Source organism: Lentzea sp. DG1S-22 (genome assembly GCF_036321065.1).
Taxonomy (GTDB): domain Bacteria; phylum Actinomycetota; class Actinomycetes; order Mycobacteriales; family Pseudonocardiaceae; genus Lentzea; species Lentzea jiangxiensis.
On the sequence record NZ_CP143276.1, the window covers coordinates 2,627,881 to 2,685,551 of the forward strand.

The following is a 57,671-nucleotide window of genomic DNA, read 5'->3' on the forward strand; positions in this document are numbered from 1 at the left end:
ACAGCCAGCCGCCGTCGAACCCCTTCGACTTCGCGAGCAGCACGTTGGCCACCACGCCCGCACCCAGCAACAACAAGATGCCCGTGCCGAGCAACTCGCTGAGGAACACTGTCCCGAGACCCACGCTGGCCTCCCATTCGTCCTTGAACGGCTGATCACCCCGTGGTGATTGACGCGGAACGTAATGAGCCGCGTCACGCCTGCTCAACGGGCACGTTTCGACAATGTCGACACCTGTGACCCCCGAAAGCGTGACCAACCGGTCACGCTGCGCGCAGACAAGGCGTTTCAGGCTCGCGTCCAGGGGTGACGGCCGCCCCAGCTGTTCGACATTGCCGACACGGGTCGTCTCAATTACGTTCTTCGCGTGCCGGGACCCATCCAGTCGATCGAACGAGCCGCAGCCGTGCTGCGGCTCCTGGCGCGTGGCTCGGGCCACCACGGTCTCACGGAAATAGCGGACTCGCTCGGTCTCGCCCGCGGCACCGCGCACGGGATTCTCCGGACGCTGCAACGGGTCGAGTTCGTCGAGCAGGACCAGGCGACGGGCCGCTACCGCCTCGGCGCGGCGCTGCTGCACCTCGGAACGTCCTACCTGGACGCGAACGAACTGCGTTCTCGATCGATCAACTGGGCCGACACGCTGGCCGCGCGCAGCGGCCAGGAGGTCAGGATCGGCATGCACCACGACGGCGCCGTGCTCGTCGTGCACCACGTGTTCCGGCCCGATGACTCCGTGCAGACCCTGGGCATCGGCGCGATGCTGCCGTTGCACGCCACCGCGCTCGGCAAGGTGCTGCTCGCCTACGACCCCGACCTGTCGGCGGCCGCACGCCGGCGGGAGCTCACGTCGCTGACGCGCAGGACGATCACGCGCGCGCAGATGCTGGAGCGGGTGCTGACCGAGGTGCGCGCGCAGGGCTGGGCGGGTGAGGCGGAGGAGTACATGCCCGGTGAGGCCAGCATCGCCGCGCCCATCCGCATCCCCGGTGGCCTGGTCGTCGGCGCGATCGGCATCTCCGGCGCGGTCGACCGCCTGTGCGACTCCGCCGGGAGGCCGCGGCAGACGCTGGTGCGCCAGGTCGTGCAGGCTGCGGACTCCGTCACCACTTCGCTTGTCGACGAGAACTGAGGGGCTCGCCGTGCAACGGTTCGTAATGGCGATCGACCAGGGGACGACGTCGACGCGCTGCATCGTCTTCGACCAGAACGCCCGCCTGGTCGCGGTCGCGCAGCGCGAGCACCGCCAGTACCACCCGCGGCCCGGCTGGGTCGAGCAGGACGCGGTGGAGATCTGGCGCAACGTCGACCGGATCGTGCCGCAGGCGTTGCGGCAGGCGGGGATCGGCGCCGAGCAGGTCGTCGCGATGGGCATCACGAACCAGCGCGAGACGTTCGTGCTGTGGGACCGCCACACCGGCGTCCCGGTCGGCCGCGCGATCGTGTGGGAGGACATCCGCACCGAGGAACTCGTCGCGTCACTGGGGAAGCAGCCCGGCATCGAGGAGGTCCGCGACCGCTGCGGCCTGCCGCTCGCGACGTACTTCTCGGCGCCGTCGCTGCGCTGGATGCTCGACAACACCGCCGGGCTGCGCGCCAGGGCCGAACGCGGCGACGTCCTGTTCGGCACCATGGACACCTGGCTGATCTGGAACCTCACCGGCGGCGTCAACGGCGGCCTGCACGTCACCGACGTGACCAACGCGTCGCGGACGATGCTGATGAACCTGTCGACGCGGCAATGGGATCCGATGCTGCTGGAGTTCTTCGGTGTGCCTTCGGTGGTGCTGCCGGAGATCCGCCCGTCGACCGAGATCAGCGGTGTCACGACGCGGGTGGTGCCGGGCATCTCGATCACGGCGGCGCTGGGCGACCAGCACGCTGCGCTGTTCGGGCAGACGTGCTTCGAGAAGGGCTCGATCAAGGGCACGTACGGCACCGGCGGCTTCCTGCTGATGAACACCGGCGACGAGCTCGTGCGGTCGAAGCACGGCCTGCTGACCACGATCGGCTACCAGATCGGCGGGGAACCGGCGTACGCGCTGGAGGGCTCGATCGCCGTCGCCGGGTCGCTCGTGCAGTGGTTCCGCGACAACCTCGGGCTGATCCACTCCGCGCCGGAGATCGAGACGCTGGCGCGCACGGTGAAGGACAACGGTGGCTGCTACATCGTGCCGGCGTTCTCGGGCCTGTTCGCGCCGCACTGGCTCGCGCAGGCGCGCGGGCTCGTCGTCGGGCTCACGTCCTACATCAACAAGGGCCACCTGGCGCGAGCCGTGCTGGAGGCGACCGGCTGGCAGACGCGCGAGGTCGTGGACGCCATGAACGCCGACCTCGGGGCGCCGACGCCGGTGCTGAAGGTGGACGGCGGCATGACGGCCGACCACCTGCTGATGCAGTTCATCGCGGACGTGCTGGACATCCCGGTGCAGCGGCCGCTGGTCGCGGAGACGGTGTCGCTGGGCGCCGCCTACGCCGCCGGCCTCGCCGCCGGGTACTGGCCGGACCTCGAGGGACTGCGCCGCAACTGGCACCTGGCGGCGCGGTGGAACCCGGTGATGGACGCGCGGTACCGCGAGGCCGAGTACGCGAACTGGAAGCGGGCCGTGGAACTCACGTTCGCGTGGGCCCGCTCCAGCCCGTCCACTTAGGAACGCTGCTTGCGCACCCAGGCGGCCACGTCGTCCGCCTCGATCGGCAACGCGTCCGAGAGGACGTCCGCGCCGGTCGAGGTGACCACGAGGTCGTCCTCGATGCGCACGCCGATGCCCCGCAGCTCCGGCGGCAGCGTCTCGTCGTTGGGGTGGAAGTACAGGCCCGGCTCGACGGTCAGCGCCATGCCGCGCTCGAGGACGCCCTGCTGGTAGGTCTCCTGCCGGGCGTCGGCGCAGTCGTGCACGTCGAGGCCCAGGAAGTGCCCGGTGCCGCAGACGATGTAGCGGCGGTGGTGCTGACCGGACGGGTCGAGCGCCTTGTCGACGCTGACCGGCAGCAGCCCCCAGTCGTGCAGGCCCTCGGCGAGCACGCGCATGGCGGTGTGGTGGAAGGCGCTGTAGTCGTTACCCGGCCGGACCTCGGCGAGCGCCGCCACGTGCGACCTGTGCACGAGGTCGTAGACCTGGCGCTGCGGCTCGCTGAACTCACCGCTCACCGGGAACGTCCTGGTGACGTCGGCGGTGTAGAGGGAGTTCATCTCCACGCCGGCGTCGAGCAGCAGCAGGTCGGCGTCGTTCACGCGGCCGTCGCAGCGCGTCCAGTGCAGCACCGGGGCGTGCGGCCCGGCGGCGACGATCGAGGTGTAGCCGGGACCCTTGCCCTCGGTGCGGGCGCGGCGGTCGAACGTGCCCTGCAGCCACCGCTCTCCCCCGCCGCGCACGGCCTGGCCGAGCTCCACGGCGACGTCGGCGAAGCCCTTGACGCTCGCGTCGACGGCCTGGCGGAGCTGCTCGACCTCCCAGTCGTCCTTGATGCGGCGCAGCTCCGCGAGAACGGTGCGCAGCTCGTCGCTGTGCGAACCGGTCAGCGCGTCGAGCAGCGGGTCGACCCCCTTGGCGGCGAGCGTCTCGGGGTGGCGGCCGCGCAGGGCGTTCGCCAGGTCCTCGAGCGGACGGGCCGTGACGCCGAGCGCCTCGCCCCACTCCTTCGGGCCCGCCGCAGCGCCGATCCAGAACGGGCTGCGGTCGGCGTCACCGAAGAAGTCGACGCTGTGCGCCTCGGACGGCACCGGCACGAACAGGGTGGCGTCGTCGTCGCACAGCACCAGCACGGCGCCTTCGACCTGGCAGCCGGTGAGCCACACGAAGTCGCTGTCGGCGCGGAACTCGTGGAACGTGTCGTTGGACCGGACGTGCGCACGCCCCGCGGCCAGCGCGATCCGCTTGCCCGGCAGGGCTTGGGCGAGCCTGGCGCGGTGCGCCCGCGCCGCCTCGGCCGTGCCCGCGGGCAGGTCGACCGAGCTGTCCCACTCGCCCCAGCCGTCGCGGATGTAGGTGCGGAACCCGTCCGCGTCCACCAGTTTCGCCATGTCGCGGCGTGTCCGAGCCAATTCGCGTCCTCTCAGAGCGGTCCTGCCTGCCACCCTCCCTCCTCCCGCAGCGGTCTCGCCACTCCCGATCGGGGATAGCCTCAGGCTATGGAACTGGAGATCCGGCACCTGCGGGCCGTCTGCGCCATCGGCGACGCGGGCAGCCTCTCGCGCGCCGCCACGCAGCTCGGCATCTCCCAGCCCTCGCTCACCACCCTGCTGCAACGCGTGGAACGCCTGGTCGGCGGCAAGCTCTTCGAACGCGGCCGCGCGGGCGCCGAACCCACCGCCCTGGGCGCCCAGATGCTGCAACGCGCCCGGCTGCTGCTCGTCGAGCTGGACGCGTTCGGTTCCGACATGGTCCAGCGGGACGGACCCTCCCGCCTCGGCTCGGTGCACATGGAATGCGTCGGCCCGCTGTACACGCGCCTGGAGCAGGTGCTCGACGACATCACGCTCGTGGTCGACCCGTCCTCGACGGGACTCGCGCTGGCGCTGGCGAACGGCCACCTCGACGCGGCCGTGATCGCGGTCGACGAGGAGGGCGACCTGGGCCTGCCGCGCGGGGTGGCGCAGCGGGTCGTCGTGCCGTGGGTGCCGGTGTTCATCGCCCTCCCCGCCGGTCATCGGCTCGCCGACCGGCCGGAGGTGGAACTCGCCGACCTCGCCGGGGAGTCGTGGGTCGGCCCGCCGGGCGCCGAGGACGGGTCGCTGACCGCGCTGAGGGCGGCGTGCCGCGCGGTGGGCTTCGTGCCGCGGATCCGGTTCGAGATGCCGAGCGGGGCGGGCCGGCAGCTGATCGCGGCGGGCAAGGCCGTGCAGCTGGTCGAGCCGACCTCGCAGGGAGGACCCGGCGTGGTCGTGCGGCCGCTGGCGGGGGCGCCGATGCGGATGCGCCTGGTGTTCGCGTGGCGGCGCGAGCGGCTGACCTGCAACCAGGCCAGCCGCGTGTTCGCCGAGGTGCTGGGGGCCTACGCCGAGCAGGCCCTGGCCAGCCCGGTGTTCCGGCCCTGGTGGCAGGAACGCGGAGCGGCCCTCACGGCATCCGGCTGAGCTCCGTCAGCCCAGCGTGCCGAGCCAGCCGTACCAGTCCGCGTCGTACCGGGTCCCGACCACCCGCGTCAGGTGGTCCCTGGCCCCGGCCCAGTTCCCCGTGCGGTAGTCCGCCAGCACGGCCACGACGTCCTCCGGGTGCCTCTCCAGCAGGTACCGGACCGCCAGGTACCCCCAGTTGTAGACCCGCGTGGCGTCGTGGTCGTAAGTGGTGTCGAAGAGCGCGCTCAACGCGTACGTCTTCTTCTTCGCCTCAGCCAGCGCATCGGCGTAGACCTCACCCCGGTAGCTGTACGAGAGGTGCTCCGCGAAGCCCTCGATCCACCACACCGTCGGCGTGGTCATGTCCTCCTCGAAGTCGCCGTGCAGGTCGTACCGGCCGTCGAGGTAGTGGGTGTACTCGTGGTTGAGGTTCCAGATCGCGAACGACGGCAGCCAGTCCGCCTCGTGCGCGATGAACCGCGCCTGGTTCATCGCCGGGTCGCCCTCGAGGTACATGCCCCCGTTGTTGGTGGAGATGCCGAACAGCACACCGGCGTACGTGCGGTAGTCGTCGCCGGTGTCGAAGACGACGACTTCGAGCGAGGTGTTGCCGTCCCCGGCGACGGGACCGGGATCGCGCACCACGCGGTGGAAGACGGCGTCCTGCCCGGCGAGCGACGCGCACGTCCGGCGCAGCTGGGCGGGGGTGAGCTGCTGGGCGCGGATCTCGAGCGTGGCGCTGCAGGTGTGGCGGACGGTGAGGACGCGGCGGTCGATCTTCGCGCGGAAGTCGCAGGTGCCGTAGCGGCGGCAGTTCGCCTTGTCGTACCAGTCGACCATCTCGGCGACGCCCACCCACAGCGGCGCGAGGCGCCCGACGACGTCACCGCGGCGGGCCAGGTCCACGAGCAGCGGACGGGCGGTGAGCGCGATGTCGGTGTGCCGCAAGAACCTGCCCAGCTCACGGGTCGCGTTGTGCACCAGGTACTGGCGGCCGGTGCCGAAGAGGTGCAGGTGTGCCAGGACGAACCGGCGCAACGCCCGCAGGACCTCGGTGTCGGCCCGCACGGCCGCGAGGAACTCCGGATCGCTGTGGCCGTGGTAGAGCAGGAGCATGCCGGCGTGCACCGCGTCGTCGTCGGCGCTGGTGTAGTTGTCCAGCACCGCCGTCAACGCGCGCAGCTCGGCCGGGTGGTCGGCGACGGCGGCGTGGATCGCCGGCTCGGGGGTGTCGTGGTGCAGGTTCCGGGCGATCTCCGGCGGCAACAGCGGGCCGTCCGGCGAGCCGGCCTGGGCGGGAGCGGCGTGTGCCGACGCGGGAGCGAGCAGGCCACCCAAGAACGCCAGGACCAGGGCGAACGATCTCATCGGGTTCCTCCGCAGGGTTCGAGGTGCCCTAGAGCGTCACACCGCCCACCGTTCCGCGAGCATCCCTTCCGCTCATAGCCCGCTGCTATGGGACGCCCGCCGGGCCTACTCGGGTTTCTTCGGCTCGGCGAACAGCAGGTGCCGCACCCGCGCGGGTCCCTTGGCCAGCTCCCGCGCGGCCTCCTGGTTGCTCTGGTCCACGACCGTGCCGCGCTCCACGTGCTGGCGCAGGTGCTCCTGCCACGTCGCCACGGTGAAGGTCTCCAGGAACGTCTCGGGCTGCTCGGTGTCGCGGAAGAGGCCCCACATCGTGGCGCCGGTGCGGCGGCGTGCCCTGCCGACGCGCTGCATGGCGTCGATGAACGCGTCCTCGTTCTCCGGCGCCACCGGCCACTCGACGGTGACCAGCACCGGCCCCGCCCCGCTGTCGGTGATCTCCGGCGGCTCCTCCCAGTAGGTCGCCGGGCTGACGTCGAGCGGCCTGTCGTTGAGCGGCAGCCACTTCGACGCCGCGAGGGCGAGCACGACCATCGCCACCGCCGGCGCGATCATCGCGACCTTCAAGCTGTAAGCGTCCGCGATCACGCCCCACACCACGGCGCCGAGCGCCTGCCCGCCCATCAGGATCAGCTGGTAGTAGGCCAGTGCGCGGGCGCGGGTCCAGGCCGGCAGCAGCACCTGCGCCGTGGCGTTGAACGTCGAGAGCGTGGCGATCCAGCAGGCACCCGTCAGCAGCATCGCCACGATCACCAGCGCGAGGCTGCCGGTCAGCACGGCGGTGCTCGTCGAAGCCGCGTAGACGCATGTCGCGAGCAGCACCATCCGGTTCTTGCTCATGCGCTGCAACAGCTTCGGCACCACGAACGCGCCGCCGATCGCGCCCGCGCCGACGCTGCCGAGCAGCACGCCGTACCCGCCGGCGTCGAGCCGGAGCGGACCGCGGGCGATCGCCGGCAGCAGGGCCCACAGGCCGCTGCCGAACACGATGAACAGCGTGAGCCTCGCGAGCACGCGCCGGAACAGCGGCGAGCTCGCCACGTACCGCGCGCCCGTCCGCATCGCGGTCGTGATGTGCTCGGTGCCGAGCGGGCGGTGGTCCGACGGCCTCTTCCACCGCGCCAGCACGACCAGCACGCCGAGGAACGAGACCGTGTTGAACGCGAACGTCGCCTCCGAGCCCGCCAGCGCGATCAGCAGGCCGCCGAGCGCGGGACCGATGGCGCGGCCGACGTTCATGTTGACGCCGTTGAGCAGCGCGGCCTGGGGGATCTCCTCGCGCGACACCAGCTCCGGCTGGATCGCCTGGAACGACGGCATCGACAGCGCCTGACCGACCGCCATCAGGGCGAGCAGCCCGAGCAGGCTCGCGGGCGTCGCCCTGTCCGTGCCCGCGAGGAGCACCAGGCCGCCCGCGCCCGCGAGCATCAGCGCCTGACCGGTGATCAGCACGTGCCGGCGGTCCAGGATGTCGCCGAGCGCTCCGGACGGCACCACCAGCAGGAACACCGGCAGCGTCGTGGCGGTCTGGACGAGCGCGACCTGCAGGGCGCTGCCCCCGAGGTCACCCATGAGCCACTGGGCGCCGACCGTCTGCGCCCAGGTGCCGATGTTCGAGGCGAACTGGGCGAGCCACAGCGCGCGGAACGCTCTGCGGCGCAGAGGCGCCCATGCGGAGGCTGTCACCGTTCGATCTTCACATTCACGGGTCCGCATCGCCGAGTGTTGGTTTTGGTCAACACTGAAGATATCGAGTGCAATGGAATGACAAGTCGACGACCGCGCCTCCGGTGACGGCTCGCGTCACCCGCCCATCCCCCCAAAAGTATGTGAGTTGCGTCACGTAAAACTGCCCGGAGTGCCCGACCGGGCCTCGCGAACGGCACCCACACACCGACACGCGGCGCAACTCGAGAATGCTCCCCGATCCAGGTCGCTGCACGGTCCTTCCAGGCCAAATGACACGAAAGCGGGCCGATTGCGGGCAGCACGACGGACTGTGAACATTCCGTCTCAACCGGGTACGCAATCCCACAATGACGAACGTCCGCCCCATTCCTGCCCGATACTGCGCGCAAAGCAGGTAGAGCAGAAAGGTGCCGAGCACTCGTGATCACGCCCCAGTACTTGCTGTCGACCCGCGAGTTCGAGGTGCTGTGGCAGACGCTGCGGCTCGGCAGGATGCCGTACCCGCTCGACGTGCCCAGCGAAGGAGCTACGGAGAGCGAGCTCAAAGCGTTGCGGGACAGGACGATCGCGGACCTGCGGAGCCGCGGGCTCGCCGATGACCTGCGACTCGAGGACCTGCTGCGCCTGCTCGGCGACCACGACGTGTCCGTGGACGCCGTCGCCGGGCTCGACCGGACCGTGCGGGCGCTGGCCGCCTCCAACGGCGACCAGGGCGTGCTCGCCGTGATCGACGGCGACGGCGTCGGCCTGTCCGAGATCAGGCCCACCGCGCTGGCCCGCGAGATCGTGCGGGTCCTGCCCGACGGCGTCGCAGGTCCCGGCAGCGCGCTGTCGGTGCGGCTGGAGACGTTGCAGCAGGCAGTGGCGCTGCAGGAGGCCGAGCAGGAGGAGGAGTCCGAGGACCCGTGGGGTGCCGCGGACGACGAGCTCGACGACCGCCAGGCACTGCTCAGGGCCGGGTTGTCCGCCCAGGACGCGCGCCAGCTGGACGAGCTCGCGGCGAACCGCGTGGCGGGCGGCCAGTTCGGCGTGACGCACGGCCGGCACCGCGCCGACGTGGTCATCAACTGGTTCGACACCCACCAGGGCCGCTACCTCATGGTCCGCTCCGACGGGTGGCTCAGCCTCTCCCCCACCGACAACGACCGGATCGCCACGCGGATCGACTCCGTGCTGGCGTGACCGGCTGGAGGGAACTGATCGAATCGGGCAATGCGGACGTGCTCTCCGGGGGTGCGCCCGCGTTCGTTCGCCCGTGGACAGATTCATTCGATCCGGTGATGGACGAACCTGTGCACGACCAACCTCAAGACAGCCCTAAATTCCAGATTTCACCTGCTGTGATTTGAGTCACAAGAGCCGTAGTCAAGGGCCGTTCCAGTGAAGCGAACAGGGATCGGATGCCCGAACGGGCAACAGGTCGAGAGCGCTCCCACAACCTGCGCAAACCACCAGGCCTGTTACGGTACGTTCACCTGGAGGTGGCCCGTTTCCCTCCACCGCAACGCTTTGCGGTCCGGGGTCTCAATTGGTGATTCACCTGCGGCAAAGCGCGCGATGCGCGAAAAGACCCCCGATACTGCCCGCATGTACATCGTCGGTGACAAAGAGGCTGTCCCGCTCGGCGAGACCGTCTCCTCGGGTCAGGTTCAGCTCGACCCGGCAGCGGGCGAGGAGCTCCGCAAGCAGTTCCAGGCCCAGATCGACCAGGTCGACTCCTGGATCGAACGCGCGACCAGCAGCATCGCCCGGCCGGCTCCGCTCGGAGCGAACCCGGTCGGCGACAAGATGCGCGACAAGTTCACCCACCGCGCCGAGGGCGAGCAGTACTCGTTCGTCAGCGTCATGACCGCGTACCGCACCGTTCTCGAGCAGACGAAGAACTCGATCGTCGAGGCGATCGAGAACTTCACCCGCCTCGACGAGGACCAGCAGGCCGAACTGAAGAAGCACATGGGTAACAGCTGATCTTGTGGCCAGCTGATCCAACGACGTGAGAGGCGAGCCGGTCATGCCCCCCGAGACCGACCCGAGCGACATCGAGAACGTCCCGGTCCTCACGGACCCGCAGAACTGGGCGTCCCGTTCGCACCAAGAGCTTTACGCCGCGGTGCACAACAACAACGACCCCGGTCAAGCCGGCCAGATCAGCTCCGACTGGGGCAAGTACGGCAACGAGCTGACCGAGGCGTCGCGCACCATCAACTCGGTCATCGCCGCGTCGGAGTCCAAGTGGACCGGTGACGCCGCCGAGGCCGCCCGAGCCGCGATGAAGAAGCTCGGGGAGTGGGTCGACGAGACCGCCCGCACAGCGGTCGAGGTCGGTATCAAGGTCGCGGACCAGGGCCGCGTCATGGAGAACGCCCGCGCGCAGATGCCCCAGCCGATCCAGTTCGACTGGAACAAGGCCGCGGCCGCGCTCTCGCAGCCGGGCACTCCCGCGTTCGTGCTGGCCTCCGCGGACATCGCGCAGGCCAACCACGCCTCGCGCGCGGCGCACGAGCACGCCGTCGCCGTGATGACGGACATGGAGACCAACTCCCGCCAGATCGACTCGACGACCCCGACCTTCAAGCCGCCGTTCAACCCGAACACCGGCCAGGTTGAGCAGCCGGTGATGGCGATGCAGCGCATGGGAGGTGTGCCCACGCTCAACGGCAGCGCGGACGCCCTCATGGCGACGCACGCGCAGAGCGGAGCCGCCGTGGCCGCTCCGCCCTCCCCCACGGGTTCCGGTACCGGCACCGGAGCGGGCGCGGGTGCGGGCGCCGGTGCGGGTACCGGCACGGGCACCACGACCGGGACCCAGCCCGCCGCGGCGGCCTACACGCCCACCGCGCCCGGCTACACCGGTGCCGGAAGCGCCGGCAGCGGTGGCGGTGGCGCCGGTGGTGGCGCGAACCACACGCCGCAGATGCCCGGCTACAACCCCGGCAGCACGAGCACCAACACCGCGGCGGCGTACACGCCGACTGCGCCGGGCTACACCCCGCAGCTGGGCGGCAACTCCGGCAGCACGTACACGAGCGGCAGCGGTGGCGGTGGTGGCGGCAGCAGCTACACCCCGACCGCGCCGGGCTACACGCCGCAGCTCGGCGGCACCGGCACCGGCAGGTCCGGCGGCGGCCAGAACCAGAACATCCCCAAGGCCCCGGTCGTCGGCAGGGACGTCGCGAACCCGAACTACACCCCGCAGAACCCCGGCTACACGCCGCAGAACCCCAAGGGTCCCGCGGCCTACACGCCGACCGCGCCCGGCTACAACGGTCCCGGCGGCGCCGGTGGCGGTGCGGGCGGTGGCGGTGGTGCCGGCGGTGGCGGCGGCATGAAGGGCGGCCCGATGCCGTACACCCCGCAGATGGGCGCGGGTGGTGGTGCCGGCGGTGGCGGTGCGTTCGGCGGTGGCGCGGGTGGTACCGCGGGTGCCGGTGGCGCGATGCAGTCCGGTGGCGCGGCGGGTGTCCAGAACGCGGCCCGCGGCGGCATGCCGATGGGCATGGGCCCCGGTGGCGCCACGGCGGCCGGTGCCGGCATGGGCGCGGGCGCGCCCATGGGTGGCGCTCCGGGCGCCGGCGGCAGGGGCGAGGAGGACAAGGAACACCGCTCCGCCAGCTACATCATGGGCGGCGACCTGTTCGAGGTCCCCGGTGAGAACCTGCCCCCGTCGGTGATCGGTGCCGCGAAGGTCAAGAAGCCGAAGGGGGCCGAGCCCGCGTGATCACGCCTGAGTTCCTGCTCACGCCGCGCGAGTTCGACGTCCTGTGGCACTCGCTGGACCTCGGCAGCGTGCCCTACCCGCTGGACGTGCCCAGCGAGGGCGCGACGGAGCAGGAACGCCGTGTGCTGGCCGAGAGGACGCTCGAGGAGCTGCGCTCGCGCGGTCTCGTCGACAACGAGCGCCTCGAAGGTCATCTGCGGCTGCTCGACGACCACAAGGTGTCCGTGGACGCCGTGGCCGGACTCGACCGCACGGTGCGGGCGCTCGCCGTCTCGAACGGCGAGCGCGCCGCGCTCGCGATCATCGACGACGACCGGGTGGGGCTGCTCGGGATCCGGGAGACCGGCATCGCCCGCGAGATCGTCAAGGTCCTGCCCGACGCCGTGCCCGGACCGGGCACGGCGGTCAACGTGCGGGTCCAGTCGCTGCAGGAAGCCGTGGCGCTGCAGGAGGCCGAAGGGGCCGAGCCAGCGGACGACCTGTTCGGCGAGGGCGGGGTGGACGACCAGGAGGCGCTGCGGCAGGCCGGTCTGTCCGCCCAGGACGCCAAGCAGTTCGACGAGCTCGCCTCGAACCGCGTCGCGGGTGGCCAGTTCGGCGTCACCCTCGGCCGGGAGCGGTCCGGTGTCGTCATCAACTGGTTCGACACCCACCAGGGCCGTTACCTGATGGTCAACTCGGACGGCTGGCTGAGCCTCTCACCGACCGACAACGACCGCATCGCCACCCGTATCAACGCTGTGCTCGCGTGATCTGACGCGTCTCAGTCGAACCGCCGCCGCCGGAGGACCGTGTGAACCCCGCGAACCCCACCCAGTGGGTCGAAGAGTACGAGGCCAAGCTGGCCGACCTGAAGAAGAAGTCGGAGGACCTCACGGAGAACTTCGCGGCGGCCTCCGCCACCGTGACGTCGAAGGACGGCTCGGTGACCGTCACGGTGGGTCCGAACGGCGGCCTGCAGAACCTGCAGCTCGGGCACCGCGCGGTCGAGCTGGGCGCCGCCCGGCTCACGGCGGCGATCCTGGAGACGGCGCGGCAGGCCCAGAAGCAGGCCGCGCTGCAGGTCCTGGAGCTGTTCAAGCCGCTCGGCGAGGGCACCGAGGCCTACCAGATGGTCTCGGACTCCATCCCGGACGACGAGGACGCCGAGGAGACCGGCGACACCTACGACGAGATCGACGACGACCCGGAACCGGCCCCTGCGGCACCGCCGGCGTCCCGGCCCGCTGCGGCTCCCCAGCCGCCGCCCGTCCGCGGCAGGCCCCGCGCGGACGACGACGATGACGACGACAACCAGCCCTGGTAAGGAACAGCGATGACCGCGCCGGAAACTCCCATTTCGTCTCCTCCCGGGATGAAGATCACCGAGGAGAACAAGCTCAAGGGCTCGCTGTTCATCGAGGCCTACGGCAGCCTGATCGACGGCATCAGCAAGGACGCCGAGAGCGAGACCGAGAAGGCCCTGGACATCACGTTCAACGCCATCGGCGCGGCCTCCGCCACGGTGATGCTCGCGATCGACCCGCTCGGCAGCATCATCGGCGCCGGTGTCGGCTGGCTGATCGAGCACGTGTCGTTCCTGCGCGACGCCCTGAACCAGCTGATGGGCAACCCGGAGGAGATCCAGGCCAACGTCGAGGCCAACAAGGCCCGCGCGGCCGAGCTCAGGGTGCTCGCCGAGGACCACAAGAACGGTCTCGCGACGTTCGACGGCTGGACCGGTCAGTCGTCCGAGCGCTTCAAGACGTCCATGGACGGCATGTACCAGGAGCTCGACGAGCTCGCCAGCGCCGTCGAGAGCAAGGCCAAGATCGTCGCGATCATGGGCATGCTCGTCACCGTGCTGCGCGACATCGTCCGCGACCTGATCGCCCAGCTGATCGGTTCGCTGATCGGTGGCGCGATCCTCGCCGCCGCCGCGATGATCCCGACCTTCGGCGCCTCGATCCCGATCTTCATCGGCTTCGCGGTCGGCAAGGCCGTCGCGCTGGGCGTGAACATCGCCGCGCGCGTGGCCCGCGTCGTCGCCGCACTCGGCCGCCAGTTGAAGCGCATCGGCGACCTCGACGAGATCATGGCGAAGATCAGCAAGGGCTGGGAGCGGTTCGAGAACTCCGCCGACGCCGCCGAGATCGTCTACGAGGGCTACAAGGCCCAGGACGGCGTCAACGACAAGATCGACGAGGCGGTCAAGAACAACCAGGGCGGCGGCGGTGGCGGCGGTGGCGGCACGGCTCCGAGTGCCACTGCCGGTGAGACCCCCGCGGGCGGGACCGGCACCGCCACGGCGACGCTGCACACCTCGGCACGCCTCGCCGACGCCGAGCCGGCGCAGGCCCGGATGGCGATGCAGGAGGCAGAGCACCTGCAGCCGACGCACGCCGTGCGGGCGGTGCAGGCAGAGCCGCTCCAGCCGTTCCACCGCGCCGAGCCGATGCAGCCGCTGCAGCCCATGCAGCGCGTCGAGGCGATGCAGGCGGAGCCGTTGCAGCCCGCCCACGCCGTGCGGGCCGTGCAGGCGGAGCCGCTGCAGCCGTTCCACCGGGCCGAGGCGGTGCAGGCGGAGCCGCTGCAGCCGTTCCACCGGGCCGAGCCGATGCAGCCGTTGCAGCCCATGCAGCGCGTCGAGGCGATGCACGCCGTCGAGCCGATGCAGGCAGTGCACCGCACGGAAGCGGCTCAGCCGTTGCAGCCCATGCAGCGTGCCGAGGCCGTTCAGGCGCCCATGGCGTTCCAGCGCGCCGAAGCGGTCCAGGCCCCGATGGCGTTCCAGCGCGCGGAGGCCGTGGAGGCGCCCGTGGCGTTCTCCCGCGGCGTGGCTTCGGACTCGACGATGGTGTCCGGCGTCAGCATGACCTCGGGCGGTTCGATGCACGAGGCCGTGCAGCCGATGCAGGCGCGTGAGGTCTACACGAGCGCGGACACGCCGTCCGAGCCGTTGCAGCAGGCCACGGGCTACGAGCCGCTCGCGCGCACGCAGATGTCGCACGCGTACGACGCTCTCGAGCCGTCGCAGCCGCGTGAGGCCTACTACGCCTCGCGCATCGAGGCTGAGCCCGCCGCCTACGAGAGTGTCAACCCGCTCATGGCGGACGAGCCGTTGCGCCCGGCCGCCGCCTTCGAGGTGGAGGCCCAGGCCGGCGGTGCGGCGGCGGAACCGCTGCAGCCGACGTTCCAGCGTTCCGTCCGGCCGACAGAGTAAGTCCAGCCAACAGCCGGGATCCGAGATCCCGCCTCGTTCTGACGCAGCACTGGAGAAGCACCGCTCATGGCCAAGGGGAACGTCAATCCCAACCCGTCGCCGAACCCGGCGGCGAATCCGGCGGCGAACCCACCCCCTTCGGCGCCACCGACCAGCACCGGCACGGGCGGTGGTCCCACCGGCAACAGCGGCTACTCCATGAGCGACTCCTCGATGCAGGGGTTGCAGAACAAGGCGGGCGACCTCGGGTCCCGGCTGGCGAGCATCTCGAGCGGCCTGCGCGGCCTGAACTTCAGCGGTAACGCGCTCGGCCCCATCGGCCTGTTCGCGGTGCCCGCCCTCAACGCGTCCAACGACAACGCGATCGCGCAGGCGGACAGGGGCGCCAAGGCGTTCACCGACGTCCAGTCCGGTCTGAAGGCCACGCACCAGACGTCGACCACGACGGACACCAGCCAGGGCTCCAACTTCCGCTCGATCGACCCGAGCACCAACGCGAAGCCGCCACCCGGCGCCACCGCACCGCCTCCCGGCCTGAACACGTCGGGCGGCAAGGTCACCGGTCCGGAGTCGATCAAGGGAGGCGGGAACTTCACCCCGGGCCTCAACGCCCAGGGCGGTCCGAAGCACACCGGGCCGCAGGCCGTGAAGGGCGGCGGGAACTTCACGCCGGGCCTGAACGCGCAGGGCGGCCCGAAGGCGACCGGTCCCGACGCGATCAAGGGCGGCGGGGCCAACCCCGGCTCGAACCTGAACACGCAGGGCGGCGGCGGCAAGGTCAACCCCGCCCAAGGCCCCAAGGGCGGCGGCGCGGGCTTCACGCCCAGCCTCGGCCCCGCTCCGGGCGGCGGCAAGGTCGGGGACGTCCAGGGACCCAAGGGCGGCGGCGCCAACCCCGGCTCCACCCTGAACCCGCAAGGTGGCGGCGGCAAGGTCAGCCCCACCCAGGGTCCGAAGGGCGGAGCGGGCTTCACCCCCAGCCTCGGCCCGGCTCCGGCCGGCGGTGGCAAGGTCTCGCCGACGCAGGGTCCCAAGGGCGGTGCCGGTTTCACGCCCAGCCTCGGCCCCGCTCCGGCGAGTGGCGGCAAGGTCAACCCCACGCAGGGTCCCAAGGGCGGCGGCGCGGGCTTCACGCCCAGCCTCGGCCCCGCTCCGGCCGGCGGCAAGGTCAACCCGACCCAGGGCCCCAAGGGCGGCGCCGCCTCGTTCACACCGAGCCTCGGCAAGGCGCCGGGTGGTCCTGCGGCCGGTGCGCCGCCGGTCGTCGGTGGCACGCCCGGTGCTCCCGGCACCCCCGGTTCGAAGGGCGGCGGCGCGCCCGGTGGCGGCGGCAAGGTCGGCGGCGTTCCGACCGTGCCCGGCTCCGGTGCCACCCCCGGCGCCACGCCGGGTTCCACGCCCGGTCAGGTCGCCGGCACCAAGCCCAGCGCGACCCCGCCCGGCCCGCAGGGCGCCGTGCCCCCGCGCGGCGCGACGCCGCCCGCCATGTCGCCGGGGATGGCCCCGCCCATGGCGCCCGGCGCGACCCCCGGTGCGACCGGCGGCGAGCGCGGCGGCAGCAAGTTCGGCACGGGTCCCGGCAAGGGCGTCTTCGACGCGCCCAAGCCCGGAACGCCCGACAGCACCATCACGAAGGCGCCCCCGAGCTCCACCTCGACTCCCCCGCCGGCCCCGAAGCCGACGATCCCCGGCACGCCCGGTACGCCTGGTTCGCCCACCACCCCCGGCGGCACGCCCGGCGGGACCTCCGCGGGTTCGGGTGCGCCCAAGCCCGGCGGCGTTCCCGGTGCTGTGCCCGGCAGCACGACCCCGACGACGCCCGGTTCGCAGAGCGCCGTCGCGACCCCGCCCCAGAGCGCGGGCCCGCGCGGTGGCGCCGCTCCGGCCGTGACGCCCCCGCCCGCGGCGAGCCCCGGCATGGCCCCGCCCATGGCGCCGGGCGCGACCCCCGGTGCGACCGGCGGCGAGCGCGGCGGCAACAAGTTCGGTCCCGGCGGCGCGAAGGGCGTGTTCGACGCGCCCAAGGCTCCGACGCCCGACAACACCATCACGAAGGCCCCCGGCACGTCGCCCTCGACGCCGCCCCCGGCCCCGAAGCCGACCCCGCTCACCCCGCAGCCGAACACGAACGTGCCCCCGGCCGCCTCTGCTCCGACCGCGCCCCCGCAGTCGCGCCCCGGCACGCCGCCACCCGTCTCGACGCCACCGGTCTCTTCACCGAACACCGCACCCCCGGCCCAGACGCCCGCCGCGACCGCACCTCCGCAGTCGCGCCCCGGCACGCCGCCGCCGGTGTCGACGCCACCGGTGGCCACGCCGACGCCGACGCCGAACACGAACGTGCCACCTTCGCGCACGGACACCCCTCCGCCCGCGCAGACGCCACGCTCCGACACACCCCCGGCCCAGACGCGCCCGGCACCTCCCACCACCGTGCCCCCGGCCACCGTCCCGCCCGCCAACGCGCCGTCGCCGGCCCCGGCGACGAACGTGCCGCCCGCGAACACGCCGAACACCAACACCCCGCCTCCGCGCACGGACACCCCTCCGCCCGCACAGACGCCACGCTCCGACACACCCCCGGCCCAGACGCGCCCGGCACCTCCCACCACCGTGCCGCCCGCCACGGTGCCGCCGGTCAACGCACCGTCCCCGGCGCCGAACGTCACCGCGCCACCGGCGAACACGCCTCCGGCCGCCACGTCGCCGAACCCGGCGACGAACGTGCCGCCGGCCACCACGCCGTCCTCGCGGCCGGAGACCAACGCCCCGGCGGCGAGCACCCCGCCACCCAGGCCGGAGACCTCGGTCCCGCCTGCCCAGCCGAAGCCGGAACCCCAGGCGAACCCCCGTCCCGAGACCACCGCGCCCCCGGCCCAGACGAAGCCCACCCCGGACACGCCTGCCCAGACGCGCCCGGCTCCGCCCGTCGCCCCGCCGCCCGCGAACGTCCCGCCGGTCACCACGCCGACGCCCGCTCCGGCGGCGACCGTCCCGCCGGCGAACACGCCGAACACCAACACTCCGCCGGTGAACACGCCGGCCCCGGCGGCGAACACCCCGCCGGTCAACACTCCGAACACCACCACGCCGTCGCCCACCCCAGCGACGAACGTGCCCCCCACCACGCCCAACCCCGGCAACACGCCGAACCCCGGCGACTCGGCCGTCAAGACGCGTCCGGCGCCGCCGCCTCCCGGTTCCCCCTCGGCCACCCCCACCCCGGCGCCGAACACCACCGCCGACCCGAACCTGGTCGCGGTGCCGCCGGCCGTCCCGCCCTCGCGGAACCCGGCGAACAACCAGGGCCCGCGGTCCGGCAACAACACCGACAGCGACACCAACAGCGACAGCGAGTCGGTGTACGAGGACGCCGTCGACTTCCAGACGACCCAGCAGCGGGTGGACAGCTACCGCGCCGAAGACCCGACGAACGACTCCGGCTGGCAGCAGGACGAGAACGGCGGGCTCGCGTTCGGGCCCAACAAGCCGTCGGAGTTCGTCGGCATCAGGGTCGACGAGAACACCACGGTCGGCCTGACGCCGTACATGGTCAAGCAGTGGCTGGCGGACAACGGGATCAGGGTTCCGAAGGGGACCACCGTCGAATCGGCGATCCACCCCCTGCTCTACGACGCGAACCTGGGCGGCGGCAACCGCAAGCCCGAGATCTACGGCATCGACAACGCCGCCGACTTCCACAGCGAAATGATGGGCATCGCTGCGGAGCAAGACATCCAAGAGCAGCAGCACGTGCTCGACGCGGTGAACGACCTCGCCACGGACATCACGGGCAAGTACCCGCCGGACCAGTTCTCCTACGTCGGTCTGGGCCGCAGTCCCGCCGCCGTGGTCGCCGCGTTGCAGAACCAGGGCCACGACGCGGTGTCCATCCCGCTGTCGAACTTCCGGCCGTTGCCCTCGGACCCGAACTCGATCCTCATCCCCGCCTACAACGGCCCCGACGGCAAGCCCAAGACCGAGCCGCTGACCGACCAGCAGCAGGACATGCTCGACCAGCACTTCGACGAGTTCCTGGGTGACCTGCCACCCGGCAAGAACGTGCTGCTGATCGACTACACGCAGGGCGGGCTGTCGCTCGTGTCCGCGCAGTACCAGTTGCAGCAGCACCTGAACCAGAACGCCACGCCCGACGCTCCGCCTCCCCGCGTGCAGGCGTTCGCCATCCACGAGGCGACGAACCGCAACGACATCAACAAGACGATCAACGCCGCGGCGCTGCCGGGGTCGAGGTTCCAAGGCCTCTACGAGAGCTTCCTGGACGGCAGCGGCCGCCGGAACTCCCGCCAGGACTTCAGGAACAACATCGAGACCCACGAGATCCCGTTCCGGCACCCGCTCGGCGACGCGTTCCGCAAGGAAGCGTTCGACGAGTTCTCCGAGCACGGGTCTTACAAGATCCTCGAGCAGAACCCTGACACGTTCCAGCAGGACCGCCCGCACAGGAACAGCTCCATCGCGTCCAACTTCACGACCGCCTACGAGGTGCTGAAGGACGCCGTCGGGGAGGGCAGGCCCAAGCCGACGCCGGACACCGCGGACAACGGCAAGGGCAGCGGTTCTCGCGACGACGACGCGAAGGGCGGCACTCGCGGCGCGCCTCCGTCCTCGTCGACCGGCACCCCCGACACGAACACCGACGGGAAGTCGAGCACCGACACCGACACGGCCTCGAACACCAACGCCCCCAACCAGAACTCGCCCCAGAACACCGACGGCGACAACCGCCCGACGCCCACCAGGGACGCGCCGGCGACCTCGCCCGCTCCCCCCGCGTCGGTCCCGCCGCCTCCCGCTCCCCCGGCACCGCCTGCTCCGAGCTCGAACACGAAGCCGGACGGCACTCGCAAGGACGTGCCGAAGGTCGGTGCGCCGCCGGCGTCATCGCCGCCGGCGATGACGCCGCCGACGCCGGAGTCGCACCGGGGCAAGGACGTCCTGAGCGACGAGTCGTGGCGGCACGACCCGGCGAAGACCGCGGACTGGTCGAACCCGGACAACCCGGCCGACCGCAGCACGTGGGTCGACCGCCGCAACGACACCGATGTCCGCACGGTCGATCTCGACGTGCGCGATGTGCGCACGGACAGCACGCCGTCGAAGATCAAGGCCTACAAGGGCCTCATCAACTACGACCTGCGGCGCATCGAGACCAGCCCCGGCAAGTTCGTGCAGGAATACACCGTCAAGGTGCACCTGGAACCCACCGGCAAGACCACGCCGGACGAGCTCGCGCAGATCAGGGACAACGCCAGCAACGGCGTCAACACCCTGCTCAACCAGGGCTTCCGGCTGCCCAGCGGCGACCAGTTCCACGTCAACCTGGAGTTCACCGACAACAAGGCCGACGCCCACACCACGGTCAAGGTCGACCCGAAGAACCCCAACGTCGACCAGGACCACTGGAACCCCGACACCAGCCCCGAGGTGCTGGCCCACGAAACCCTGCACTACCTCGGCGTTCCCGACGAGTACAAGGACACGACCCGAGTTCTGCAGCAGCACGAGACGAACTCCGGCGTTCACCAGAACGACGACGGTCTGATGGGCTCCAGCGCCCACCTGCCGGACCCCGGCATCCGGCCCCGCCACCTCTGGCTGATCGAACGCACCGCCAACAGCCAGGTCATGGTGCCCGACACCACCATCGACCCGCCCGGCCCCGCCACCGTGCCGCCGCCCGCGGGCTGGACGCCCAAGCCACCGACGAACGACGGCCCGGTGTCCACGCCCGGCACCGACGGCGTCGACTCGGACCCGAGCCCCGACGCCGACCTCCCGACCAGGCCGGCGACCATGCCCGGCAGGTTCTTCGACTCGGATTCCGACTCGAACAGCGACATCGATGTTGCCGTCCGTCCGAACCAGACGCACCTGCCGAACCTGGACCGCGTCGGTCTGGTCGAGTCGGTGCTGCGCAGTGCGGCGTTCCAGAACGCGCCGGTCCCGAACGCGTCCCCGCTGGTCGGCTCCAACGACGTGCGGTCCACTGTGGACACCGTGCTGAACGACGTCCGGCAGAACCCGCAGAACCACAACCACCCCGGCCTGACCCCGCCCGCCCTGGCGACCTGGGTGGCGAACCAGGTCAGCCCGGACGCGCTGGCGAAGTTCCACCCCGACCTGGAACCGAACACCCCCGGTCTCACCCCCGACGCCAAGACCCAGCAGTGGCGGGCGAACCTCGCCGACGACCTGGCGAACGGGTCGTCGAGGCGCTGGGACGTCGTGAACGCCGGCCCCAAGGCCGCCGGCACGAACCCCGGCAACGTCGAGGTGATCAACCACCTGACCCAGCAGCTGAACGCGAACGGCGCGTTGCCGTCGCCTGCCGACCTGGTGGCGAAAGCGCTGGAAACGCCGTCGTGGGCCGACTCCCACGTCGGCTCGCACCTGCCGGACTCGATCGCGCAGGCGTTGGACGTGCAGCTCGTCGTCGACGACAACGGCGTGCAGACCGTCCACGGCCCGGACGGCGCGACGCAGGTGCAGATCAGCTCGCAGAACGGCACCTTCGGCGCGCTCGGTGCCCCGTCGGTCCAGGAAGTCCGCGCCGGCATGGAGGCGTGGCTCGCGGGCAAGTCCTCGGCGGAGGTCAACCAGACCATCGCCGACCTCTACAAGGGCCGCCAGGACGAGGGCCTCTACCAGGCCGCGCAGAAGGTCCAGCTCGTCAAGCGCGCGGCCGCGCACCCCGGCGGCCCGCAGGCGTTCGTGAACGCCCTGCGCGAACGCGCCTCGACCCTCGAGAACCGCATCGCCGAGGTCAGGTCCCAGGCACCCCGCCGCAGGTCCAGCCTGTGGAGGAACCCGCAGCACGACGCTAAGCGGGCGCAGATCGACGCGCAGGTCAAAACCCTCACCGACCTCCTCGACAGCACCAACAGCCAGATCGAGACCCTGGCCGCCCAGGGCCCGGGGCTCGGCACGACCCACCTCATCGACAAGTTCGTCGCGGGACCGAACGCGGACAAGCTGGAGCACCTCCCGGCGGACGTGCTGCCCCGCCTCGACGACCAGCTGACCGCGCAGATCACGGCGGCCGAGAACGCCGGGTTCGACGCCTCGGACCTGAAGAAGCTGCAGGAGCGGGTGCGCAACGAGGCCGACGTCCGCACCGTGCTCAACCACGCTTCGACGCGTGGTCTGGACGGACTGACCTCCCAGGTGGACGACGCCAGGGAGGCGTTGCAGAACTACCGCGCCGGCAAAGCGACGAACACGGGTTTCCAGGGCTTCCTGAACCAGATGCTCGGCCAGGAGGTCGACACCTCCGTCGACTTCGACCAGAAGATCGCCCAAGCCGAAACCCTGGTGCAGCAGGCAGAACGCAACCTTGCGCTCACGAACGATCCCGACTACAGCAACCGCTTCGACAAGGCCGCGGAGAAGTACGCGAAGCTGCAGGCAGCAATGCAGCGCCTGGAGCAGCTCAACGCCGAGATCGACGCGCGTGCGGAGCGCCTGCGCGATCTCGAGGCCAGGACTCGCGAATTCAACGCACGCCAACTCGCCCGCGCTCTCGAAGAGCACCGCACGCAGCGGGACACCGCAAGCATCTACAGCACTCCCGGTTTCGACACGCAGTCGGATGTCGACGCACAGTCCGACGCTGACGCACGGTCCGACGCCGACGCGCAGTCGGACGTCGATGCGCGGCCGGACAGCCGCGTGCTGACCCCGCGGCACGAGCACGCCGCGTTCCGGGCGTCGCTGTACGGGAAGTCGCAGGCCGAACTCGCCGAACTGGCCGAGCAGCACAGCACCCACCCGGACCGCTCGTTCGAGATCGAGCAGATGGCCCGCTACCAGGAAATCGCCCACAAGCAAGGCGGCCTGCAGCAGCACCTGCGGGACCTGCAGAACGAAATCCGCCAGACCCGCGAAGACGTCCGGGACCTCAGGCGAACCACCGACGCCCTGCCGGACGTGTTCAAAACCGAACTCATGCGCACGGACCAGGCGCAACGCTGGGCAGAACAGCAACGCCTCATCGACCACGCCCGCGGGCTCGACCAGGAACTCATGCGGCTGCAGTACGACCGCACCGACGCCCTGACCACCTACGCGCTCACCCTGCCCACCGACACCACCGCACCCGAGTGGCAGACGGTGACACCGGTCGACGCCGAAATCATCGAAAACCGCGTCACCGACCTCATCCGCGACGCGCGCATCGGCGGCCTCCCGACTCCGGAACTCGACCGCCTCTACGACCAGATCCGGGAAATCCGGATGATGGAAACGCCGTCGCCGTCCCGACACGAGACGCCGGTCCCGTCTCGACCCGAAACGCCGACGGCCGACGTGGACGACTCGGCATCGATCCACTCCGACGACAGCACGTCCACCGACTCGGACACCGACGCGCCGGACCACGACACCGCCCCGCCGGCCGGAGCACGGCAAGAGCAGGTCGCCCCGGCGGCCGAGCCGGGACCGTTCATGCAGGACCCGTCGTCCCGGTCCGCGGGCCCGGACATGGACCTCGTCGTCCCCGGTGGCTTCGGTCCCGTCCACGAGGGCACACCGCAGCGGTCGTTCGAGGCGTCGCTGTACGGCCTGGACACCGCGGCGCTGCGGAACCTGCAGCAGACGTACGGCCGTGACGCCGCACGCTCGGCGGCGATCGAGCACATGATCGAGGTCTCCCGGCAGGCGGGCCCGCCCGCGGTCCACGACCAGCGCACGCGGATCGCCGAGCAGCGCCTCGACGAGATGAAGACGGCCCGCGACCGGTGGAACGCCTCGGACATCGTGCCCGACCGCCTCAAGACCCAGGCGATGCTCGACGAGCAGGCGAACCGGCGGGCGGCCGCGGACCGCCAGGTCGAGTACTACCAGCAGCGGGTCGACCAGCTCACGAACAACCGCGACGCGGCTCTCACCACGCACGCGCTGCAGCTGCCGGCCGACGTGAACGCGCCCGCCTGGCGGCAGTTCGGCGACGCCGACCTCGCGGCCGTGCGGAGCCACGTCGACCAGCAGATCCGGGACGCGCAGGCGGGTGGGCACAACACCGCCCACCTCGAGGCTTTCCTCGACTTCACCAACGAGCTGCAGGAGACGCGTCAGAACGAGGACGCGGACACCCGTCCCGCGCCGGAACCGGAGACCCGTCCCGCGCCGCCCAAGCCGACGCCCAACCCCGTCATCCCGATGACGACGATGGCGCCGCAGCCGGTCGGCCAGCTCCCGGACACGAACCTGCCGAGCTTCTTCCAGGACAACAAGGCGCTCGGCTCGATCGTGCCGACCGACGTGCGCGGCGCGGACGCGGTCGTGCGGGAGATCAACGGGCTGCGGCCCGACGACGCCGCCCGCATCAAGAACGCGATCGAGAACGACTTCGAGACGTTCCTCGGCGATGGACGCAACTTCCAGGTGAAGATCGGCAACGCCTGGTTCGAGGCGAACGTCCGCGCCGAGATGCACGCGGACGGGAGCAGCACCACCGACGCCGCGAACACGAAGGTCGACAAGAACTACCAGGCCGCCGCCGCGTCCACGACGACGAACAGCATCTCGACGTCCAACGACGTCGGCGGTGCGGTGACGGCCGGCGTGGCGATGGGCCCGTACGGCTCGCTGGGTGGCAAGGCCGCGCTCGCGACGCCCGCGGTGTCGCAGGCCACCAGCACCTCCATCACCGAGCAGCGTGCGATCAAGGGATCGGACTCCGGGTCCAAGAAGATCACCGTGCCGGTCTCGTACGAGATCACGCTGTACGACGCGTCGGGCAACCCCTCGCTGTTCTCGACGCTCAGCACCGGTCCCGACGTGACGCTGCAGGTCCCGACGGACCTCACCACGATCGTCGACTCCGGCAAGTCCTCCGCGGCGGTCACGCCGCCCGACGCGGCGTGGGGCCTCAAGGCCGAGAACGCCGTGCCGGAAGCCGTGGTGGTCAAGGACTCCGGGAAGCTGTTCAACGACGTCGCGGAGAACCTGCACCCGTCGATCACCAAGATCGGTTCGCCGGGCCGCGAGGCCCTGCAGAACTTCCTGAGCCCGACCTCCATCCGCAACAACCTGCCCGCGATGCTCGGCGGCTTCGTCACCTCGCCGGACCTGATCAGCCCGCACGCCAGCAAGGGCGCCGCGGTGCAGATGAAGGCGACGCTCAAGGACGCGAAGCTCGTCGGCACGCACGCCGACGCGGCGCTGGACCTCAAGGACACCTTCTCCTGGGGCAGCAGTGTGTCCGCGTCCAGCAAGACCGGGTTCGACGTCACCGCGGGCTTCGGGGGCAACATCGGTGTCCCTGGCAAGGTCGGCGGCACCGTCGGCGCGACCGGCGGGTACTCCGCGCGCACCGCGGAGGGCGTCAACGCCGGGACGAGCTCCAGCCGCAAGTCCGGCATCGGGGTCAAGGCCGAGACCGGCCTGTACGAGGTCACCGCCGAGGTCGAGGTCCAGGGACCCGCGGGCAAGCCCGTGACCATGGAGATCACGACCCACATGCGCATGGGTGTGGGCGAGGCCGGTGCGGTGGGCCTGCCGACTCCGGTCGGGACCCGCAACTCCACGACCGACCCGGCGACCGCGGACACCAGGTTCCTGCCGCCCTACGTCGCCGACACGCTCGCCGCCGGCAACGCCAAGGTGGGCGAGTTCGTGCCCGCGACGCAGGTGCAGCACCAGGTCGAGACGAAGCTGCGCGAGCTGCCCGGGTTCGAGAAGTTCCTGCCGAAGTGGACCAACCCGGACGCGAACCCCCGCTCCGGCAAGGGCCAGGGTTTCGGTGACGTGGCCGTCCAGCTCGCGAACCAGCGCAAGCTGGACGCGAACCTGTCCCCGGCCGCGCTGAAGGCGAACATGGACAGCCTGCTCGGTCCGGGCGTCCAGGTGCAGCTGAAGAACTCCGGCAAGACGACGAACACGTACGTCAACGTCACGGTCAAGGCGAAGCTGACCAACCCGAAGCACCTCGGCAAGGCCGAGGGGCGCCCGGTCAGCGACTCCACCACGAGCGGTCCGAAGCTCGACGCGAACACCAGCACCACCAAGGGCTGGACCGGTGGCATCACCGGCAGGGCGAACATCCCGGTGAAGACCGGCGTCGCCTCGCTGACCCCGATGCCGCAGGCCGGTGTGTCCTACAGCCACTCGTGGACGGACAAGACCTCGGCCGGACCGGCCGTGAGCGCCACCTCGTCGAACCCCGGCAGCCCGGACGCGCAGGTGTTCCAGGGCGACGTGGAGTTCGAGGTGGAGATCACCACGTTCACGCGGCCCCGGACGTGGGTCCGCACCGTCGTGCCCGGCGCGCCCGGCCGGCACGCACCGGACGTGAAGACCGTCGCCAAGACCGGCGCCGGCCTGGACAAGATCGACGGCAAGGTCAACCTGTGGGTGTCGGACTCCTCGACGCTCAAGGACGACCCCGGTGACGGTTTCAAGCCGGGTGACCCGTCGGCCACGCCGCTCGAGAACTCCCCGACCGTCAAGGACCTGCTGAACCCGGCACAGGCCCGCCCGAAGTCGCCGGAGTTCCTCCACGTGGAGGCCGTCGCCAACACGACGGAGCTGCGGGACCAGGCGATCGACGCGCTCAACCGCGCGGCCAAGGGCGACTCGGCGCTCACCACGCCGGGCACGGCGTCACGGGCGCAGATCGACAAGATGTTCGCCCCGGAGAACATCAAGGCGAACCTGCAGCGGCTCATCGAGACCGGCGTGCAGGAGCAGGGCCTCAAGTACGACCGCCGCGTCGCGGACCGCTCCGGTGCGATCGGCATGTCGGTCAAGCTCGGTGGGGCGAAGCTGGTGTCCATCTCGGACGCCACCGGCACCGACAACTCGGTCAGCGGTGGTTACAAGGCCGGTGGGTCGTCCACGACCAGCCGGTCGGTCGACCTCGTCGCCGGCATCAACGTCCCGGTGCGTCCCAACGTCACCCCGCCGCCCGCCGGCCAGCCGTCGAACCCCAGCGGGTCCGGCGGTGTCGCGGTCACCGGCAAGTGGACGCCGTGGTCGGACAACAAGACCACGTCGAACGAGATCGGCGGCAACGTCGACCGCGGCCGGACCACACCGGACGACGCCCGGACCGTGCTGGTCCAGGTCGACGCCGAGTTCACGATCGTCGGGGAGAGCCGCGCCGAGAACTTCGTGCACGGCGGCACGCCGAACGCCGAGGGCGTGAAGGTGAACCTGCCGAAGTCGGTCTTCGTGCGGGTCTCCGAGGACGTCGCACGGGAGATGGGCGTGCTGCCGAGGGTGGCGCCGAACGTCCCCAAGCCCGACTTCCCGAAGATGGCCCCACCGTCGACGGTGGCACCGGGCGAGCCCGGCGCGCTCGGGCTGTCCAACGTGGAGAAGGTCCCGGACCTCTCGGCGGCGGTCAACGAGCTCACGACGAAGCTGTCCACGAACACCAAGAAGTTCGGCAGCGACGCGCTGATCCCGGACTCCGTGCTCAAGGACTCGATGAGCAACCTGCAGCGCATCGTCGACCTCAACTCGCCGTCGAGCGTCAAGGCGATGATCGACAGCGCTCTGGACGGCGGCGTGCCGCTGCTGGTCCACCAGCCCGGCACGTTCGGCAAGGACTCCTACCAGGTCACGCTGCGGGCGAAGACGGGCGAGCCGAAGTTCGACCAGGTCGTCAACGACGGCGTCGACATGTCCCACAACGACGGCGGTTCCCGCAAGGAGAGCGACGGCAAGGGCCGCGGCACCGGCTGGGGCCTCGGCCTGCGGGCACCGGGCCTCGCCTCGCCGGGGAGCGCGAACCCGAACGTCTCCGGCACCGCGGGTCTCAGCGTGATCGCGAACGTCGGCTCCGCCCAGAGCAGCTCGGTGACGGCCTCGACCAGCACGGCGTTCGGCCACAACCGCACGGCGAGCGGTCCGGCGGCGCGCTACAACGTGCCGGTCGAGTTCGAGCTCGTCGTGGAGAAGGGCGACAAGGAGGTCGCGAAGGTCCGCAGCGCCGAGCAGGACATGGTCGTCCGCACGCACGCGGACAACCAGAAGGTCTCGGAGCCGACGACCGGTCGCGGCACCCCGCAGCCCTACATGTCGGCGGCGAGCAGGCGCGGCAGCGAGTTCGGCACGCCGGAGGCGACCTACGCCTTCCAGCAGGACAGCCGGGCCACCCAGCTGTCGGCGACCGCGTCGGTGGAGAACCTGCGCGGCGCGGGCGACCTGCGCAACGCCGCCGTGAAAGCGATGACGGAGGCCGGCGCGGGCAAGGGCCTCACCGGCAAGGGCACGGGCTCGCTCAACAGCCTGCTCTCGACGCTCAGCCCGGAGAACCTGCAGCCGCACCTGCCCGCGATGCTGTCCGGCCCGCTCGACGTGCCGGGTCTCAAGGAGGCGGCGCTGACGTTCGGCCAGGACGCCGACGTCAAGGTCTACGCGAAGCTCGTGAACCCGCAGCTGGGCTCGCTCAGCGACGGCGTCAAGATCGAGACCCCGCTGACCACGAAGACGACCGACGTCTCCAGCGAGGCCAAGGTCGCCGACACCTCCGACGTGGCCGTGGGCCTCGCCCAGGGCAGCGCGGCGGTCAAGCAGGGCGACCCGAGGGACACCGTCAACGTCGGCACCGGCGGCGTCGAGCTGAAGCACGCCAACGAGGACTCGTCCGCGGTCTCCGGCGGCCCGGCGCAGGCCCAGGGCGGCAGCGTCAAGCCCAAGGACCCGTCGCGCACCGGTCTCGTGCAGTTCGACGTCGAGTACCGCGTGGTCGCGACGATCGGCGGCAAGACCGGCGTCGTCGACCTGACGGTGCCCGGCTCGGCCGGCGTGCGCATGCCCGCCACCGAGGTCGAGACGATGCTGAACCAGACCTTCAGCGACTCGTTGAAGGACGCCCAGACCGAGGTCAAGAAGACGGCCGACGACTGGCGCGAGGCGGAGAAGAAGGTCGACGAGGCCCGGCACGAGGCCCAGGAGGTCATCAACTCCGCGGCCGCCGTGCTGGCGAGGACCGACCAGCCGCTGGGTGACGCCGCGACGAAGCTGAACACGGCGATCGAGAACCACGTCAACGCCGAGGCCGAGCTCCGGACGCGGCAGACGGCGTTCGACACCGCCGTGGCGGACGTCGCGCGGACCCGCGCGGCGATCCAGGACCTGACGCCGCGGATCTCGTCGCTCAGCCAGGACGCGCTCGCGACCAAGGACGCCCTGGACGACGCCCAGATCGGCGGAGCGCCGAAGGCCGAGCTGGACCGGCTCGGGCAGGAGGCCGACGCCGCGCACACCGCGTTGACCAACGCCCAGCAGCAGCTCACCGACGCCCACACGCAGCTCGACGTGCAACGCAAGACCGCCGTCGACGCCCGCGCGGAGCTCCAGGCGCAGCAGAAGGCCGTCGCCGACGCCGAAACGGCCCGCACGGACGCGGAGAAGGCCCACCAGGCGCTCACCGAGGAGCGGGCCGCGGCCGAGAACAAGATCAAGGACGCGGAGACCAAGCTCGACGACGCCCGCAGGGCCGCGGACGCCGAGCAGAAGAAGTGGTGGGACGCGAAGGCGGAGGCAGACCGCCAGGTCGACCTCTACAACGCGACCCCACCGCCCGCGACCCCGCCGCCCGCACCGCCGGCCCCGCCCGTGACACCCGGCGACGCGACCACGAACACGCCTGCCCGCGACGCGACCACGAACGCGCCACCTGCCGACGCGACTACGAGCACGCCTGCCCGCGACGCAGCCACCAACACCCCAGCCGGCAACGCGACCACGAACACGCCACCCGCCGACGCGACCACCAACACCCCACCCGCCGACGCGACCACCAACACCCCACCCGCCGACGCGACCACCAACACCCCACCCCGCGACACCACCAGCACCGCAGCGGACGTGAGCCAGCAGCCGCTGCCCTCGCTGCCCGCGGAGTCGTCCGTGGCGGAGAGCAGCCGTAGCGGCGCGGAGACCAACTCGCCCAGTCCTGCTCCGGAAACCACCAAGGCGCCGAAGAAGGTCCGCGGCGGTGGCGCGCCGCCGGCGATGACGCCGCCGACGCCGGAGTCGCACCGGGGCAAGGACGTCCTGAGCGACGAGTCCTGGCGCCACGACCCCGCCAGGACCGCGGACTGGTCCAACCCGGACAACCCGGCCGACCGCAGCACCTGGGCCCATCGCCGCAACGACACCGACGTCCGCACCGTCGACCTCGACGTCCGTGATGTGCGCACGGACAGCACGCCGTCGAAGATCAAGGCCTACAAGGGCCTCATCAACTACGACCTGCGGCGCATCGAGACCAGCCCCGGCAAGTTCGTGCAGGAATACACCGTCAAGGTCCACCTCGAACCCACCGGCAAGGTCACTGCCGACCAGCTCGCGCAGATCAGGGACAACGCCACCAACGGCGTCAACACCCTGCTCAACCAGGGCTTCCGCCTGCCCAGCGGCGACCAGTTCCACCTCAACCTGGAGTTCACCGACAACAAGGCCGACGCCCACACCACCGTCAAGGTCGACCCGAACGACCCGAAGGTCAACCAGGACCACTGGAACCCCGACACCAGCCCCGAGGTCCTGGCCCACGAAACCCTGCACTACCTCGGCGTTCCCGACGAATACAAGGACACCACCCGAGTCCTGCAACAACACGAGACGAACTCCGGCGTCCACGACAACGACGGCGGTCTCATGGACAACGCCGCGCACCTGCCCGACCCCGGCATCCGGCCCCGCCACCTCTGGCTGATCGAACGCACCGCCAACAGCCAGGTCATGGTGCCCGACACCACGATCAACCCGCCCGGCCCCGCCACCGTGCCGCCGCCCGCGGTGACCACGCCCTCGTCCGGCGCTGCACCGCACGGCGTTCCCGCACCCGGCCCGAACGCCGCTCCCGGCACCGGTGCCGTCCCTCCGTCGTCGCCGGAACCGGCCGCGGTGACACCCTCCACCCGGCTCCGCTCGGCCTCCTGGCCGCTGCCCCGCACGCACCAGGCCGCCCAGCAGTTCCAGGCGCGGCCTGCTCCCGAGGGACACAGGCGGGAGTCCGTCAAGAGCAGGCGCGAGTCCACCAAGAGCAGGCGCGAGTCCATCAAGAAGCTGTTCACCGTCGACGTTCCGGGGATGTTCAGGAGGGAGTCGCAGGCGTCGGTGCCGTTCACGGCTCCTGCCGCGGCCGTGACGCTCACCTCGTCCGACCCGTGGGTCGGCTTGCTGCACGCCCAGGCCGATCCGTCCACTGTGGATGTCGACGTCCTGAAGGACCACGTCGCCCAGGCGGTCGCCGAGGGCAAGCCCGGCAAGGCCCGCATCCTGATCAACCGCCTGCGGGGATCGGACAAGCAGGCCGAAGTGCAGCAGCACTACGACGACGCCGTTGCCGCGCGGGGCGACGAGGGTGCCGTCGAGGTTCCGAAGGAGCTGCACTTCGCCTGGTTCGGCACCACACCGAACGAGGCCGCCGTGCAGACCCTGCTGCGGTGGGCCGCGAAGGTTCGCGAGAACAACGAGAACTCGACCAGTCCCGGCCAGAACTGGAAGGCGACGCTCTGGACCGACGCTTCGTCGGCCGGTTGGGCCCCTGAGGTCAAGCAGCAACTCGCGGACGCGGGCATCGACATCCAGCCCGACATCGACTCCCTGGTGCACGACCTCTCGACCGACGTGCAGAGCCGCACGGACACCCGGACGACGATCGACGACGTCTACTCCGCCGCCAAGGACCCGAATGCCAAGGCGTACAACCTCCAGTCCGACATCGCGCGGTACGCGGTGCTGGCCAAGCGCGGCGGTGTGTACGTCGACGTCGACATCCGCCCCGGCGCGGTGTCGCTGATCGAGGTCGGCGACCTCAAGATGCAGCCGACGGACGTGCCGCTGATGGCGCCGCGACTGCGGGACCAGCACAGCGTCGACAACGCGTTGGCAGGACTGGAGGACGTCGCGCCGGGCGCCGCTCTCAGCACGGCCGCCGAGATCCAGTACGACAAGGGCGAGCTGAACAACAACTTCATCGTCGCGCCGCCGGGCAACGACTTCATCCACGCCCTCACCGACGTCATCCCGAAGAAGTTCGAAGGCCTGCAGAGCTACGGCATGTCGCAGGAGGCTTTCAGCAAGGCGCTCAAGAAGCAGGCGCCGGACATCTCCGGGCCGAACGTCCTGGTGGACGGTGGTCTCACGCCGACGACCGGCCTCATCGGCCAGTTCACGATGCAGCCGGAGAACCACGGCCTGCGGGTCGAGACGAACTACCTGCCGGAGCCGGTGCCCCTCGTCGACAAGCGGGACTACAGCGCCCTGTTCGACCCGAAGGTCAAGAACAGCTGGTCGGGGCTCGAGTGGGTGACGACCGAGAGCGAGGCCCAGATCGACACCGGGTCGTCGCAAGCGTCGCTGCGGGCCGCGAACATCCCGAACGCCGACGTGACCGCTGCCGCCACCGCTCGTGCGGAAACGACCCCGGACGTGCACGTCCGGTCACGGAGTCCCCTCGTCCCGAACGATGCGGCGACGCCGGTCACGACTCCCGCCGACGTGCCAGCTGACGTCACAGCTGCCGCCGACGTCACAGCTGACGTCACAGCTGACGTAGCAGCCGACACGGAGCCGGCCCACGGCACGACAGCACGAGGGCAGCACGACAACCCCACGCGGCACGAGCTCACCGAGCAGATCGCGGCGATGGGACTCGACGCACGGCATGCCACGTCGACGTTCGACGACCTCAGCGCCCTGGGATCGGTGGAGAACCACGTCGCGGACGTGCTGTCCTCCCCCGGTGTGCAGGGCCCGGTGAACCGGATCCTGTCGGCCTCGGGCTCGTTGAGCCCGGAGCACGCCGGGCGGGTTCGTGACCTGGTCACCGACCTGCTCGTGACCACGAGCGCCGTACCCGTGCGGCATCGCCGCGTCGGCGACATCACGAAGCTGAACCTCGGTCACGTCCACGACTGGCAGACCGCGCGGCCGTTGCCGCCGGCGACGCTTGAGCACGTTCTGGACGAAATCGCGGCCGACGTCGAGGCCGGCCGTGTGCCGCTGTCGGATCTGCCGCACAACGCGGCGGACCCGCTGCCCCGCCGGCTGGCCGTGCTGGGGACGCTCAACCTCGCACCGCACGCGCGGGCCGGGCTGCTGGCGCACCCGCCCTTCACGGCGCTGCTCGATTCACCCCACCTCGCCGACGCGCTGTTCGCCGGCAAGGGACTGGACGAGCAGCGGTTCCTGAACACCTGCGAGTCGGCCGCGGTCCACACAGGACTGCGGAGTGTGTTGCCCACGGTCATCGCACAGGTGCACGCGGGTCGCGCGGTCGCGGACAGCGCGGAGTGGGCACTGCTGAGCGCCCTGGAGAACAGCCCCGAGCTGCTGGCGCGCAAGGACCGCCCCGGCGGGCGCACCGTCGAACAGCTCGTGCGGGACCGGATCGCCGAGGCACGCGAGACGTTCGACCGGCTGGAGCAGCAGTCGAGCACCGACGCACCGGACTGGGCCGCCATGAGCGACGACTGGGGGCGGGTGATGCAGAAGCTCGCCGCCGTCTCCGACCCGAGCGAGGGCGTCGACTCCATCCCGGTGCTCAGCCGCAAGGCCATCCGCGGAGCATGGGCGGCCAGCGCGGTCCTGTCGCTGCCGTTGGGAGTCGACCGGCCGGGCCGGCGGGGCATCGGTGTGAACGAGGACTACCGGTTGCTCGCCGAACAGGTCCTCGCGGATCCCACTCCGTCAGGCAGGACCAAGCCGCTCGCGGACATCGTGGACGACAGGTTCTGGTCGCGGGTGCACCATGCCGGCGTGCTGCCCGTCGCACTGGAGGGGCGGTTCACCGCGCACGCGCTGTCCGTGCAGGCGGTCCGCCACGAGGGTGTGGAGGTCTACCTCGTCGGCGACCCGAAGAAGAAGCACTTCGACATGCTCACGCAGTCCGAATTCGCCGCATGGGCCGCCCGCAGCAACGCCGAGGCGGCACTTCCGCTCCAGACCACGGTGATCACGGGCCCCGCGAACGTCCAGCCCGCGGCGCCGGGTGGACCGGCGCACCCGCCGACGGGGCCCACCCCTCCCGAGCCACCGACCGGGTCCGGCCCTCCCGTGTGGTCGACGACGAACTGGACACCACCGGAAACGCCGGCTCCCGACACCACCACCGCGAGCCGCCACGACGGCGCGGCCGAACAGCAGCGCGAGATCACCACGGCCGCCGCGGGCGACGGAGCCCGCCCGAAGCAGGGCCGCCCGGCGGACGTCCTCGACTGGGCGCGACGAATGCCGCTGGTCGACCTGGCCATGACCGATCCCGGCGCCAAGATCCGCCAGGGCCAGAGCACGCGCGAGCACACGCAGCGGGTGCTGGAGGTCCTCGGACGGCCTGCTCCGCGGTCGTTCCCCGGGATCGGCCGGATCCTGCCCAAGATCACCGCGGTGACCGCGCAGGGTCCCGAGGCCGCGACGAGGAACGACGCCGTCGCGCTGGCGTCCGTCGTGGACAACGTGGCCAGGGACATGGCGGAGGCGTTCAACGACCCGCTGTTGAAACCGGTGTTCGCACGCAAGATCATCGAGTCGCAGGCCGACCGGCTCCACTGGGACGGCGACGCGTCGTCCTCGTCGATGTCCCCGGAGGCCGTCCGCCTGGCCGGTGCGCTGGTCTCCGACGACCCGCTCACCTCGTTCATGCGGGGAGACGTCGAGCTGCCCGCCGTGGCCGCCAGGGTCGAGAGCCTCGCCCAGCGGGCCGGTCTGGACGCCCAGACGACCTTCGACCTCCTGCGCAGGCGCTACGAGGCGGAGATGCTCTCGTACACGATGTCCGAGATCCAGGCGGGGAGGCTCCGGCCGGACCGGAACGCCAACGGGTCGTTCGAGCTGGAGGCGCTGCCCGGCGAGATCGCGCCGAGCTACTTCCTCGACGTCGTCGAACTCCGCAAGACCGCCGCTTTGCAGCACTTCTTCAGCGGTCCCGGACGGGGCGAGCCGGAAGCACGCGAGTGGAACAACAAGGACCTGGTCCTCACCAAAACCGCGGCCCAACGCCTCGACGACCTGCGAGCCGTGCTGGCACCCACCCCGGCGACGGCTGCCGCGGAGGTGCCCGCGGCCGATGTCACCGCACCGGCGGCGGGACCCTGGACCCCACCGGCCGCGCTGCCGTTCACGGCGGCCGACCTCGCGGCGGGCAGGGACGGGCTGGCCTCGTCCGCGACCTCCACCTCGGTACCGCCGCCGGGCTCCGCTCAGGCAGGGTCGCTGACCCAGCGCCAGTACGAACACCTGCGCGACATCCGGACCGGCCGGTCCGAGGGCGACCAAGCGCTCGCCGCGGCAGCGGCACGCCGGGAGTCGGTCAAGCAGAACCTCGTCGAGAAGCTCTCGGTGCCGGACCTCGCCGCCGCGGAACAGGTGCTTGCAAAGGCCGAGGAGTGGTTCGCGACCGCGCCGATCACCATCTCGCTGAAGGGCGAGACCGTTTTCGGCACCGACCAGGGAGCGGCGGCGCTCACCCAGCCCGACGCGCGCTACCTGCCGGCCGCGGAGATCGGCCTGCGCGTCGTCGACCCGGCCGCGCTCGAAGCGCTGCGGTCGAAGAAGAGCAACGTGGACGCGCATCGTGCCGAGGCCGACCGGCTGGCGGACGAACTGCTGCAGAAGGCTCAGACGGAGGACTCGTTCCGGCCGAGCCCGGAGTTCAAAGCACTGCGGGCCGCGCACTACCACGCCAAGACCGTCCTGACGGCCAGCGAGCTCGACGCGGCCAGGACGCCGCGGCAGGTCCGCTACCTGGAGGGGTTGCTCGCCGAGGACCCGGACTTCGCCTTCTGGACGCTGTCCAACGAGGTCAACGTCGCTCGTGGTGACAACTACACGCGGTGGCGCCGGGAGAAGGACGACGCCGAGTCGGGCAGGCGCGGCTTCGGTCCGCACGAGGCCGCGGTGTTCGGCGCGGTGAACGTGAACTACGACCGGACGAAGGGCTTCGAAGGAACGGCCGGCTACGGCGACACCCACCTGCTGCTCGAACCGCACGTGCGCCAGCGGTCGTACTACACCTTTGGCACGAGGGGTCCTGCACGCAGCAACATCGTGGACCTGATGCACGACATGTTCGAGCAGAACCACACGGAGTACGTCAACGGCATCGTGCAGAACGCCCTGGGGTTGGAAGGAATGATCCCGCAGCGGAACCTGCTGCTGGAGACGCACGTGTACGGCGATGTCGTGTTCGGTCGCGACGTGGCGGAGGTGTCGGTTCCGCGCGCTGGGCTCGATCCGGCCGTGCGGGCGCGGATCGAGGCGTTCGCGGAGACCCACGGCATCGCCTTGGCCGAGTGGGACCCGGCCGCGTGGCCGGAGCAGAAGGCCGAGGTCGACGCCGCGGCGGTCGGCAGCGCGCTCGCCGCTCCACCGGCGGACCAGGACGCAACCGACGCCAGCCGTGCCGGTGGCGCGGGTGAGCGGACGACCTCGGGTCAGCCGGTCGCCGCGCCGCAGTTGCCGGAACCGGGCCTCGGCAGGCCGTTCGTCGAGGACCTCTTCGACGAGATCGACGCCAAGACGTCCGCCGCGCCACGTCCGGCAGACCTGCGGGACTCCGTGCGGTGGCGGGTTCCGGAGGACGCCGCGTCACTCACCCCGGACCGGCTCGAACAGGAGTTCGGCATCCCGAAGGTCAACCAGGAGCGGTTCCAGAACTTCGTCGACCGCTTCAACATCGTGCTGGACGTCCGTCCCACGAACCCGGACTCCGTTCGCTGGCTCCACGACGGCGCGATGCCGAAACCCAAGGACATCAAGGCGAAGACCATCAACCAGGCCGACGTGCTGCTCGGTGCCGACGCGGAGCACGTCGGGCTCGTCGGGTTCTTCCAGCCGGACCCCAACCCGGATCTCTCCGGCGTCGACCCGGCGATGCGGGACAAGGTCGCCAGGCGCTTCAACGAACGCGCCGCCGAGTTCGCCGAACTGATCGGCACGATGGAGAAGTACGAGCAGGAGGGCAAGTTCAAGGTCATCGACGGTGTCGTCCACGGGGCGAACTCGCGAGGCGACCTCGTCTGGGTGACCGGTGACGCCGACATGTACGGCATGTACGACACGGAGGGCAACCGGCTCCGCGAGGAAGACTACGAGGGCATGGTCTTCCTGCTGGTCAACCGCAACGTGGGGGTCCAGCACGGAGCACACCTGTACTGGGACCCGGTCACCGACTTCGACCGGAAGATCTTCGACACGATCGTCAACAAGCACGTGACCGAGGAACCGCTGGTGCGGTTCAGCCCAGGTCAGCCGGCGTCCCTCGTGCTCGCCGACCCGTTGCCACCGCGCGTCGACGCGGACAACCAGGCCGCGCCGGTCGAATCCGGAAGTTCCGAACGGCACGAGGTGGCGGAGGCTGCCCCGCCGAGCCGGCTCAGCCAGTACGAGGAACACGTCAGCAGCACGCGGCGGCACCTGCGGCACCTGGCGTTCGACGTGCTCAACCGGCCCGCTCCCCCGCCCGTCACCTCGGACGGCCTGTACGCGGCGGTCGGCGAAGTGGTGCGGCAGGACCCGGCGGCCCTGCGCGCACAGGTGCTGAACCACGCCGCCACGACCGCGGCGGTGAGCCAGGCGACCGCGGACTTCACCGCGTCCAGGCCGGTCCACACAGGACACCTGACCGGTGCGCTCGTCGAGAACGCCAACTGGAGGATGCACGCCGACGCGAACGAGAACGCCGGTGCGGGAAACGCGCGCGACCTGCTCGGCCACCTGATCGCGACCCGGCTGGGCACGACGTTGGTGGTCCACCGGGGCACGGGCGCGGCACCGCTGGTGCTGGCACCGATGGGTGACCACGCCGGAGTTCCCGTCGAGGTCGACATGGTGGTGGTCGACGGCCGCGTGACCTACCGGCCCCACCAGCCACTTCAGCGGGGCGTGTGAATGCATTAGCGTGATCTGCGTGGACGAGTTCGCGGAGGCGCTCAGGACGGCGATCACCAATCGCGGTCTCGGTCTGGAGCGCCTGCGCGAGCACCTCTCGCAGAACGGCGTCTCCGTCTCGATGGCGACGCTGAGCTGCTGGCAGACCGGCCGCAGCCGGCCCGAGCGGCAGAAGTCGCTGCAGGCCGTCGTCCACCTCGAGCACATCCTGCGGGTGCCTCCCGGCCACCTGTCGGAGCTGCTCGGTCCCCCGCACCCGCGTGGCCGCCGGCTGCGCAGGGCACCGGCGCCGGTGTCCGCGTTCTGGCCGGTCCCCGCACCCGTCGAGCACGCCCTGCACGACCTGGACACGCAGTGGGACGACCAGCTGCTGCGCGTGAGCCAGCAGGACTTCGTGACGATCGGGGCGGACCGCACCGAACGGGTGTTCCGCTCCCGGCAGGTGCTGTCAGCGTCGATGAACGGGCCCGACCGGTGGGTCGTGATCCTGCACGCCGACGACCACGACCGCCCGTCGCCGCTGGTCAAGGCCCTGAAGAACTGCACGGTCGGACGGGTCGTCCAAGAGCCCGCCGAGGGGCTGCTGGTCGCGGAGCTGCTGTTCGAACGGCCGCTGCGCAAGGGTGAGAGCGTCGTGATCGAGCACGAGCTCGTGAACCAGGCGCCCTGTCCTCCCGCGACGAACTACGAGCGCAAGTTCCGCCTGCCGACGCGGGAGTACGTGCTCGAGGTGACGTTCCAGGGTGCCCCTCCCGCTTCCGTCGTCCAGCTCGCGGACGGGTCCGAGGTGGCTCCCGGGCGCACGCTGCTGGACGTGGCGTTGAACGTGCGGCCCGGTGTGCGCGGGTTCAGCTGGTCGTGGTCCTAGCGCGGAAGCCGCGCGACGACGGGATCAGCGCGGCGGCCGCGGGAACGGCGAAGCAGAGCACCGCGCAGACTCCGAGCACCGCGCTCACGCCGAACTCCTCGATCGCGGGCGCGATGAGCGCGAGGCCGGCGGGTGCCAGCCCGTACGACAGCAGGAAGTCGAGCGACGAGACGCGGGCCAGCCTGGTGGGCTCGACCTCGCGCTGGATCGCGGTGAACCAGGGGACGTTGAACAGCTCGATGCCGACGCCCGCCACGACGTAGACGCCGATCAGCGCGAGCGGGTGCACCGGCAGCAGCAGGCCCAGCGGGATGAGGCCGTAGCAGGCGAGCCCGGCCAGCGCGACCCAGCCCGCCGCCCGCGGCCGCCAGCGGGCGATCAGCACCGCGCCCACGAGCGCGCCCACGGTGTACGCGGTCGTGGCGGCGGCCAGCACCGCCTCGGTGCCGTAGCGGTCCCTGCTGACCAGCGGCAGGACGACGGCCGTCGCGGAGTAGCCGGTGGCGATCATCACCGTCAGCGCGGCCAGGCCGCCGAGCATCCACGGGTGGCGGCGTGCCTCCCCGAGGCCGTCGGCGAAGTCGGTGACGAAGCCTTTCGCGAAGCTCCGGTGCTGGGCACGGGCCTTGGTCGCTGTGCTCCCCTTCGGAGGTACGAGTGCGGCGCCCAGCCACAGGACCGCGGTCACCGCGAGCAGGGCGCGGGCGTCGACGAGCAGGGCGGCGAGAGCGGTGAGGCCGGGGGCGACCAGCGTGGTGACCCTGATGGCGAAGGTGGTGGCGGCGTTGGCCTGCTGGCGTCCGGACTCCGGCACCACCTCGGCGACGAGCGCCTGGAACGCCGGGCGGCAGGCGCCCTGACCCGCGCCGACGACGGTCGCCGCCGTGGCCATCAGCAGCAGGGAGTGGCCCATCCCCAGGGCGATCACGGGGGTGGTGAGCCCGGCCGTGAGGCAGGACCAGAAGACGACTCCGCGCCGGGAGTGCCGGTCGGCGAGGACACCGGCGACGGGCACCGCGGCGAGGAAGCCCACCGTTCTGGTCGCGAGGACGACGCCGAGCTCCACGGCCGTGATCGAGCGTTCGAGCACCGCGAGGCCCAGGACGAACGGCAGGGCCCACATCGCGAGGCCCGACGCGGTCGTGCCGGTCCACAGGCGCAGGAACGCCGTGTTCCGGAAGATGGACGGTACCGCGGCTTTCTCGGTCACGTGGCGTTCTCCGCGATCGGGGTTCGGGACCGTTTCAAGGTCTCACCCCGACCGCGGTCCTGACCACAGGGAGATCGAATACCGGTCGGTATTCCTCAATCGCGCGGAATCGCCGAACGCGCAGGACGACTGCTCCCCCTGCGCCCCGGGGAACAGCCGTCCTGCGCCGGTAGTCCGATGTGGACTGTCAGCCGATCTTCTCGATCAGCGCCCGGCGGATCAGGAACTTGCCGGGCTCTCGCACCTGTTCGAAGGCGGCGTTGTTCAGCAGCGCGCAGCTGCCGGACACCGACGCGACCTTCACGGTGGTGGACTTGTTGTTGTCCAGGTTCGTCACCTTGAGCGTCGTGCCGATCGGGAACTCACCGCTCGACGCGGCGGGCGCGCCGCCCTCGCCGGACAGCGTGACGGTCGAGCCGGCGCAGACCTGCTGCCCGGACGCGCCACCGTTGCCCTGGCCGGCCTCCGGCTGCTGGGGAGCGGGCTGGGCCGTCGCCTGGTTGCCGTTGCCGGCGTTGCCGTTGCCCGTGTTGTTGTTGCCCTGGTTGGCGTTGCCGGTGCCACCGTCACCCGCGCAGCCCGCCGCCTTGCGCCGCTGCTGGATGAGGTCGACCACGGCCTGCCGGTTCGCGATGCGCGCCTGCGACTGCGCGTCCGGGTTCGCCTTCTGGCCCGCGATGAAGTTCAGGTTGTTCTGCAACGCCTTGTCGAGCCCGCCGCAGTCCTCACCGGACGTGGCGGCCTGGCCCTTCTCGGGCTGCGCCTGGACGTTGCCACCACAGCCGGCGGCCGCACGCCGCTGGTTGATGAGGTTCACGACCGCCTGGCGGTTCGCGATGCGGGCGTCCGACTGGGCGTCGGGGTTGGCCTGCTGACCGGCGATGAAGGTGAGGTTGTTCCGCAGCGCCTGGTCCAGTCCGCCGCAGTCCTCGGCCGCGTTCGAGTTGGTGCCGCTGAAGGCGAAGATGCCACCGGCGACAGCGGCGACCGCGAGCACGGCACCCGCGCCGATCATGGCGGGCTTGCGGTGTCGAGCGCCCATTCTGTGTCTCCTCGGGGTGGATCGGTGTTGTACCGATGACTACGGGGAGGTCACGGGGCGGGTTCAAAATTCGGCTGGGGGCAAAGGGTTTTAAATCGGTTTAAGGTTCGTGGACGTTCACGAGACCGGCTTGTGCAGGCGGGTTCCTTTGAGGCACAGAGGTTTCATGACGCGCGGTCACCGCTTCGCTCGACGCCGCTCCCCCGCGGCGACGCGGTCAGGCCGACTCCGCGACCCTCTTCAACCGCTCCAGCGTCGCCTCGATGTTCCGCTGGTTCGTCACCGCCCGGTCCCTCACCCCGGTGGCCAACCGTGTGATCGGCACGTACCACCCCGGCCGGCGGTCCCAGGTCGACTCCGTCACCCGGCAGCCGCCCGCGATCGGCTCGATGTCGTACTGCCAGCGCGACACCGCGAGCCCCAGGGACCTCACCTCGAACGCGAACCGGGTCGCGGAGCAGTCGGTCACCGTGGAGGTCGTCGGCCACACGCGCCAGCCGCGCCGGTTCACGCCGCGGAACCGTGCTCCGACCGACGGGCCGGAGCCACCCAGCCACCTGCCGCCCGCGTACTCCTCGGCGACGCCGCTCAGGCCTCGCAGGTCGCTGACCAGGTCGAACACTCGTTGCGGTGAGGCGGCGACGTCGATGTGCGCGGTGGCGTCCGGGGTCATGCGGGCGAACTTACTACGGGTAGGTTCGCTGCACCAGCCACTCGCGCACGGTCCGCGCGGACGGCACGACCGCCCTCGTGGCGGCGACGTCGAACGGCACCGGGTGCGTCCTCAGCCAGCGCCACATGCGGGTCAGGTCGTCGCCCGCGACGCGGTGGAACAGCCACTCCGGCATCGGGAAGCGCCGCGGCGGTCGCCCGCGGATCTCCCGCCAAAGCGCGCGGCACTCGTCGATGCTCCGCACGTCGGCGCACAACGGCAGGTCCGTGCCGATGAAGCGGTCCGGTTCGGCGAACGCGCGGGCCGCCACGGCACCCACGTCGTCGGCCGAGAACCACAGCAGCGGCCGGTCGGCGCCGATCAGCCGGGGCATCAGGTGCCACATCGACACCGGCGGGTAGAAGTCCTTGTCGGTCATCAGTTCCATGAACGCCATCGGCCGCAGGACGGTCAGCGGCAGGCCGAGCGACCGCAGGTGTGCGCGCACGACGAGCTTGTTCTCCCACTGGCGCACCCCCGTGCCCGGCAGTCCCGGCCCGGCCGAGGCGTACACGACGTGCCGCACCCCCGCCGTGGCCGCGGCGTCGCCGACCGCGCGTCCCTGCAGGACCTCCTCGTTCAAGCCGCTGGTCATCGGGTTCTGGACGCTGAACACGCCGTGGGCGCCGACGAACGCGGCCCGCAGCGACTCGGAGGACGCCATGTCCGCGCGCACCACCTCGGCGCCGGCCGAGGCGAGCCGCCGGGCCGCGGGCGAGGAGGGGTCGCGGGTCAGCGCCCGCACCCGCCTGCCCGCGGCGAGCAGGTGCCGCGCGACCGAACCGCCCTGCCGTCCGGTCGCACCCGTGACCACCACCAGCTCAGCGTCCACAGCGGGCCTCCTGACCGGTCCATCGCCGGGAGGCCGCTCCTGTTACGCGAGCCGGCGAACCGGGCGGCCCTCGGCGAACGCGCGGATGTCCTCGACCGCCTCCCGGAAGTACGTGCGGTAGTTCGACTCGGTGACGTAGCCGAGGTGCGGGGTGGCGAGGACGTTGGGCAGCGTGCGCAGCTCGTCGGTCAGCGGCAGCGGCTCGACCTCGAACACGTCGAGGCCCGCGCCGGCGATCTTGTTCTCCCGCAACGCCTCCAGCAGCGCCGCCGCGTCCACGATGGGCGCACGGGAGGTGTTCACCAGGAACGCCGACGGCTTCATGCACGCCAGCGCGGCCGCGTCGACCAGGCCGCGGGTCCGGTCGCCCAGCACCAGGTGGACGGACGCGAAGTCGCTCTGCGCCAGCAGGTCGTGCAGGCCGGGCGCGAGCCGGACGCCCTCCGGTTCCACCCGTTCGGCGGTCAGGTTCGGGCTCCACGCCACGACGTCCATGCCGAACGCCCTGCCGACCCGGGCGACCGCCCGGCCGAGGTGGCCGAAGCCGAGCAGGCCGAGGGTGCGGCCGGCCAGGTCGACGCCGACGGTGCTCTGCCACGGCCCGCCTTGGTGGAAGGCCGCGTTCTCGGCGACCAGGTGCCGGGCGAGGCCGAGGATCAACGCCCACGTCAGCTCGGTCGGCGGGGTCTTGAGGCTCCCGGTGCCGCAGACGGTGACGCCGTGCTCCTGCGCCGCCGCCAGGTCGATCGAGGCGTTGCGCATGCCGCTCGTGACGAGCAGCCGGAGCTCCGGCAGGCGGGCGAACAGTTCCGCGGTGAACGGCGTCCGCTCGCGCATGACCACGACGCACTCGGCGTCCGCGAGCTCGGGGGCCGGGTCGTCCAGGTGCTCGCGCAGGACCCTCACGTCGAGCCCGGACCAGTCGGCGTTCGCGAGAGCCACGCCCTGGTAGTCGTCCAGCACCACACACCTCATGCGCCCGATCATGTCAGAGTGGACGCATGGGGGGATTTCAGCTGGCGCAGGCGAACATCTCGACCGGGCGGTGGCCGTTCGACCACTGGCGGATGCGCGGCTTCGCGAGCCGGATCGACGTGATCGACGGCCTGGCGCGCGAGGCGCCCGGCTTCGTGTGGCGGCCCAGTCCCGAGGCGGTGATGTCCGATCTGGTCCGGCTCGGCCTCGACCCGATGCGCGAGGCGTACAACCTCAGCGTCTGGGAGTCGGTCGAGTCGTTGTGGGCGTTCACCTTCGGCGGTGTGCACCTCGATGCCGTGAAGCGCAGCGCGCGGTGGTTCGAGCCGGACAGCGCGTTCGACGTGATGTGGTGGGTTCCCGCGGGCCACCGGCCGACGACGGAGGAGGGGCTCGCCAAGCTCGCGCTGGTGAAGGAGGCGGGGCCGACTCCGGAGGGGTTCACGTTCCGCAAGCGGTTCCCGCCGCCTGGCCTCCCCTGACGACGCTCCCCCGCGGCCGCGGTGATCAGCAGTCAGGACGCGTGGCCCGCCCGGCGAACCGCTCGCCGAGCCAGTCCACCGCGTTCGTGCCCCAGGCGCTGACCGCGGCGACGTGCCCGAGCAGCGGCAGCGGCGTCCACTGCACGTCGGCGCCGAGCGAGCACCACTGCGAACGCAGCTTCTGCCCGACGCTGAACGGGATCAGCTCGTCGAGCGTGCCGTGGTAGAGGTACACGGGTGCCGCGGGCTTGACCGCGCCGAGCGCGTTCTCGTTCAACCTCCGCTGCCACAACGGGTCCAGGATCACGTCCGGCGTGGTCGTCAGCGAGTTGAGGCGCGTGAACGGTGCCACCACAGCGATTTCGGCGACGCACGACTCGCGGATCTTGTCGATCACCTGCTGACCGCGGGCGTTCAGCACGGACGAGAGAGGCAGTTCGGGGTAGGCGGCGGCATAGCCCGCGGCCGCCGCGAACACGAGTCCGGACCCGGCGTTGCCGTCGTTGGACTTCGCGACCGCGTTGAGGTCGGCCGGCACGCCACCGGCGGCGACACCGACGACGTTCAGCGAAGGCGCGTAGGACTTCCACTGCTCGGCGGCGGCCGACGCGGCCTGCCCGCCCTGCGAGTAGCCGAACACGCCGACCGGCGCGTCCGCGGACAGGCCGGGGATGCCGCTCGCCGCCCGCGCCACGTCGAGCAGGGTGCGTCCCTCCGACCGGGCGACCGCGTAGGTGTGGTCTCCCGGCGTGCCCAGGCCTTCGTAGTCGGTCACGGCGACAGCCCAGCCGTGGAGCATGGCCCGGGAGAGGAAGGCGATCTCGACCTCGGTGCCGTTCTGCAACTGCCGCGAGGGCGCGCACTGGTCGCCCAGCCCCTGCGTGCCCATCGCGTACGCCACGATCGGGCGCGGGCCGTTGTTCCACGGCAACGGCGAGACGAGCACCATGCCGGACACGACGGTGCTCGTGCCGGTCGCGGACGTCGAGCTGTACCGGATGTCGTAGGCCTTCACCGGCGCGGGCAGCAGCCGAAGGGGCTCCGGGTGCCACGCCACCTCCCGGCTGCTGAGGAGCTCACCAGGAGCCGCCGCCGCAGCAGGCGTGACCAGGGCGAACAACAGGAGAACGGCGGTGAGCACGGCTCGGAGCTGCATCGGTGGACCCCTTTGTGGTAACCGGCGTTACCGCAACTTAGGGCCGAACGTCGCAACGCGGCAATAGCCCGAACGGCTTGAAGGCTTCACACGACGCCTTGGGTGGCCTATGGCGACGAGCGTGTCGAGCCGCGGAACTGGCACTCACGATGGATGCCGCACGAGCAGCCTCCAACTTTCTGTCGCGCAGACACAATCCGAACTCACCCGGGGCCGCCGGGTCACAACACCGGGATGCCTGCGCGTCGGGTCGCTCAACCCGTCGACTGGCGCAGCGGCAGAACGTCATACCGGCAATGCGGCAACTCGATGGGGGTGGTCGCATCAACGCCGAACAGTTCAGAGGAGCTGTGCGAGCCGGCCTGACTGCGACTCCAGCACGTCATCGGAAACCGATTCCGGCCGTACCACCCCATCTCAACCACACTCCTCCGCCGCGCGAAAAACACAACCAACGCAGCTCTCCAAATCACGATGGTTGCGCACAGCGGGTCGGGCGACAAGCGTCGCCGAAACTGGAAATCGGCAACGTTCCGACAGCCGGAACGGCAGTTTCACGCCGACCTGACATCTGTATAACGTACATCATACCCGCTGGTCGCAGCTGCCATCGCGCCGCCGAAAGGATACTCACCCTTGTTCGATCGAACATTCTTCCGACACTGAATCAATCGCTGACCGAAGGCAACACGGGGATTCACCAGTGGATAGGATCCGTCCGCCGCGACGACAAGTAACCCGTTCATCCCAGCGCTGCACACAACGCCGAGATCGGCCCACCGCCTTCCAGCACGGAAGCCATCCGCAGCGAACCTGTTTGCTCCACAAGCAAGGCAAAACGGTGGCACATGCCCAATTTCAGAGGATGTCAAGTGAATTCCGCAGCGCAGCTGACCAGCTATTTCACCACGCCTGAGCACGAGACGCTTCGCAGCAGGGTTCGGAAGTTCGCAGATGCCGAGGTCGCACCTCGCGTGGCCGACATGGAAGCATCCCGTTCGATCCACCACGAGTTGTCCCGGTTGATCGCTCGACAGGGCTGGCTCGCCGTCACGGTCGATCCCGAGTACGGCGGCATGGGCATGGGCCACCTGGCCAAGACGATCATCATCGAGGAGTTGTCACGCGTCAGCGGCGCCATGGGCGCCATGGTTCAGGCATCCCAACTCGGCGTCGCCAAGATCGTGCACTTCGGCGACGAGCAGCAGAAGCGGCGTTGGCTGCCAGCCGTGAGCGACGGTCGTTGCATGCCGACCATCGCCGTGACGGAACCGGAGTCCGGTGGACACGTTCTCGGCATGACCGCAACCGCCGAACGCGTCGGAGACGAATACGTCCTGAACGGCCGGAAAGTGTTCGTCGGGAACAGTCATGTCGGTGACCTGCACGGAGTTGTCGTCAGAACAGGCCCGGGTTCGAAAGGGCTGTCCGCCTTCCTCGTGGAGTCCACCGCACCCGGTCTTTCGCTCGGCCGGTACGAACCGGCGATGGGCCTGCACGGCTTCAGTTTCGGCGAGCTGATCTTCCAGAACTGCCGCGTGCCGGCGGAGAACCTGCTCGGTGTCGAGGGCGACGGCCTTGCGGTCGCGTATTCGTCGAGCACCCTGTACGGCCGCCCCAACCTGACAGCCGTCTCACTGGGGATCCACCAGGCGATCGTCGAGCGGACGGTGCAGTTCACGATGGAACACCGCCGCTACGGCGCCCCGCTGAGCGAGGTTCCCACCGTCAAGCAAAAGCTCGGGCAGATGCAATCCCAGCTGATGACTGCCCGCCTCACGGCTTACCACGCGGCACACATGCTCGACCGGGGCATGCCATGCGACCCGGACCTGATCAGCGCGAAGCTGATCAATGTCGAGTCTTCATTGGACAGTGCACGCACGGCCATGGAGATCCACGCCGCGTACGGCCTCGATCCGGCTCGCCACATCGAGCGGCTTTTCCGCGACGCCAACCACATCTACGCGCCGGCGGGCACGTCGGACGTTCAGCGGCTGCGCCTCGCCGAGGTCGCACTGGGCACCTACCGCGACCAATGGTCAGCCCGGTTCGCCGATCAGCTCCGTTCCAGCGGGACCTCGGTCCGGGTCGTCGCCAGCTGACCGTACCGTTGGCGACAGGCCACAGTGCCAGCATTGCTCCTGTTGCTCGCCCGCGGTGGATCAGGTCGATGACTTGGTCCACCGCATCGGCTTGGTCATCTCGCTCCTGGCAACGGCACTTGCGTGAGTAGTCGGCCGCATCGTTCGCAGTGGCGGAAGCGGGCTTGGTCTGTGCGCTCGAGAATCATCGCCACCAATATGGCGGCGGTGAAACCGTTGTACAACCGGGCTTTCCTCCTGTTGGAACGAGGACGCGCAGGTGGTCGCGGTAGGGGTCGATCAAAGTGGGGCGGTAGCAGGGGCTGTGCGCAGGACCTGTGGTTCGGGCATGCGGGCGTAGCGTTTGACCGTGTTCAGAGCCACGCCGAGGCGGCGGGCGCAGCCGAGCAGAACGACCTGTGACCAAGTAGATCGTGGATCTTGTTGCAGCGTTCGCGGGTGGTCTGCTCGTAAACGCCGCCGGGGCGGGGTGGGTTGACGGTGACCCAGCATCCGGTGTGCGCGTGGACCTCGAGCAGGACCTTGTCACACAGATTGCGCCACAGGTGCCATCGGTCGCCGATCTGCACCGCGTCGGGCAGGGCTCGGCGGACGGCTTCGGCGTAGGTGGCCGAGCCGTCCCGGCACACGACCTCGACGGCGGGGTGTGCGCGCAGCCACGACTCCAGGGTGGCCGCGTCGCGACCGGGCAGGACCGCGACACGCCGGACGGTCTCGGCATCGATGATGATCATGGCGTAGCGCTGGCGGCGGCGCAGGGCGAAGTCGTTTACGCCGATTACCCGCGGAATCGTCAACCGGGGCAACGGCCGGCGTCGCAGACGGCGCAGCGCGGTGCTGCGGGACATGGGCACAGCGAGCAGGCTGGCCGCCGCCCGGCCACCTAACTCTTGCGCCATACAGGAGATCTGCCGGACGAGCCACTGTGCGGCGCTGATGGCGTTCCAGCAGTCCGACATTTCATTCCCGGAACGTCTGCCGCGGGCAGTTGCGAGCCGGGCAGACCAGCCGCCGTACGCGCAGGCGGACAACGACCTGGCGGCCGTCGACCGGCACGTCCTTCGCCGTCCGCTGGTGATACCCGTGCACCTTCGCCGTCGCAGCCCGCAGACCGGACACGGCACGGCCACATCCCGAGTGCGGGCCGTGACCACCACCATGCCGCTGTCCTCCGACACGTCCTCGATGACGAACAGCTACTCGACGTCGCCACCGACCACGAGCCAGAGCCGTTCGTTTGACAGACCCCGCTGCGAGTGGCCGAACCGACGTTCCGCGCGGCGCTCACCCACCAGTTCGCGGTACGTCGAGTCCGGGAACTCGCACGGACGAAGGGCTCAGGGCTCCGGTTCCGCTACTACTCGATGATCAGGGGGCTTGTCGATCAGACGCGCGGCTGACCGAGCGAACACCTGCGGTCGTGGGGTGGGCCGGTCAGGTTCGGCGGGGTAGTGACGTAGTAGGCATTGACGACCTTGTGTTGTCCGTCCCGGGAAGAACGGAACCTGCCACCACGGCGACACACACGAAGTACCTGTGGTGCCCGTCGACCGGTGGTACTTGATGAGGATGAAGCTGTCCGCGCAGTGCGCGTACCGAGCGGTGAGCTCTCCCACCGCCGCCGACACCTCGTAGAAGCCGCACCGCGGCGGGATGATTCGCGTCGCCGAGCTCAGCGGTGCGTCGATCAGTCCCATCGCCGACAGCGGCCGTACGCCGAAACACTGCGTTCCCCAGTTCTCGCCGCACGCTCACCAGCGTGGTGTGCCTGCGCACAGTGAATCGGTGCGATCCGGAAGTGGTCGTTCACCCTGCACCGCACGCGAAAGGACACCAATACCATCCTTCAAGTCCTTTGCCACAGGAAATGCAATCGATGGTCCACCCTGCGGAACACGCTGTTGTCGCCGGGGGAGGAGCCGACCTACGTTCGCCCGGAAGTAGAGGCTGCGCGAGCCCCACGCTCCTGTCGCGAGAGGCAACCCCATGTCTACCCCCAGTTGCCCTGCTCACTCCTCCAGCACCTCGGTCACGCCGGCGGAAACCTCGTTCCGGCCCCTCGACTCGGAGGATTACCAGTGCGCGGCAGCCCCCTCGATCTTCGCCGAACTGGCCGCGCGCGGTCCCATCCACCACGTCGTGCTCCCCGGTGAGGCTCCTGCCTGGCTCGTGACGCGGCGCGCCGAGGCGGAGGCCGCGCTGCGCGATCCGAGGCTGGCGAAGGATCCGATGAGGGTCGCGCGCCACGGGCAGGCCGTCGGCCGCCGGCGCGTGCCGGAGGACTTCACCGCGGTGAGCGGGCGTCAGCTGATGAACCTCGACGGAGCCGACCACGCGCGGATCCGGCGGGTGATCACCAGGTACCTCGTCGACAGCGCTGTCGCCCGCAAGCAGACCGTGCTGACCGAGACAGTCCGGCACCACGTCGACGCCCTCGCCGCCAAGGAGACCGCCGATCTCGTCGCGGACTTCGCCGTACCTCTCGTCAACGACGTCATCGGCCGGGTCATCGGCGTCCGCCCGGAGCTCAACGAGATCATCATGACCGGTGGGGCGTTGTTGTTCGGTCCGGACGACCCGACCACACCGGCGATGATCGACGCGTACCGGCAGGTCACCGGTGCCGCGGCGCGGGCTGTCGCGGAGGGTTCCGCTGTGGCGGGTGCGGACGACCTCTTGGGAGGTCTCGCGAATGCGGTGCGCGACGGGCTCGTGAGCAGGCGGGAAGCCGCGTCCAACCTGGCCATGGTGATGATCGCGGCGACCGGCGGCCCGGTGAAGATGCTGGCTCACTCGGTGGTCGCGCTGCACGACGACCCGCTCATGCGTGAAGCGATGCTCAGCGGCGACCCGATGGCGGTCGTCGAGGACCTGCTCTACCAGCAGCCTCCCATTCCGTTCACGAGCTGGCGCTTCGCCACGGAGACGATGGAGATCGCCGGACAGCAGGTTCGCGCGGGCGACGCCGTGATGGTCCTCATCGCCACGGCGAACAGCGAGCTCGTTGCACCAGCTCGCTCTTCCACCGCTCCCGCGGCTCCAGGTGAACGCGCTCCAGCGGAGCGGCGGCCCGAGAGGAACCTCGCGTTCGGCGACGGCAGGCACCGCTGCCCCGGTCAGTCGCTCGCACGACGGTTGGCCGCGACGGCACTGCCCGCCCTCTTCCGCGCGTTCCCCTCCATCCAGTTGCAGATCCCCAGCACCGAGCTGATCTGGCGAGGTGGTTTCGGGCCTCGGGGACCAGGCTGCGTCCCCGTCCGGTTGCGCAGCTGAACAGAACGCCGGGGATGCCACCGCCCGGACCACCACCTTCCGAACATCGCGCAGATCAGGAACCCCCGCATGCCCACTGACGGCCGTGCTGCCGCGTCCACCCTCGCCGAACTGATCGACCACCTCGACGACGAGCACGGTGGCGTGCTCGTCCGGTTTCCCGGTACTGGTGAACAGCTGTGCCATGCGGATGTGCCCGCGCTGTCATGGGGTGTGGCCGATGAACTCCTGCGGGCAGGTGTCGGGGAGGGCTCCGTCGTCGGAGTCCTGTCCGGTACCGAGCCGGGTTTTCTGCCTGCCGTGTTCGGTGTCTGGGCCGCCGGCGGAGCGATCACCGTGCTGCCGGTGCCGCCGATGCCGACCGCCCCCGAGACCATCGCCGCCGCGCTCGGTCCCGTGGCAGGCCTGCTGACCCACGTCGTCGTCACGGACAGCCAGGTCGATGTGGCCGAACACCTCGCCGCGCGCCATCCAGGGTTGCGTGTGGTGCGTGTCAGCGACTGCACACCGAAGCCGAGAATCGTGTCTGCCGCGCGGCCGGAGTCGCCCGCTGTCGTCCAGTTCACGTCAGGCAGCACCTCCCGGCCGAAGGGGGTCGTGCTGTCCCATTCGGCCGTGCTCGCCTGTTTCGCGTCGACCGCGGCCGCGAGCAGCGTCGCCGCGGGAGACATATTCGTGTCCTGGGTACCCGTGTTCCACGACTTCGGTCTCATCACGATCCTTTTCGGACTGTGGTCGGGTTATGAGCTGCACCTGTTCTCGCCGTGGCACTTCATCCGCAGGCCGCGCCAGGTCATCGAGCACATGAGTGCCACCGGTGCCACTGCGTTCGGCGGCCCCAACTTCGCCTACGACCGCATCGCCACGGCCTACGACGACGGGCTGCTCGACGGCCTCGACCTGAGCAGGTGGCGGCTGGCGCTCAACGGTGGCGAACCCGTGAAACCGAGTACTGTTGCTCGTTTCTCGGCCGCTTTGGCACCCGCTCGCCTCTCCCCCGGCGTGCTGTTCCCCGTGTACGGCATGGCCGAGGCGACGTTGTCGGTGGCCTGCCCGCAGCCGGGTGCACCCGCTCGGACGTTGTGGCTCGACCGTGAATCGCTCGGAGATCGGCGAGCGGCCGTTCGCGTGCCGGACGGCTCCCCGGACGGGATCGGACTCGTATCGGTCGGCCGGCCCGTGCCCGGTATGGAGCTGAGGTTGCTCGACGACGACGGGACGGAGGTCGCGGACGGCTCCGTGGGCGAGATCGCGCTGCGCGGGCCCTCGCTGATGACCGGCTACTGGGACGACCCCGACGCGACGGCGACGGCGTTCCGCGACGGCTGGCTGCAGACCGGTGACCTGGGCGTGCGGATCGCCGGTGAGCTCTACGTGACCGGCAGGCGCAAGGACATGATCATCGTGGCGGGCCGCAACTTCTACGCCGAGGATGTCGAAGACGTCGCGCGCACACTGCTGCCACCGGAACTCGGTCGCTGCGTCGCGTTCGCCGACACCGATCAAGAACGCGTCGTCGTGGTTCTCGAGATGACCGATCCAGCAGCTGGCGCCGAGCTGGGCGACAAGGTTCGAGGACTTGTGTCAGCGCGTCTGGACCTCGGCTCGGTGGACGTGTACGCGGTGCCGCGCAACACGTTGCCGCGCACGACCAGCGGCAAGTGGCAACGCAGGCTCACCTCGCGGCTGTTCCGCCAGCTGACCGGATCCTGACGGTCCGCTCAGGGCGGAACCAGTCTTTCCTGCGAAGGAGTTCAACCATGGCCGACACGGCTCGCACCGAAACCGACTACCTGGAACTGGTCCGCAGCGCGTTGATGCACGCTCTGGAGGTCGAACGCGACGACACCGACCTCGGTGAAGATGTCGAACTCGTCGGGATGCCGAACATGAGCTCTCTCGCGATGCTGCGCGGTCTGATCTACGTCGAAGGTGAGCTGGGCTTCGAACTGGCGGACGACCGGCTGGTCACGGTGCGCACCATCGGCGAACTCGCAGCCGCGATCGCGGAGCAGGACGAGGAGTCCGCCCGATGACGACGCAAGCTGTGCGTTGTCCGCTGCACACGAGCGACTACACCACCTCTCCTCATCCAGCGGTCTTCGACGAGCTCGCCGACAGCGGCCCCGTACACCGCATCTCGCTCCCGGGCGAGGTGCCGGCGTGGCTGATCACCGAACGCGAGCTCGCCGAACGCACCCTGCGCGACCCTCGGCTGGTGAAGGACCCGATGCGAGTGGCGCGGTACGGCCAGCCCATCGGCTCTCGCCGCGTTCCGGACGACTTCGCTTCCGTAGGGGGTCGCACGATCATGAACCTCGACGGCGATGACCACGTGCGCATCCGGCGCGTCATCGGCAGGCGGCTGTCCGCTTCTGCCCTGGCCACCGCACAGCCGATGGTCGAGGCTTTCGTGCACCACCGCCTCGACACGATCGCGCGCAACGACACGGTTGACCTGATCGAGGACTTCGCGGTTCCCCTCGTCACGGACGTGATCGGACAACTCTTCGGGGTGCGGGCGGACTTCGCACGAGCCATCGTCACTCATGGCAGCAAGCTGTTCGGGCCTCAGCACCCGGAAGATCCGGACATGGTGGAGGCGTATCCCTTGCTCGTCCAGGCGTTGAACGGCGCACTGGACGAGGGTGCGTCGAAGGAAGGCCGCGACGATCTGCTGGGAGATCTGCTCATCGCCCAGCGGGACGGCAGGCTGCGCAAGCGGGAGACCATGTCGAACCTCGCGCTGCTGACCATCGCGGCTGCCGATCCGGTGATCGCACTCATCTCCCGTGGCGTCGCACTGGTCCGGGCCGACAGCCACGCGCGTACCGAACTGCTGCACGGCGACGCTGACTCCTTGATCGAGTCCCTGCTTCGCGAACAACCGCCCATCCCCTTCACCAGCTGGCGGTTCGCCACCGAACCGATGGATCTCGCCGGCCACTCCGTCGCACCAGGCGATGCGGTCCTGGTGCTGATCCCAGCCGCGAACCGCACAGTGGACGCCGGGTGTCGGCAGGGACATCTTTCCTTCGGCGGCGGAGTGCACCGCTGTCCCGGTGGTCACCTCGCGCGCATCGAGACGGTCGCGGCTTTGCGCGGGCTGTTCAGCCGGTTCCCCGACCTGCGGCTCGAGCTGCCGTTCGAGGAATGGGTCTGGGTCGGGGGCATCGGTCCGCGGGTTCCTGAGCGCGTACCCGTCCTGCTGGCCGGCGCAGCGCGGTGAGGGTCGCAGGAGCGATCACGATCGCTGGAACCGCCCTGTGGCTTCCCGAGAAGGTCTACTCGGCATCCGAAGCGCAGGCCGCAGGCTCGGTGACGGCGGCGGATTCCGAAGGCGAGCTCATCGGCCAGCTCCCCGTGGCAGACATCGCACCACCCCGAATGGCCCGGCTCGCCGCACAACGCGCATTGGAGCACGCGGGGGTGACGGCAGCGGAAATAGCGCTGCTGGTGCATGCCTGGGTGTTCGATCAGGGCCCGCAGACGTGGACTCCACCGCATCGTGTCGCGCGGGAGCTGGGCGCGCGCCGCTGCGCCGCGATCGGCATACGACAGATGTCGAACGGTGGTGCGGCTGCGATGCAGACCGCGATCGCTCATCTGCTCGCTGAGCCTCGCGCAGCCGCCGCACTCGTGACCACAGCGGACAACTTCAGCAGCCTGCCCTACGACAGGTGGCTTTCGGTGCCGCCGCTCGGCGACGGCGCCACCGCCGTCGTGCTGACCAGAGGTTCTGGGCCGCACGTGATCGAATCCATCACGACGACCGGCGACGCCGGCATGGAACTGCACTTCCCCACCTCCGATCCCTTCGAACCGGTTGCCGTCCACACCACCAACGCACCCAGCAGGCAGGCGTTGCACGCGTTCGCCGCCAACGTGCGCGACGCCGCCGAGCAGGCGCTGGAGGATGCCGGGCTGGACTGGCACGACATCAGTTCCGTGCTGCTCCCCCGGCTCGGCAAGACGTTGGTGAGCCACCTGGCCCGCACCGGGCTGCCCGCTGGTCTGGCCGATCGAGTTGTCCAGACGGGATACGCGACCGGGCACCTCGGTTCAGGCGACATGCTGGCCAATCTGGCCGAGCATCGAGGTCCACGAACAGACGAGCACCACCTGCACGTCAGCACCGGGGCGGGACTCACCACCACCTGCTTGATCACCCGTGGTCGCTGACGCCAGCAGCTGGTAGCTCATCTGTTTCGGACTGGGGCGATCTCATCGTGTGTTGCCGACCGCGGGGACTGTAAAACGATCGGTGTAACTCCTGATCATGGAAGTACACCTGATGACCGACATGATGTCCGGCGTGGAGAACGCCGAGGACTCGAAGCCCGCGACCGGCCTGGACGGCTTGGACGAGCAGCTCGTCGCTCAGCTGCTGAGCAGTGCCAAGGCGAGCGGGCTGAGGCTGACCGGTGAGGGCGGGGTGTTGAAACAGCTGACCAAGCGGCTGTTGGAGTCCGCGCTCGAAGGCGAGATCACCGATCACCTCGGCTATGACAAGCACGACCCGGTCGGCCGCGGGACCGGTAGCTCGCGTAACGGGGCCGCTCCAAGACCGTGCTCACCGATGTCGGCCCGGTCGAGATCGACGTGCCGCGGGACCACGACGCCAGCTTCGAACCCAAGATCGTCGTGAAGCGGCAGAGGCGCTTGGGTGGTGTGGACGAGATGGTGATCTCGTTGGCTGCCAGGGGACTCACGACCGGCGAAATCTCCGCGCACCTGGCCGAAGTCCAGAGCGCCGAGGTGTCGCGGCAGGCGATTTCCACGATCACGGACAAGGTGATCGAGGGTACGGTCGAGTGACAGAACCGGCCGTTGGACGCGGTGTATCCGGTGATCTTCATTGACGCGATTCACGTCAAGATCCGTGATGGTCAGGTGGCCAACCGGCCGATCTACGTCGCGCTCGCGGTCACCTGCCAGGGCCGCCGCGACATCCTCCGGTTGTGGTCCGGCGACGGCGGCGAGGGCGCCAAGTACTGGCTGCATGTGCTTACCGAGCTCGAGAACCGCGGCGTGGCCGACGTGCTCATGGTCGTCTGCGTCGGGCCGACCGGCCTGCCCGACGCGATCACCACCGTCTGGCCGCAGACGATCGCCCAGACTTGCGTGGTGCACCTGCTGCGCAACAGTTTCCGCTACGCGGGCCGTCAACACTGGGCCGCGATCGCCAAGGCACTCAAGCCGGTTTACACCGCGCCGACCGAGGCCGCCGCGCGAACGGTTCGGCGAGTTCGCTGAGACCTGGGGCGCCCGCTATCCGGCGATCGTGCGGTTGTGGGACAACGCCGGGGCCGAGTTCGTGCCGTTCCTGGCATTCGATCCGGAGATCCGGCGGGTGATCTGCTCGACCAACGCGATCGAGAGTGTCAACGCCCGCATCCGCCGCGCCGTGAAAGCCCGCGGGCACTTCCCGAACGAGCAGGCCGCGCTGAAATGCGTCTACATGGCGATCATGAGCTTGGACCCCGACCGGCACCGTCCGCGTGCACGCCCCGTCTCATCGAAGCCGGCGGACCCGCAGCACGGCGCCGTCCGAGGTTCCGGCCTCGCCCGCAGGTCCGGTCACCTCCCGGGCGCGTACCTCGTCGGTGTCGACCGCCCACTTCCCAGGTCCTGTCCGCAGCACGTCGAGGATCGCGGGATTGGGGCGAGTTGGTCGGCCAGGAAGTCTGGCGGTGGTCCGACCGACCACGAAGGGGAGCCGACGTGACTGATGACCGACAACGTCCCGCCGTTCCGCACGATGGAACGCAAGGTGCACAGAACGCCAGCAGATACCTAAGTATATAGCCGAAACAGGTGCCGTGAAGCATCCACAGACGACCTGCGCCAGGCAGCCCGGCCGGCATCAGTCCTTTGTGGATCGACAGAGATGGCTTCGGCGGTCGTTCATGTAGGTCTGCCGCTTCGTGATCGGGCAAGGAGACTCACATGTTGCTCATGCGGGACGAGAGACGCCGTTCAGCGGCCGCCCGGAGATTTCAACGTCATCAGGCACTCATCGCCGATGCTTTCACGGGGCGGCATGATCTGGACGATCTGCGTTCGGTGAAACTGAGGGAGATCCTCGTTGCCGCTTCGCGCGCGGAACTATACGCGGAGTCGGTACCGGCGTTGCTCGCCAATGATGTCATCGGAACGCGGCCTCTCGGTGACGTGCTCGGCGAACTGCCGCTGTTGTCCAAGAGCGACCTGAGCGCGCGCAGCCACGCCGCCTTCACCGTGCCGCTCAGCGACTTCCTGCACTACTACGAGACATCCGGCACCACCGGCCCGGCCTCGGCGGCGCCGAAGGCTGACGACGATCTCATCGTCAACACCCTGAACATCGGTGAGATGTGGGCCAGGCTGCTGTCGCCGGACGACATCGCGCTGATCTTGATCATCGGTCCCCTCGCGCCGGCTCCGTACCAGTTCGAGAAGGTGTTCGAGTACCTCGGCATCACGTCACTGCGGCCGTCGGTCGACTACATCGACGGCGACTACTCGACCGTGCTGCGGCTGATCGGCGAACTGTCCGTCAACGTCTTCGTCGGTGCCCCGTCGCGGCTGCTCGCGATGATCCAGTTCGCTGTCCGCCAGGGCCTCCCTGTGCCGCGGTTCGACCGCCTGCTGCTCATCGCCGAGCAGACCGGCCCTGCGTCTTTGCGGCATCTGAGCCATCTGACGGGGGCGCAGGCGATGGTCGGCAGTTTTGGCTCGTCGGAGACGGGGACGACCGGGGTGGTTTGTGAGCGGGGCCAGCTGCACCTGCAGTCGCAGAGCTATGTTTTCGAACTGCTGGACGAGCAGGGTGTTCGGCTCGTCGACGGCTCGGCCGACAGCGGGGAGCTGGTGGTCACCACGCTCGATCTGCTCAGCCGACCGCTGTTGCGCTACCGGACGGGCGACCTGATCGAGATCGACGGCCGGCCGTGCACGTGTGGACTGGCGCTCCCCGTCATGCGGACCTCGGGGAGGCAGTCGGACGTGCTGGCCTTCTCCAGCGGTGCGGTGCATCAGGAGGACCTCGAGTCCGTTCTGTGGGCGGACGGCCTGTCGGACACGACGATCCTCAACTACATGTTGGTCATCCACGAGGACGAGATCGTCT

At 70.2% G+C, this 57,671-nt stretch carries 31 protein-coding genes and 2 pseudogenes (2 of these 33 only partly in view); 21 read left to right on the plus strand and 12 right to left on the minus strand.

The window, feature by feature from the left end:
• Positions 1 to 124, minus strand: partial view of an MIP/aquaporin family protein gene (locus V1227_RS11440; protein WP_329792491.1) — the 5' end (the start) only. 632 nt of this gene lie to the left of the window's left edge; the window shows 124 of its 756 coding nt (coding positions 1-124); it begins with the start codon at positions 122 to 124; its stop codon lies beyond the left edge, outside the window.
• A 243-nt stretch (positions 125 to 367) separates the two neighbouring features.
• On the opposite strand from V1227_RS11440, the gene V1227_RS11445 reads away from it, so the two are divergent.
• Positions 368 to 1,132, plus strand: coding sequence for an IclR family transcriptional regulator (locus tag V1227_RS11445; RefSeq protein WP_329792492.1), 765 nt, complete (start codon positions 368 to 370; stop codon positions 1,130 to 1,132).
• 25 nt (positions 1,133 to 1,157) lie between these two features.
• On the plus strand, positions 1,158 to 2,651 hold the full coding sequence (gene glpK, locus V1227_RS11450; protein ID WP_329794001.1) for a glycerol kinase GlpK: 1,494 nt from the start codon (positions 1,158 to 1,160) through the stop codon (positions 2,649 to 2,651).
• Here glpK and V1227_RS11455 read toward each other — a convergent pair.
• Entirely contained in the window at positions 2,648 to 4,024 is a 1,377-nt protein-coding gene (locus tag V1227_RS11455; RefSeq protein WP_329792493.1) for an aminopeptidase P family protein, read from the minus strand. The two genes, glpK and V1227_RS11455, sit on opposite strands and share 4 nt — an antisense overlap.
• Before the next feature lie 108 nt (positions 4,025 to 4,132).
• Here V1227_RS11455 and V1227_RS11460 point away from each other — a divergent pair, with 108 nt between their 5' ends.
• Positions 4,133 to 5,077: a LysR family transcriptional regulator gene (locus V1227_RS11460; RefSeq protein WP_329792494.1), complete on the plus strand. Its 945-nt coding sequence runs from the start codon at positions 4,133 to 4,135 to the stop codon at positions 5,075 to 5,077.
• A 6-nt stretch (positions 5,078 to 5,083) separates the two neighbouring features.
• Here V1227_RS11460 and V1227_RS11465 read toward each other — a convergent pair whose 3' ends face one another.
• Entirely contained in the window at positions 5,084 to 6,427 is a 1,344-nt protein-coding gene (locus V1227_RS11465) for a collagenase (RefSeq protein WP_329792495.1), read from the minus strand.
• Between the two features lie 105 nt (positions 6,428 to 6,532).
• Complete coding sequence (locus tag V1227_RS11470) at positions 6,533 to 8,110, minus strand: MFS transporter (RefSeq protein WP_329792496.1); 1,578 nt, start codon at positions 8,108 to 8,110, stop codon at positions 6,533 to 6,535.
• 423 nt (positions 8,111 to 8,533) lie between these two features.
• Here V1227_RS11470 and V1227_RS11475 point away from each other — a divergent pair, with 423 nt between their 5' ends.
• The 9 genes from V1227_RS11475 (at position 8,534) to V1227_RS11515 (ending at position 38,773) form a co-directional block, all read left to right on the plus strand.
• Positions 8,534 to 9,295, plus strand: a complete 762-nt coding sequence (locus V1227_RS11475) for an ESX secretion-associated protein EspG (RefSeq protein ID WP_329792497.1) — start codon at positions 8,534 to 8,536, stop codon at positions 9,293 to 9,295.
• Positions 9,292 to 9,462 carry a hypothetical protein gene (locus V1227_RS11480; protein WP_329792498.1) on the plus strand — a complete coding sequence of 57 codons (171 nt, stop codon included), beginning with the start codon at positions 9,292 to 9,294 and terminating at the stop codon, positions 9,460 to 9,462. Before V1227_RS11475 ends, V1227_RS11480 begins: the two co-directional genes overlap by 4 nt.
• A 238-nt stretch (positions 9,463 to 9,700) precedes the next feature.
• Positions 9,701 to 10,081 (plus strand): hypothetical protein, encoded by a 381-nt coding sequence (locus V1227_RS11485; RefSeq protein WP_090097133.1) that lies wholly within the window; start codon positions 9,701 to 9,703, stop codon positions 10,079 to 10,081.
• Between the two features lie 43 nt (positions 10,082 to 10,124).
• Positions 10,125 to 11,831 (plus strand): PPE domain-containing protein, encoded by a 1,707-nt coding sequence (locus V1227_RS11490; protein WP_329792499.1) that lies wholly within the window; start codon positions 10,125 to 10,127, stop codon positions 11,829 to 11,831.
• Complete coding sequence (locus V1227_RS11495; protein WP_329792500.1) at positions 11,828 to 12,583, plus strand: ESX secretion-associated protein EspG; 756 nt, start codon at positions 11,828 to 11,830, stop codon at positions 12,581 to 12,583. Before V1227_RS11490 ends, V1227_RS11495 begins: the two co-directional genes overlap by 4 nt.
• Before the next feature lie 41 nt (positions 12,584 to 12,624).
• Positions 12,625 to 13,137: a YbaB/EbfC family nucleoid-associated protein gene (locus V1227_RS11500; protein ID WP_329792501.1), complete on the plus strand. Its 513-nt coding sequence runs from the start codon at positions 12,625 to 12,627 to the stop codon at positions 13,135 to 13,137.
• 48 nt (positions 13,138 to 13,185) lie between these two features.
• Entirely contained in the window at positions 13,186 to 15,033 is a 1,848-nt protein-coding gene (locus V1227_RS11505; protein ID WP_329792502.1) for a hypothetical protein, read from the plus strand.
• 66 nt (positions 15,034 to 15,099) lie between these two features.
• A complete protein-coding gene (locus V1227_RS11510) occupies positions 15,100 to 37,905 on the plus strand; it encodes a glycosyltransferase (RefSeq protein WP_329792503.1) in 22,806 nt (7,601 codons plus the stop codon).
• 19 nt (positions 37,906 to 37,924) lie between these two features.
• Complete coding sequence (locus tag V1227_RS11515; protein ID WP_329792504.1) at positions 37,925 to 38,773, plus strand: XRE family transcriptional regulator; 849 nt, start codon at positions 37,925 to 37,927, stop codon at positions 38,771 to 38,773.
• On the opposite strand, the gene V1227_RS11520 is transcribed toward V1227_RS11515, so the two are convergent.
• The 5 genes from V1227_RS11520 to V1227_RS11540 all read right to left on the minus strand — a co-directional run bounded on the left by V1227_RS11520 (position 38,754) and on the right by V1227_RS11540 (position 43,544).
• Positions 38,754 to 39,896, minus strand: a complete 1,143-nt coding sequence (locus V1227_RS11520) for an MFS transporter (protein ID WP_442916528.1) — start codon at positions 39,894 to 39,896, stop codon at positions 38,754 to 38,756. The genes V1227_RS11515 and V1227_RS11520 overlap by 20 nt on opposite strands.
• Positions 39,897 to 40,170: 274 nt before the next feature.
• Positions 40,171 to 40,791, minus strand: a complete 621-nt coding sequence (locus tag V1227_RS11525) for a hypothetical protein (RefSeq protein ID WP_442916529.1) — start codon at positions 40,789 to 40,791, stop codon at positions 40,171 to 40,173.
• A 451-nt stretch (positions 40,792 to 41,242) separates the two neighbouring features.
• The gene (locus tag V1227_RS11530; RefSeq protein WP_329792507.1) at positions 41,243 to 41,698 is read right to left on the minus strand and encodes an SRPBCC family protein; all 456 of its coding nucleotides are present in this window, start codon (positions 41,696 to 41,698) and stop codon (positions 41,243 to 41,245) included.
• 13 nt (positions 41,699 to 41,711) lie between these two features.
• On the minus strand, positions 41,712 to 42,569 hold the full coding sequence (locus V1227_RS11535; protein WP_329792508.1) for an NmrA/HSCARG family protein: 858 nt from the start codon (positions 42,567 to 42,569) through the stop codon (positions 41,712 to 41,714).
• A gap of 42 nt (positions 42,570 to 42,611) precedes the next feature.
• A complete protein-coding gene (locus V1227_RS11540; RefSeq protein ID WP_329792509.1) occupies positions 42,612 to 43,544 on the minus strand; it encodes a D-2-hydroxyacid dehydrogenase family protein in 933 nt (310 codons plus the stop codon).
• Between the two features lie 26 nt (positions 43,545 to 43,570).
• Between V1227_RS11540 and V1227_RS11545 the strand changes: the two genes are divergently transcribed.
• Positions 43,571 to 44,026, plus strand: a complete 456-nt coding sequence (locus V1227_RS11545; protein ID WP_329792510.1) for a DUF3291 domain-containing protein — start codon at positions 43,571 to 43,573, stop codon at positions 44,024 to 44,026.
• A gap of 25 nt (positions 44,027 to 44,051) precedes the next feature.
• Here the strand turns inward: V1227_RS11545 and V1227_RS11550 are convergent, their stop codons facing one another.
• Positions 44,052 to 45,182 carry a lipase family protein gene (locus V1227_RS11550; protein WP_329792511.1) on the minus strand — a complete coding sequence of 377 codons (1,131 nt, stop codon included), beginning with the start codon at positions 45,180 to 45,182 and terminating at the stop codon, positions 44,052 to 44,054.
• Positions 45,183 to 46,054: 872 nt separating this feature from the next.
• On the opposite strand from V1227_RS11550, the gene V1227_RS11555 reads away from it, so the two are divergent.
• Positions 46,055 to 47,287 carry an acyl-CoA dehydrogenase family protein gene (locus tag V1227_RS11555; protein ID WP_329792512.1) on the plus strand — a complete coding sequence of 411 codons (1,233 nt, stop codon included), beginning with the start codon at positions 46,055 to 46,057 and terminating at the stop codon, positions 47,285 to 47,287.
• A 250-nt stretch (positions 47,288 to 47,537) separates the two neighbouring features.
• Here V1227_RS11555 and V1227_RS11560 read toward each other — a convergent pair.
• Positions 47,538 to 48,483, minus strand: a pseudogene (locus V1227_RS11560) (ISL3 family transposase); the annotation flags it as partial.
• Positions 48,484 to 48,624: 141 nt separating this feature from the next.
• On the minus strand, positions 48,625 to 48,984 hold the full coding sequence (locus tag V1227_RS40630) for a DUF6355 family natural product biosynthesis protein (protein ID WP_442916486.1): 360 nt from the start codon (positions 48,982 to 48,984) through the stop codon (positions 48,625 to 48,627).
• Positions 48,985 to 49,273: 289 nt separating this feature from the next.
• Between V1227_RS40630 and V1227_RS11565 the strand changes: the two genes are divergently transcribed.
• The 7 genes and pseudogenes from V1227_RS11565 to V1227_RS11595 form a co-directional block, all read left to right on the plus strand.
• Positions 49,274 to 50,560: a cytochrome P450 gene (locus V1227_RS11565; RefSeq protein ID WP_329792513.1), complete on the plus strand. Its 1,287-nt coding sequence runs from the start codon at positions 49,274 to 49,276 to the stop codon at positions 50,558 to 50,560.
• 69 nt (positions 50,561 to 50,629) lie between these two features.
• Complete coding sequence (locus tag V1227_RS11570; RefSeq protein WP_329792514.1) at positions 50,630 to 52,273, plus strand: AMP-binding protein; 1,644 nt, start codon at positions 50,630 to 50,632, stop codon at positions 52,271 to 52,273.
• Between the two features lie 47 nt (positions 52,274 to 52,320).
• Entirely contained in the window at positions 52,321 to 52,596 is a 276-nt protein-coding gene (locus V1227_RS11575; protein WP_329792515.1) for a hypothetical protein, read from the plus strand.
• A complete protein-coding gene (locus tag V1227_RS11580) occupies positions 52,593 to 53,789 on the plus strand; it encodes a hypothetical protein (RefSeq protein ID WP_329792516.1) in 1,197 nt (398 codons plus the stop codon). Before V1227_RS11575 ends, V1227_RS11580 begins: the two co-directional genes overlap by 4 nt.
• Positions 53,786 to 54,742, plus strand: coding sequence for a ketoacyl-ACP synthase III family protein (locus V1227_RS11585; RefSeq protein ID WP_329792517.1), 957 nt, complete (start codon positions 53,786 to 53,788; stop codon positions 54,740 to 54,742). Before V1227_RS11580 ends, V1227_RS11585 begins: the two co-directional genes overlap by 4 nt.
• 121 nt (positions 54,743 to 54,863) lie before the next feature.
• Positions 54,864 to 56,090: pseudogene (locus V1227_RS11590) on the plus strand (IS256 family transposase); the annotation flags it as partial.
• 536 nt (positions 56,091 to 56,626) lie between these two features.
• Positions 56,627 to 57,671, plus strand: partial view of a phenylacetate--CoA ligase family protein gene (locus tag V1227_RS11595; RefSeq protein WP_329792518.1) — the 5' portion only. Its footprint extends 269 nt past the window's final position; only the first 1,045 of its 1,314 coding nucleotides appear in the window; it begins with the start codon at positions 56,627 to 56,629; its stop codon lies beyond the right edge, outside the window.

Bases quoted from the DNA above. Each gene is read 5' to 3' on its own strand.
- V1227_RS11580 (WP_329792516.1), top strand. From the start codon at position 52,593: ATGACGACGCAAGCTGTGCGTTGTCCGCTGCACACGAGCGACTACACC.
- V1227_RS11565 (WP_329792513.1), top strand. From the start codon at position 49,274: ATGTCTACCCCCAGTTGCCCTGCTCACTCCTCCAGCACCTCGGTCACG.
- V1227_RS11465 (WP_329792495.1), bottom strand. From the start codon at position 6,427: ATGAGATCGTTCGCCCTGGTCCTGGCGTTCTTGGGTGGCCTGCTCGCT.
- V1227_RS11460 (WP_329792494.1), top strand. From the start codon at position 4,133: ATGGAACTGGAGATCCGGCACCTGCGGGCCGTCTGCGCCATCGGCGAC.
- V1227_RS11505 (WP_329792502.1), top strand. From the start codon at position 13,186: ATGAAGATCACCGAGGAGAACAAGCTCAAGGGCTCGCTGTTCATCGAG.
- V1227_RS40630 (WP_442916486.1), bottom strand. From the start codon at position 48,984: ATGGGACTGATCGACGCACCGCTGAGCTCGGCGACGCGAATCATCCCG.
- V1227_RS11490 (WP_329792499.1), top strand. From the start codon at position 10,125: ATGCCCCCCGAGACCGACCCGAGCGACATCGAGAACGTCCCGGTCCTC.
- V1227_RS11485 (WP_090097133.1), top strand. From the start codon at position 9,701: ATGTACATCGTCGGTGACAAAGAGGCTGTCCCGCTCGGCGAGACCGTC.
- V1227_RS11575 (WP_329792515.1), top strand. From the start codon at position 52,321: ATGGCCGACACGGCTCGCACCGAAACCGACTACCTGGAACTGGTCCGC.
- V1227_RS11510 (WP_329792503.1), top strand. From the start codon at position 15,100: ATGGCCAAGGGGAACGTCAATCCCAACCCGTCGCCGAACCCGGCGGCG.
- V1227_RS11455 (WP_329792493.1), bottom strand. From the start codon at position 4,024: ATGGCGAAACTGGTGGACGCGGACGGGTTCCGCACCTACATCCGCGAC.
- V1227_RS11570 (WP_329792514.1), top strand. From the start codon at position 50,630: ATGCCCACTGACGGCCGTGCTGCCGCGTCCACCCTCGCCGAACTGATC.
- glpK (WP_329794001.1), top strand. From the start codon at position 1,158: ATGGCGATCGACCAGGGGACGACGTCGACGCGCTGCATCGTCTTCGAC.
- V1227_RS11550 (WP_329792511.1), bottom strand. From the start codon at position 45,182: ATGCAGCTCCGAGCCGTGCTCACCGCCGTTCTCCTGTTGTTCGCCCTG.
- V1227_RS11545 (WP_329792510.1), top strand. From the start codon at position 43,571: ATGGGGGGATTTCAGCTGGCGCAGGCGAACATCTCGACCGGGCGGTGG.
- V1227_RS11530 (WP_329792507.1), bottom strand. From the start codon at position 41,698: ATGACCCCGGACGCCACCGCGCACATCGACGTCGCCGCCTCACCGCAA.
- V1227_RS11540 (WP_329792509.1), bottom strand. From the start codon at position 43,544: ATGAGGTGTGTGGTGCTGGACGACTACCAGGGCGTGGCTCTCGCGAAC.
- V1227_RS11520 (WP_442916528.1), bottom strand. From the start codon at position 39,896: ATGTGGGCCCTGCCGTTCGTCCTGGGCCTCGCGGTGCTCGAACGCTCG.